This is a genomic window from Sphingomonas sp. TDK1, from assembly GCF_001650735.1.
Lineage (GTDB): Bacteria > Pseudomonadota > Alphaproteobacteria > Sphingomonadales > Sphingomonadaceae > Sphingomonas.
Genome location: NZ_LXVY01000004.1, coordinates 340,153 through 396,130, shown reverse-complemented (window position 1 = coordinate 396,130; position 55,978 = coordinate 340,153). Strand labels below are relative to the sequence as shown.

The 55,978-nt window shown below is 66.3% G+C and carries 55 protein-coding genes (2 of these 55 running past the window's edge); 38 read left to right on the top strand and 17 right to left on the bottom strand.

Annotation, left to right across the window (positions count from 1 at the left end; genetic code table 11):
* From pdxH to adh, 9 genes are all read left to right on the top strand, one after another.
* Positions 1-239, top strand: partial view of a pyridoxamine 5'-phosphate oxidase gene (gene pdxH, locus A7X12_RS05335; RefSeq protein WP_064310586.1) — the 3' end only. Its footprint begins 340 nt before the window's first position; the window shows 239 of its 579 coding nt (coding positions 341-579); the start codon falls outside the window, past its left edge; it ends in the stop codon at positions 237-239.
* Positions 236-1,168 carry a cation diffusion facilitator family transporter gene (locus A7X12_RS05330; protein ID WP_064310585.1) on the top strand — a complete coding sequence of 311 codons (933 nt, stop codon included), beginning with the start codon at positions 236-238 and terminating at the stop codon, positions 1,166-1,168. Before pdxH ends, A7X12_RS05330 begins: the two co-directional genes overlap by 4 nt.
* 55 nt (positions 1,169-1,223) lie before the next feature.
* Positions 1,224-2,393 (top strand): MFS transporter, encoded by a 1,170-nt coding sequence (locus tag A7X12_RS05325; RefSeq protein WP_064310584.1) that lies wholly within the window; start codon positions 1,224-1,226, stop codon positions 2,391-2,393.
* Between the two features lie 72 nt (positions 2,394-2,465).
* Positions 2,466-3,389: a ubiquinol oxidase subunit II gene (gene cyoA / locus A7X12_RS05320; protein WP_232318368.1), complete on the top strand. Its 924-nt coding sequence runs from the start codon at positions 2,466-2,468 to the stop codon at positions 3,387-3,389.
* 2 nt (positions 3,390-3,391) lie between these two features.
* Complete coding sequence (locus tag A7X12_RS05315; protein ID WP_064310582.1) at positions 3,392-5,401, top strand: cbb3-type cytochrome c oxidase subunit I; 2,010 nt, start codon at positions 3,392-3,394, stop codon at positions 5,399-5,401.
* Positions 5,398-6,045 carry a cytochrome o ubiquinol oxidase subunit III gene (gene cyoC / locus A7X12_RS05310; RefSeq protein ID WP_064310581.1) on the top strand — a complete coding sequence of 216 codons (648 nt, stop codon included), beginning with the start codon at positions 5,398-5,400 and terminating at the stop codon, positions 6,043-6,045. The genes A7X12_RS05315 and cyoC overlap by 4 nt, the downstream gene beginning before the upstream one ends.
* The gene (cyoD, locus tag A7X12_RS05305) at positions 6,042-6,431 is read left to right on the top strand and encodes a cytochrome o ubiquinol oxidase subunit IV (RefSeq protein ID WP_064310580.1); all 390 of its coding nucleotides are present in this window, start codon (positions 6,042-6,044) and stop codon (positions 6,429-6,431) included. The genes cyoC and cyoD overlap by 4 nt, the downstream gene beginning before the upstream one ends.
* A 63-nt stretch (positions 6,432-6,494) precedes the next feature.
* Positions 6,495-7,448: a GAF domain-containing protein gene (locus A7X12_RS05300; protein ID WP_064310579.1), complete on the top strand. Its 954-nt coding sequence runs from the start codon at positions 6,495-6,497 to the stop codon at positions 7,446-7,448.
* Between the two features lie 141 nt (positions 7,449-7,589).
* Positions 7,590-9,107: an aldehyde dehydrogenase gene (gene adh, locus A7X12_RS05295; protein WP_443029291.1), complete on the top strand. Its 1,518-nt coding sequence runs from the start codon at positions 7,590-7,592 to the stop codon at positions 9,105-9,107.
* Between the two features lie 36 nt (positions 9,108-9,143).
* On the opposite strand, the gene A7X12_RS05290 is transcribed toward adh, so the two are convergent.
* Positions 9,144-10,226, bottom strand: coding sequence for a DUF3667 domain-containing protein (locus A7X12_RS05290; protein ID WP_064310693.1), 1,083 nt, complete (start codon positions 10,224-10,226; stop codon positions 9,144-9,146).
* Between the two features lie 48 nt (positions 10,227-10,274).
* On the opposite strand from A7X12_RS05290, the gene A7X12_RS05285 reads away from it, so the two are divergent.
* Positions 10,275-11,543: a glutamate-5-semialdehyde dehydrogenase gene (locus tag A7X12_RS05285; protein ID WP_064310577.1), complete on the top strand. Its 1,269-nt coding sequence runs from the start codon at positions 10,275-10,277 to the stop codon at positions 11,541-11,543.
* Between the two features lie 24 nt (positions 11,544-11,567).
* Here the strand turns inward: A7X12_RS05285 and A7X12_RS05280 are convergent, their stop codons facing one another.
* Positions 11,568-13,586, bottom strand: a complete 2,019-nt coding sequence (locus A7X12_RS05280; RefSeq protein ID WP_064310576.1) for a M3 family metallopeptidase — start codon at positions 13,584-13,586, stop codon at positions 11,568-11,570.
* A gap of 58 nt (positions 13,587-13,644) precedes the next feature.
* On the opposite strand from A7X12_RS05280, the gene A7X12_RS05275 reads away from it, so the two are divergent.
* The 8 genes from A7X12_RS05275 to A7X12_RS05240 all read left to right on the top strand — a co-directional run bounded on the left by A7X12_RS05275 (position 13,645) and on the right by A7X12_RS05240 (position 19,206).
* On the top strand, positions 13,645-14,334 hold the full coding sequence (locus A7X12_RS05275; protein ID WP_064310575.1) for a nicotinate-nucleotide adenylyltransferase: 690 nt from the start codon (positions 13,645-13,647) through the stop codon (positions 14,332-14,334).
* Between the two features lie 26 nt (positions 14,335-14,360).
* Entirely contained in the window at positions 14,361-14,714 is a 354-nt protein-coding gene (gene rsfS, locus A7X12_RS05270; RefSeq protein ID WP_064310574.1) for a ribosome silencing factor, read from the top strand.
* Between the two features lie 24 nt (positions 14,715-14,738).
* On the top strand, positions 14,739-15,161 hold the full coding sequence (locus A7X12_RS05265) for a 23S rRNA (pseudouridine(1915)-N(3))-methyltransferase RlmH (protein ID WP_064310573.1): 423 nt from the start codon (positions 14,739-14,741) through the stop codon (positions 15,159-15,161).
* Complete coding sequence (locus tag A7X12_RS05260; RefSeq protein ID WP_064310572.1) at positions 15,161-16,321, top strand: murein hydrolase activator EnvC family protein; 1,161 nt, start codon at positions 15,161-15,163, stop codon at positions 16,319-16,321. Before A7X12_RS05265 ends, A7X12_RS05260 begins: the two co-directional genes overlap by 1 nt.
* A gap of 65 nt (positions 16,322-16,386) precedes the next feature.
* Positions 16,387-17,718 (top strand): S41 family peptidase, encoded by a 1,332-nt coding sequence (locus tag A7X12_RS05255; RefSeq protein WP_064310571.1) that lies wholly within the window; start codon positions 16,387-16,389, stop codon positions 17,716-17,718.
* A complete protein-coding gene (locus A7X12_RS05250) occupies positions 17,715-18,209 on the top strand; it encodes a disulfide bond formation protein B (protein ID WP_443029289.1) in 495 nt (164 codons plus the stop codon). Before A7X12_RS05255 ends, A7X12_RS05250 begins: the two co-directional genes overlap by 4 nt.
* Positions 18,206-18,739 carry a demethoxyubiquinone hydroxylase family protein gene (locus tag A7X12_RS05245; protein WP_064310569.1) on the top strand — a complete coding sequence of 178 codons (534 nt, stop codon included), beginning with the start codon at positions 18,206-18,208 and terminating at the stop codon, positions 18,737-18,739. The genes A7X12_RS05250 and A7X12_RS05245 overlap by 4 nt, the downstream gene beginning before the upstream one ends.
* Positions 18,703-19,206, top strand: a complete 504-nt coding sequence (locus tag A7X12_RS05240; protein WP_232318367.1) for a hypothetical protein — start codon at positions 18,703-18,705, stop codon at positions 19,204-19,206. The genes A7X12_RS05245 and A7X12_RS05240 overlap by 37 nt, the downstream gene beginning before the upstream one ends.
* A 4-nt stretch (positions 19,207-19,210) precedes the next feature.
* Here A7X12_RS05240 and A7X12_RS05235 read toward each other — a convergent pair whose 3' ends face one another.
* Positions 19,211-20,416: a glycosyltransferase 87 family protein gene (locus tag A7X12_RS05235; protein ID WP_064310567.1), complete on the bottom strand. Its 1,206-nt coding sequence runs from the start codon at positions 20,414-20,416 to the stop codon at positions 19,211-19,213.
* Between the two features lie 88 nt (positions 20,417-20,504).
* On the opposite strand from A7X12_RS05235, the gene A7X12_RS05230 reads away from it, so the two are divergent.
* The 6 genes from A7X12_RS05230 to fabI all read left to right on the top strand — a co-directional run bounded on the left by A7X12_RS05230 (position 20,505) and on the right by fabI (position 26,515).
* Positions 20,505-21,752, top strand: coding sequence for a putative DNA modification/repair radical SAM protein (locus A7X12_RS05230; protein WP_064310566.1), 1,248 nt, complete (start codon positions 20,505-20,507; stop codon positions 21,750-21,752).
* 80 nt (positions 21,753-21,832) lie between these two features.
* The gene (locus A7X12_RS05225; RefSeq protein WP_064310565.1) at positions 21,833-22,318 is read left to right on the top strand and encodes a hemerythrin domain-containing protein; all 486 of its coding nucleotides are present in this window, start codon (positions 21,833-21,835) and stop codon (positions 22,316-22,318) included.
* Between the two features lie 3 nt (positions 22,319-22,321).
* Entirely contained in the window at positions 22,322-23,701 is a 1,380-nt protein-coding gene (locus A7X12_RS05220) for a UdgX family uracil-DNA binding protein (RefSeq protein ID WP_064310564.1), read from the top strand.
* 100 nt (positions 23,702-23,801) lie between these two features.
* Positions 23,802-24,740: a DnaJ C-terminal domain-containing protein gene (locus tag A7X12_RS05215; protein ID WP_064310692.1), complete on the top strand. Its 939-nt coding sequence runs from the start codon at positions 23,802-23,804 to the stop codon at positions 24,738-24,740.
* 6 nt (positions 24,741-24,746) lie between these two features.
* The gene (locus A7X12_RS05210) at positions 24,747-25,715 is read left to right on the top strand and encodes a YihY/virulence factor BrkB family protein (protein ID WP_198161886.1); all 969 of its coding nucleotides are present in this window, start codon (positions 24,747-24,749) and stop codon (positions 25,713-25,715) included.
* On the top strand, positions 25,712-26,515 hold the full coding sequence (fabI, locus tag A7X12_RS05205; protein ID WP_064310563.1) for an enoyl-ACP reductase FabI: 804 nt from the start codon (positions 25,712-25,714) through the stop codon (positions 26,513-26,515). The genes A7X12_RS05210 and fabI overlap by 4 nt, the downstream gene beginning before the upstream one ends.
* Positions 26,516-26,561: 46 nt before the next feature.
* Here fabI and A7X12_RS05200 read toward each other — a convergent pair whose 3' ends face one another.
* The 3 genes from A7X12_RS05200 to sppA form a co-directional block, all read right to left on the bottom strand.
* On the bottom strand, positions 26,562-26,960 hold the full coding sequence (locus A7X12_RS05200; RefSeq protein ID WP_064310562.1) for a hypothetical protein: 399 nt from the start codon (positions 26,958-26,960) through the stop codon (positions 26,562-26,564).
* A 90-nt stretch (positions 26,961-27,050) separates the two neighbouring features.
* Positions 27,051-27,614 (bottom strand): GNAT family N-acetyltransferase, encoded by a 564-nt coding sequence (locus tag A7X12_RS05195; protein ID WP_064310561.1) that lies wholly within the window; start codon positions 27,612-27,614, stop codon positions 27,051-27,053.
* Positions 27,611-29,512: a signal peptide peptidase SppA gene (gene sppA, locus A7X12_RS05190; protein WP_064310560.1), complete on the bottom strand. Its 1,902-nt coding sequence runs from the start codon at positions 29,510-29,512 to the stop codon at positions 27,611-27,613. The genes A7X12_RS05195 and sppA overlap by 4 nt, the downstream gene beginning before the upstream one ends.
* Positions 29,513-29,717: 205 nt before the next feature.
* Between sppA and groES the strand changes: the two genes are divergently transcribed.
* Together groES and groL are read left to right on the top strand one after the other, a co-directional pair.
* The gene (gene groES, locus A7X12_RS05185) at positions 29,718-30,005 is read left to right on the top strand and encodes a co-chaperone GroES (protein ID WP_064310559.1); all 288 of its coding nucleotides are present in this window, start codon (positions 29,718-29,720) and stop codon (positions 30,003-30,005) included.
* A 56-nt stretch (positions 30,006-30,061) separates the two neighbouring features.
* Entirely contained in the window at positions 30,062-31,696 is a 1,635-nt protein-coding gene (gene groL / locus A7X12_RS05180; RefSeq protein ID WP_064310558.1) for a chaperonin GroEL, read from the top strand.
* Positions 31,697-31,794: 98 nt separating this feature from the next.
* Here the strand turns inward: groL and A7X12_RS05175 are convergent, their stop codons facing one another.
* Complete coding sequence (locus tag A7X12_RS05175; protein WP_064310557.1) at positions 31,795-32,334, bottom strand: hypothetical protein; 540 nt, start codon at positions 32,332-32,334, stop codon at positions 31,795-31,797.
* A gap of 166 nt (positions 32,335-32,500) precedes the next feature.
* On the opposite strand from A7X12_RS05175, the gene A7X12_RS05170 reads away from it, so the two are divergent.
* From A7X12_RS05170 to A7X12_RS05160, 3 genes are all read left to right on the top strand, one after another.
* Positions 32,501-33,658, top strand: coding sequence for a phosphoserine transaminase (locus A7X12_RS05170; RefSeq protein ID WP_064310556.1), 1,158 nt, complete (start codon positions 32,501-32,503; stop codon positions 33,656-33,658).
* 107 nt (positions 33,659-33,765) lie between these two features.
* Positions 33,766-35,343 (top strand): phosphoglycerate dehydrogenase, encoded by a 1,578-nt coding sequence (gene serA, locus A7X12_RS05165; protein ID WP_064310555.1) that lies wholly within the window; start codon positions 33,766-33,768, stop codon positions 35,341-35,343.
* Between the two features lie 20 nt (positions 35,344-35,363).
* The gene (locus tag A7X12_RS05160; RefSeq protein ID WP_064310554.1) at positions 35,364-36,461 is read left to right on the top strand and encodes an ATP phosphoribosyltransferase regulatory subunit; all 1,098 of its coding nucleotides are present in this window, start codon (positions 35,364-35,366) and stop codon (positions 36,459-36,461) included.
* Positions 36,462-36,508: 47 nt separating this feature from the next.
* Here the strand turns inward: A7X12_RS05160 and A7X12_RS05155 are convergent, their stop codons facing one another.
* The 3 genes from A7X12_RS05155 to queF all read right to left on the bottom strand — a co-directional run bounded on the left by A7X12_RS05155 (position 36,509) and on the right by queF (position 40,705).
* Positions 36,509-37,795, bottom strand: coding sequence for a glycoside hydrolase family 130 protein (locus A7X12_RS05155; protein WP_064310553.1), 1,287 nt, complete (start codon positions 37,793-37,795; stop codon positions 36,509-36,511).
* A gap of 51 nt (positions 37,796-37,846) precedes the next feature.
* Positions 37,847-40,117, bottom strand: a complete 2,271-nt coding sequence (locus tag A7X12_RS05150) for a glycosyltransferase family 4 protein (RefSeq protein WP_064310552.1) — start codon at positions 40,115-40,117, stop codon at positions 37,847-37,849.
* Between the two features lie 141 nt (positions 40,118-40,258).
* Complete coding sequence (queF, locus tag A7X12_RS05145) at positions 40,259-40,705, bottom strand: preQ(1) synthase (protein ID WP_064310690.1); 447 nt, start codon at positions 40,703-40,705, stop codon at positions 40,259-40,261.
* Between the two features lie 54 nt (positions 40,706-40,759).
* On the opposite strand from queF, the gene A7X12_RS05140 reads away from it, so the two are divergent.
* Genes A7X12_RS05140 through A7X12_RS05130 form a run of 3 tightly spaced genes read left to right on the top strand, consistent with a single transcriptional unit; the run spans position 40,760 to position 44,057 of the window.
* Positions 40,760-41,590, top strand: a complete 831-nt coding sequence (locus A7X12_RS05140; RefSeq protein WP_064310551.1) for a sulfurtransferase — start codon at positions 40,760-40,762, stop codon at positions 41,588-41,590.
* A complete protein-coding gene (gene metC, locus A7X12_RS05135; protein ID WP_064310550.1) occupies positions 41,587-42,777 on the top strand; it encodes a cystathionine beta-lyase in 1,191 nt (396 codons plus the stop codon). The genes A7X12_RS05140 and metC overlap by 4 nt, the downstream gene beginning before the upstream one ends.
* A complete protein-coding gene (locus A7X12_RS05130) occupies positions 42,774-44,057 on the top strand; it encodes a mechanosensitive ion channel family protein (RefSeq protein ID WP_064310549.1) in 1,284 nt (427 codons plus the stop codon). The genes metC and A7X12_RS05130 overlap by 4 nt, the downstream gene beginning before the upstream one ends.
* A 4-nt stretch (positions 44,058-44,061) precedes the next feature.
* On the opposite strand, the gene A7X12_RS05125 is transcribed toward A7X12_RS05130, so the two are convergent.
* Together A7X12_RS05125 and A7X12_RS05120 are read right to left on the bottom strand one after the other, a co-directional pair.
* Entirely contained in the window at positions 44,062-45,147 is a 1,086-nt protein-coding gene (locus A7X12_RS05125; RefSeq protein WP_064310548.1) for a Ca2+-dependent phosphoinositide-specific phospholipase C, read from the bottom strand.
* A 134-nt stretch (positions 45,148-45,281) separates the two neighbouring features.
* Positions 45,282-45,737 (bottom strand): DUF4168 domain-containing protein, encoded by a 456-nt coding sequence (locus tag A7X12_RS05120; RefSeq protein WP_064310689.1) that lies wholly within the window; start codon positions 45,735-45,737, stop codon positions 45,282-45,284.
* A 194-nt stretch (positions 45,738-45,931) separates the two neighbouring features.
* Between A7X12_RS05120 and rlmN the strand changes: the two genes are divergently transcribed.
* Positions 45,932-47,140 carry a 23S rRNA (adenine(2503)-C(2))-methyltransferase RlmN gene (rlmN, locus tag A7X12_RS05115; RefSeq protein WP_064310688.1) on the top strand — a complete coding sequence of 403 codons (1,209 nt, stop codon included), beginning with the start codon at positions 45,932-45,934 and terminating at the stop codon, positions 47,138-47,140.
* Between the two features lie 32 nt (positions 47,141-47,172).
* Positions 47,173-47,583 carry a lysozyme inhibitor LprI family protein gene (locus A7X12_RS05110; protein ID WP_064310547.1) on the top strand — a complete coding sequence of 137 codons (411 nt, stop codon included), beginning with the start codon at positions 47,173-47,175 and terminating at the stop codon, positions 47,581-47,583.
* Here the strand turns inward: A7X12_RS05110 and A7X12_RS05105 are convergent.
* Entirely contained in the window at positions 47,561-48,181 is a 621-nt protein-coding gene (locus A7X12_RS05105) for a flavin reductase family protein (RefSeq protein ID WP_064310546.1), read from the bottom strand. The genes A7X12_RS05110 and A7X12_RS05105 overlap by 23 nt on opposite strands.
* A gap of 91 nt (positions 48,182-48,272) precedes the next feature.
* Between A7X12_RS05105 and A7X12_RS05100 the strand changes: the two genes are divergently transcribed.
* The 4 genes from A7X12_RS05100 to A7X12_RS05085 all read left to right on the top strand — a co-directional run bounded on the left by A7X12_RS05100 (position 48,273) and on the right by A7X12_RS05085 (position 52,360).
* Positions 48,273-48,995: a cytochrome b/b6 domain-containing protein gene (locus A7X12_RS05100; protein WP_064310545.1), complete on the top strand. Its 723-nt coding sequence runs from the start codon at positions 48,273-48,275 to the stop codon at positions 48,993-48,995.
* Entirely contained in the window at positions 48,992-49,723 is a 732-nt protein-coding gene (locus A7X12_RS05095; RefSeq protein WP_064310544.1) for a molybdopterin-dependent oxidoreductase, read from the top strand. Before A7X12_RS05100 ends, A7X12_RS05095 begins: the two co-directional genes overlap by 4 nt.
* A 96-nt stretch (positions 49,724-49,819) precedes the next feature.
* Positions 49,820-51,046 (top strand): SAM-dependent methyltransferase, encoded by a 1,227-nt coding sequence (locus A7X12_RS05090; RefSeq protein ID WP_064310543.1) that lies wholly within the window; start codon positions 49,820-49,822, stop codon positions 51,044-51,046.
* A gap of 96 nt (positions 51,047-51,142) precedes the next feature.
* On the top strand, positions 51,143-52,360 hold the full coding sequence (locus A7X12_RS05085; protein WP_064310542.1) for an argininosuccinate synthase: 1,218 nt from the start codon (positions 51,143-51,145) through the stop codon (positions 52,358-52,360).
* 173 nt (positions 52,361-52,533) lie between these two features.
* Here the strand turns inward: A7X12_RS05085 and rarD are convergent, their stop codons facing one another.
* The 4 genes in view from rarD to A7X12_RS05065 are tightly spaced (at most 47 nt apart) and all read right to left on the bottom strand, a layout consistent with a single transcriptional unit that may run on beyond the window.
* On the bottom strand, positions 52,534-53,427 hold the full coding sequence (gene rarD / locus A7X12_RS05080; RefSeq protein ID WP_064310687.1) for an EamA family transporter RarD: 894 nt from the start codon (positions 53,425-53,427) through the stop codon (positions 52,534-52,536).
* A 47-nt stretch (positions 53,428-53,474) separates the two neighbouring features.
* Positions 53,475-53,774 (bottom strand): YciI-like protein, encoded by a 300-nt coding sequence (locus A7X12_RS05075; protein ID WP_064310541.1) that lies wholly within the window; start codon positions 53,772-53,774, stop codon positions 53,475-53,477.
* 2 nt (positions 53,775-53,776) lie between these two features.
* A complete protein-coding gene (locus A7X12_RS05070) occupies positions 53,777-55,093 on the bottom strand; it encodes a dihydrolipoamide acetyltransferase family protein (RefSeq protein WP_064310540.1) in 1,317 nt (438 codons plus the stop codon).
* Between the two features lie 5 nt (positions 55,094-55,098).
* Positions 55,099-55,978, bottom strand: partial view of an alpha-ketoacid dehydrogenase subunit beta gene (locus tag A7X12_RS05065; protein WP_064310539.1) — the 3' portion only. Its footprint extends 125 nt past the window's final position; only the last 880 of its 1,005 coding nucleotides appear in the window; the start codon falls outside the window, past its right edge; its stop codon occupies positions 55,099-55,101.

The window sequence follows — 55,978 nt, the reverse complement described above, 5'->3', positions numbered from 1 at the left end:
GCGCCTGGGCTTCGGACCAGTCGCGCCCGCTCGACAGCCGCGCCACGTTCGAAGCCCGCTTCGCCGAGGTGCAGGCGCGGTTCGAGGAGCAGCCGGTGCCACGCCCGCCGCACTGGGGCGGCTATCGCGTGACCCCTGAGCGGATCGAATTCTGGCTCGACCGCGAGCACCGCCTGCATGAGCGCCGTGTCTTTACCCGCATCGGCGAGGGCTGGAGTGAAGGCATGCTCTATCCATGAGTAATCTCGCCCGCCGCGCGGCGATCGCCAGCGTGTGCAGCGCGCTCTTCCTGGGCGCGCTCAAATCCTATGCGGCGGTGAAGACGGGTTCCGTCGCGGTGCTCGCCAGCCTTGCCGATTCGGGGCTCGACCTCGTCGCCTCGCTGGTGACGCTGGGCGGGGTCCACTGGGCCTCGCAGCCGGCGGACGACGAGCACCGCTTCGGCCATGGCAAGGCCGAGGCGCTGGCGGCTTTGTTCCAGGTGGTGATTATCGCCATCTCGGGCTTCGCGATCCTGCTGCGCGCGGTGCAGCGGCTGGTGCAGAGCGAGGTCAGCGCACACCCGGCTGACGGCATCGCGGTTTCGGTGGTCGCGATCCTCGTGACGCTCGCGCTCACCCGCTATCAGGCATCCGTGATCCGGCAGACTGGTTCGATCGCGATCACGACGGACAGCATCCATTACAGTTCGGACCTGTATCTTAACGCGGCGGTGATCGCGGCGTTGGTGAGCGAGAGCTATCTGGGGTTGCGCGGCGCGGATCCCGTGTTCGGCATTGCCATCGCCTTCTGGCTGCTCTGGGGCGCGTGGCGTGCCTCGGTCGCGGCGATCGACCAGCTGATGGACCGCGAATGGCCCGAGGAAAAGCGCCGCCGCTTTGTCGAGATCGCGGCCGAATATCCCGAGCTCAAAAGCCTGCATGATCTGCGCACCCGCACCAGCGGCAACCGCGATTTCGTTCAGTTCCACGTCGCAATGCGCGCCTGCATGACGATCGCCGAGGCACATGACGTGGTCGAGCGGCTGGAGGGCGCACTGAGCGAGGCGTTTCCCGACACCGAAATCCTGATTCATGTCGATCCGGACGGTCATGTCGACGAGCCCGACAACGCGATGGCCGAGACGAACCTGCTTGACGACGGCGGCCCACAAACCATCGGACAGTAACAACCATGTGATGCGTTCCCTATCTGGGCGGCCGAACGCCCGAGGAGTCGACGCTTTGCATGCATCCCAAACCACCGCGCCGCTAAGCCGAGGCCTGACCTTCGCGATGGCCGCTGCCGCCGGGCTCGCAGTCGCCAATATCTATTACAACCAGCCGCTGCTCGGCATCATCGAACGCGACCTGCCCGGCCAGCCCGCGGGGCTGGTGCCGACGGCGACCCAGCTCGGCTATGCTGCGGGCCTGTTCCTGCTCGTGCCGCTGGGCGACCTCCATGAGCGCAAGCGGCTGATCGTGCTCCAGTTCTTGGTACTGGCGGCGGCGCTGGTCGGGGCGGCGCTGGCGCCCAATGCCTGGATGCTGATCGGGGCCTCGCTGCTGGTCGGCGCGGCGGCGAGCGTCGCGCAGCAGATCGTGCCCTTCGCGGCGCACCTCGCAGATCCGGCGCGGCGCGGGCAGACGGTCGGTACGGTGATGGCGGGTCTGCTGTGCGGCATCCTGCTCAGCCGGACGTTGTCGGGTTTTGTCGGGACGCACTTCGGGTGGCGCGAGATGTTCTGGCTGGGGGTGCCGCTGGCGCTCGGTACCGCCGGCGTCATGGCGTGGCGCCTGCCGCGGAGCGAGCCCCAGGCGACGCTCGGCTATGGTGCACTGCTCGGCTCGCTCGCGCATCTCTGGCGAGAATTTCCGGCACTGCGGCTGGCGGCGATCACTCAGGCGTTGCTCTTTGCGGGGTTCACCGGCTTCTGGACGATCCTCGCGCTGTATCTGCAGACGCCGCGCTTCAACTTGGGCGCCGACGTCGCGGGGCTGTTCGGTGTGGTCGGTGCGGCGGGTATCCTCGGCGCACCGCTGGCGGGCCGGATCGCGGACAAGAGCGGGCCGCACCGGGTGGTGCTGCTTGGCGCGCTGCTCGCGGTGGCGAGCTGGCTGCTGTTCGGCCTGTGGGTGAGCATCGCCGCGCTGGTGATCGGCGTCGTCGTGCTCGATTTCGCTGTGCAGAGCGCGCTTGTCTCCAACCAGCACATCATCTTCGCGCTTCGCCCCGAGGCGCGGGCGCGGCTCAACACCGTCCTGATGGGGTCGATGTTCCTCGGTGCCTCCGCGGGCTCGGCGACTGCGACGATCGCCTGGGCAATGGGCGGATGGACCGGTGTCGCGCTGCTTGGCGGCGGGCTGTCGCTGATCGCCGCGCTGCTCCAGCTGGCGAATCGCGCGAAAGGCTGACCTCCGGCGCCGATTTCGGGAACGGGGGCGCCGCCGCGTCGTTGCCCCCCGCATCAGGAGGAGCGCCACCCCATGGATCACCCCAGACCGCGCAACGCCGCGGCAACCCGCACCGGGTGGGGTGCGTCCGCCATGCTCTTGTTCCTGCTGGGCGGCTGTAGCGGGGCGAGCATCCTGCGTTCAGGCGGGCCGATCGGCGCGAACAACCGCATCATCCTGCTCGATTCGCTGGCGATCATGTTGGCGATCATTGTCCCTACTATGATCGCCACGCTTGCCTTCGCCTGGTGGTTCCGTGCCGGCAATCGCAAGGCAAAGTACCGGCCGGCGTTCGTCTATTCGGGGCGGATCGAGCTGATCGTCTGGTCGATCCCGCTGCTGACCATCCTGTTCCTCAGCGGGCTGATCTGGATCGGTAGCCACGCGCTCGATCCCGCCAAGCCGCTCGCGGAGAAGACGCCGCCGCTCGAGGTGCAGGTGGTCTCGCTCGATTGGAAATGGCTGTTCGTCTATCCCGCGCAAGGGATCGCCACGCTCAACGGCGCGGTGGTGCCGGCGGGCGTGCCGATCCGCTTCCGCCTCACCTCGGCGAGCGTGATGAACAGCTTCTTCGTGCCGCGGCTTGGCAGCCAGATCTACACGATGAACGGCATGGCGACGACGCTGCACCTGCAGGCGGACAAGCCCGGCAGCTATTACGGCCAGAGCGCGCATTACAGCGGCGACGGCTTCTCGGACATGAACTTTCGGCTGCAGGCGGTACCCGTGGCGGAGTTCACCCGCTGGGTGGCGGCCGTGAAGGCGGCGGGTGGCCTGCTCGACGGCCGCGCCTATCGCGTACTCGCCCGCCAGAGCCAGCATGAGCCCGCCAAGCATTGGGGCGCGGTGCAGCCGGGGCTGTTCGACATGATCGTCGCGCAGCATTTGCCGCCCGCCCCCGGTCCGAACCAGGGCCGAGACGGCCAACCCCAGATTTCCCCCGGAACGGCGGAGTGACCATGCTCGGTAAGCTCACTTGGTCCGCGATTCCGTTCAGCCAGCCGATCCCGCTGATCGCGGCGGGCGGCGTCGCGCTGGCGCTGCTCGCCGTGCTAGGCTGGATCACGGTGAAGGGCCATTGGCCCTATCTGTGGAAGGAATGGATCACTTCGGTCGATCACAAGCGGATCGGGGTGATGTATGTACTGCTCGGCCTCGTTATGCTGCTGCGCGGTTTCGTCGATGCGATCATGATGCGCACCCAGCAGGCGAACGCGATCGGCCATGCCCAGGGCTATCTGCCGCCCGAGCATTACGACCAGATCTTCTCGGCGCACGGCACGATCATGATCTTCTTCGGCGCGATGCCGGTAATCATCGGGCTGATGAATTTCGTCGTGCCGCTCCAGCTCGGCGTGCGCGATGTCGCCTTCCCGACGCTCAACTCGACAAGCTTTTGGCTGACGGCTTCAGGCGCGCTGCTGGTCAACATGAGCCTGGTAATCGGCGAGTTCGCGCGCACCGGCTGGCTACCCTACGCCCCCTTGAGCGAGACGACCTACTCGCCCGGCGTCGGCGTCGATTATTATGTCTGGGCGATCCAGATCTCGGGGGTCGGCACGTTGATGTCGGGCATCAACCTGGTGACGACGATCCTCAAGCTGCGCGCGCCGGGCATGGGCTATCTCCGCATGCCAATGTTCTGCTGGACGGCGCTGGGCGCCAACATGCTGATCGTCGCGGCCTTTCCGATCCTCACCGCCACGCTCACCATGTTGGCGCTGGACCGGTATCTCGGCTTCCACTTCTTCACCAACGAAGCCGGCGGCAACATGATGATGTTCGTGAACCTCATCTGGGCCTGGGGGCACCCGGAGGTCTATATCCTCATCCTGCCGGCGTTCGGCATCTTCTCCGAGATCTTCTCCACCTTCTCGTCCAAGCCGCTGTTCGGCTACCGCTCGATGGTCGCGGCGACGCTGTTCATCGTCGTCGTGTCGTTCACGGTGTGGCTGCACCATTTCTTCACGATGGGGGCGGGGGCGGACGTCAACGCCGCCTTCGGCATCGCCACCAGCATCATCGCGGTCGGCACCGGTGTGAAGATCTACAACTGGCTGTTCACCATGTATGGCGGCCGTCTGCGCTTTCCCACGCCGATGCTCTGGTCGCTCGCCTTCATGATGACCTTCATCATCGGCGGGATGACCGGGGTGCTGCTCGCGGTGCCGCCGGCCGACTTCATGCTGCACAATTCGATGTTCCTGGTCGCGCACTTCCACAACGTCATCAACTCGGGCGTGATCTTCGGCGCGTTCGCCGGCATCACCTACTGGTTCCCCAAGGCGTTCGGCTTCCGGCTCGACGAATTCTGGGGGAAGATGGCCTTCTGGCTGACGCTCGCCGGCTTCCTGATCGTGTTCGGCGCGATGTACGTGCTGGGGCTGGAGGGGATGACCCGGCGGCTGCAGCATATCGACTTCACCGAATGGGCGCCGTGGCTCTACGTTTCGGTGGCGGGAATCGGGGTGATGATGCTGGGCGTCGCCTCGCAGATGATCCAGATCGTCGTCAGCATCCGCAACCGAGAGGCGCTGCGCGACGAGACCGGCGATCCCTGGGACGGCCGCTCGCTCGAATGGGCGACCTCGTCCCCGCCGCCAGCGTTCAACTTCGCGGTGCTGCCGCGCGTGCACGGCGAGGAGCCTTATTGGACGATCAAGCGCAAGGCGCTCGAGAGCCAGGCGCTGGGCGACGAGCCCGAATACGAGGCGATCGAGATGCCGCGCAACAGTGCGACCGGCGTCGTCACCGCCTTCTTCGCGACGCTGATCGGCTTCGCGATGATCTGGAGCATCTGGTGGCTGGCGGCGCTGGGCTTCATCGGCGCTTATGCCACTTTCGTGGTCTTCGCCTGGCGCGACGAGGAGGAGACCGCGATCCCCGCCGAAGAGGTCGCGCGGATCGACCGCGCCCGTCGCGCTTCGCGCCAGAAGTGGCTCGACGCGAACCAGGAGCATCCGGCATGACGGCACACGCACAGGATCCCTATCGCATGGGCCGCAGTGGTGCCGGGGACGACAACACCGGCCGCGGCGAGGGCGGTCCCGCCAGCAAGCGCACCACGGTGGGCTATGGCTTCTGGATCTACCTGCTGAGCGACATCATCCTCTTCTCGGGCTTCTTCGCCGCCTATGCAGTCCTCGCCAAGCAGACGGCCGGCGGGCCGTCCCCGCACGACCTGTTCGGGCAGGAGCGCGTCGCGCTGGAGACGGCGGCGCTGCTCCTCTCCAGCTTCACCTGCGGGCTTGCCGGTGTCGCGGCGGAGAAACGGAAGCTGGTGCCCGCGCAGCTCTGGCTGCTGGCGACCGGGCTGCTCGGCGCGGTGTTCCTCGCGCTGGAACTGACCGAGTTCGCCGAGATGATCGGCAATGGCGCCGGCCCGCAGCGCAGCGCCTTCCTCTCGGCCTTTTACGGGCTGGTGGGGCTGCACGGACTGCACATCGCCGTGGGGCTGCTCTGGCTCGGCACGATGATGGCGCAGCTCTGGGTGAATGGCTTCCGGCCGCAGGTGCTGCGCCGGCTGATGTGCTTCAACCTGTTCTGGCATGCCCTCGACATCGTTTGGGTCGGCATCTTCACCATGGTCTATCTGATGGGAGTGGCGCCATGAGTGAGCGCGAAACCGACAGCGGCGATACCGCCCCGGGCGACGAAGCCGCGGAGGGCGAGGAATTCGCCGGCGGCACCAGCGGCTATGTCGTGGGGCTGGGCCTGGCCGCGCTGCTGACCGCGGCGGCGTTCGCGATGGTCAACCTGCCTTTGGTCTGGCGGCCGGCGATCCCGATGGCGCTGGTGGTGCTCGCCATCGCGCAGATGGGCGTCCACCTCGTCTTCTTTTTGCATGTGACCACCGGGCCGGACAACACCAACAACGTGCTGGCGCTCGCCTTCGGCACGCTGGTCGTGCTGCTACTGATCGGTGGATCCGTGTGGATCCTCGGCCATCTCGATCACAACATGATGCCGATGGGGCGGCAAATGCACGGCTTCCCATAAGGGACTCTGCGGGTTGACGGTGGCGTGACATCGGGCGCAGCTTTACCGCACCAGGAGTCACCGATGCCCGCCCAGCCGCCGCGCCATGCCGATATCGTGCTTGATGCCGTCCGCTCGCCGAGCAGCGCGGCGGTATCGCCGCTTGCCGCCTCCTGGTGCCGGTCGGCGCTGCATCACAAGCTCGATCCAGAGGCGGGAGCCCGCGAACGCATCGGGGGCGCGGCGCTGGCTGAGCGGCGGACGTTGCACCAGCCGTTGCTGGCGGTGGCGGCGCCGGTACTCGACGAGACCTTCCGCGCCGTGGGGCGCAGCGGCTGCGGCGTGGTGTTGAGCGATGCCGAGGGGGTGATCTTGGAGACCCGGGCAGGGCCCGGCGATATCGACGCCTTCACCCGTGCCGGGCTGGTCGAGGGCGCGCGCTGGGGTGAAGCGGAGGAAGGCACCAACGGCATCGGCACCTGTCTGTTCGAGGATCAGCCGGTGATCATCCACCGGGACCAGCATTTCGCCAGCCGCAACATCGGTATCAGTTGCATGGATGCGCCGGTGCACGATCCTGCGGGTCGGCTGGTCGCCGCGCTGGACGTTTCCAGCTGCCGGGCCGATCATGGCCCGGCGATGGCGGAGCTGATCGCCTCGCTGGTACGCGATGCCGCGCGGCGAATCGAGCGCGACTATTTCTGTCGCCACTTTAGCAAGCACCGCATCCTGTTCCTCGCCGATGAGGCCGCCACGGGCACCGCATTGCTCGCTGTCGATCGCGACGATCTGGTAGTGGGCGCAAGCCGTGGTGCGCGCTTGCGGCTGGGGCTGGGCGTTCAGGCGTTGGACAAGCCACAGCCGCTCGAATCGCTGCTGGGGGAGGGGGCCGCGCCCTCTTTCGACGATGCGGACCGCGCCGTGCTGCGCCAGGCGCTGGCGCGGGCAGGTGGCAATGCCAGCGCAGCGGCGCGAATGCTCGGCATCGGCCGCGCGACCTTCTACCGGCGCCTCGGCAAGGCGGGCCTCCGCTATTGAGCGCCGCCTGTCTCGCAAGCGAGACAGGTTTGCTTATCGCCCGCCGCCTGGCTCTTCTCACGCAGGAGCGTCGCGCGCATCTTCGGTCCCGACGCCGAGAACGGCGCTGGCATCTAGGCAAGAGGATCCGGGCATATGGACATGCTGGTTGAGAATCGCGCGAGCGCGCTGCGGGCGCCGTTCGCCGCCCGCTACGACAATTTCATCGGCGGCCGCTTCGTCGCCCCCAAGGCGGGGCGTTATTTCCAGAACGTCTCGCCGGTGACCGGCCAGGCAGTGGGCGAGATCGCTCGCTCCGACGCTGCCGACATCGAACTCGCGCTCGACGCCGCCCATGCCGCCGCCGATGCCTGGGGCCGCACCCCGGTTGCCGAACGCGCGCTGATCCTCAACCGGATCGCCGACCGGATGGAGGCGAATCTGGAGACGCTCGCCACCGCCGAGACCTGGGACAATGGCAAGCCGATCCGCGAGACCATGGCCGCCGACGTGCCGCTCGCGATCGATCATTTCCGTTATTTCGCCGGCGTGGTGCGCGGCCAGGAGGGCTCGATCGGGGAGATCGACCACGACACCATCGCCTATCATTTCCATGAGCCATTGGGCGTGGTCGGCCAGATCATCCCGTGGAACTTCCCGCTGCTGATGGCGGCATGGAAACTCGCCCCCGCGCTCGCCGCTGGTAATTGCGTGGTGCTCAAGCCCGCCGAGCAGACCCCCGCTTCCATCCTGGTCTGGGCCGAACTGATCGGCGACCTGCTGCCGCCGGGCGTGCTCAACATCGTCAACGGCTATGGGCTGGAGGCCGGCAAGCCGCTCGCCTCGTCGCGCCGCATCGCAAAAATTGCCTTCACCGGCGAGACCAGCACCGGCCGGCTGATAATGCAATATGCCAGCGAGAACCTGATTCCGGTCACGCTGGAGCTGGGTGGCAAGTCGCCCAACATCTTCTTCGAGGATGTGACCCGTGAGGATGACGATTTCTTCGACAAGGCGGTTGAGGGCTTCGTAATGTTCGCGCTCAACCAGGGCGAAGTGTGCACCTGCCCCAGCCGTGCGTTGGTGCACGAGAAGATCTATGACCGCTTCATGGAGCGCGCGCTCGCCCGTGTGCAGGCGATCGTGCAGGGCAGCCCGCTCGATCCGGCGACGATGATCGGCGCGCAGGCCTCGTCCGAACAGCAGCAGAAGATTCTGTCCTATATCGACATCGGTCGGCAGGAAGGCGCTGAGCTGCTGATCGGGGGCGGCGCGGCGGATCTGGGCGGGGACCTCTCGGGCGGCTTCTACGTCCAGCCGACGGTGTTCCGCGGGCACAACAAGATGCGGATCTTCCAGGAAGAGATCTTCGGTCCGGTGCTATCGGTCACCACCTTCAAGGACGAAGCGGAAGCGCTGCACCTCGCCAACGACACGCTCTACGGTTTGGGCGCGGGCGTCTGGAGCCGGGATGCCAACACCTGCTATCGCTTCGGCCGCGCGATCAAGGCTGGCCGGGTGTGGACCAACTGCTATCACGCCTATCCGGCGCACGCGGCGTTCGGTGGCTACAAACAGTCCGGCATCGGTCGCGAGAACCACAAGATGATGCTCGATCACTACCAGCAGACCAAGAATATGCTGGTCAGCTACAGCCCGAAGAAACTGGGTTTCTTCTAAACCACCGATCCCCGCGCCGCATCCCCGGCGCGGGGATCAGCCCATGATCCCGAGCAGCGCGAGGATCAGCAGAAAGAGCGAGGCGATGATGGTGATGAACCACAGCAACACGCCGGTGCGCAGGATCGCGGACCACCAGCGCAGCTGATAAGCCTGCTTGAGTTGCCGGCACATGTGCACCGGCGGCACCACCATCGCCATCGTGCCCAGCACGTTGCCGGACACGTGCACCGCGCTTAGCAGCGTGACCACGATGAATAGCAGCGACATCGCCGCAATTGAATAGGTGACGAACACCGCGTGGTCGTACAGCTTGTACTGCCGCTTCCAGAAGAACAGCAGCCATACGAACGGCAGCGAGAGCGGGATCAAGAGCCACGAGAATTTGTAGATGCTCGATTGCAGCTTGTAGAGCATCAGCGACGGGTTGTTGCGCCATTTCTCGATGCCGTGGTCGAGCGTGTGCCAGCCGGTATGCACTTCCTTGATCTCGTCACCGTCGTCGCGCATCACCTTGGGTATCTGGGTAAGGGCGGACTTGTACCCGGCGATCTCGCGGTCGGCCTCGGCGACATCGGCCGTCAGGTCGGCGCGGTCCGGATCGCCGGCGTCCAGCTTGGCGAGCTTGGCTGCTTTCTTGGCGCGCGTGGCCTCCGCCTTGGTGATCGAATGCTGTAGCGCAGCTGTAGGCTTGATGCTGGTGCTGTCGAGATCGTTCGGAATCGAGATGCCAAGGATCTGGAAAATCGCGAACATCGTGAAGATCGAGAACAGGAACATCGCCATCGGCGAGACGAAGCGCGCGCGCTCGCCGGCGATGTAGCGGCGGGTCAGGTCACCCGGCCGCCAGGCGAGCAGCGGCAACGTCCGCCACATCTTGCCCTCAAAATGTGCGACGCCGTGCAGCAGCTCGTGCCCGATCGCGCCCAGCGAACGGTGGACGTGCCCCGATTGCCCGCATTCATGACAGTGCGGACCGATCAGCGCGGTGCCGCAGTTCAGGCAGATCGTGCCGTGGCCGTGGCCAGCGTGCCCGCGGACTTCCCCGGCATGCGGCTCCACCGCACGGCCGAGCATGCTCCCCATCACCAGTTCGCCGGCTGCGTCGAATTCCCCCATGACGCCCGAGGCTATCAGCTTCGCGCTGCCCATGCTAGCATCTGCAGCATGGCCGATATCGACACGCCCGACACCCAGTTGCTGATCGCCGACATGGGCCGCCGCGCCCGCGCCGCCGCCACGGTGCTGGCGGCGATGCCAAGTCCGGCCAAGGCCGCCGCGCTCCGCGCCGCCGCCGCCGCGATCCGCGCGGCAGAGGGCGCGATCCTTGCTGCCAATGCCGAGGATATGGCGGCGGGCAGGGCGAACGGCCTTACCGACGCGCTGCTCGATCGGCTGCTGCTCGATGCCAAGCGCATCGAAGGCATGGCCTCGGGCATTGAGGCGGTTGCGGGCCTCGAAGATCCCGTCGGCGCCGTGATCGACGAACGATCCCGTCCCAACGGCCTCGTTCTCAAGCGTGTGCGTGTGCCGATCGGCGTCATCGGTATCATCTATGAAAGCCGGCCCAACGTCACCGCCGATGCGGGCGCGCTCTGCCTGATGTCTGGCAACGCTGCGATCCTGCGCGGTGGGTCCGAGGCGATCCGCAGCAATCGCGAAATCCATGCGGCGCTAGTGCAAGGACTTGCCCAAGCAGACGTGCCCGCCGATGCAATCCAGCTGGTGCCGGTGACCGATCGTGCCGCGGTCGGTGCAATGCTCACCGCCGAGGGGCTGATCGACATGGTCGTCCCCCGCGGTGGCAAAAGCTTGGTCGCGCGGGTGCAGGCGGAGGCGCGGGTACCGGTGCTCGCGCATCTGGACGGGATCAATCACACATACATCGATCGCGCCGCCGCTCCCGCCATGGCGCTGGCGCTGGCGGTCAATGCCAAGATGCGCCGCACGGGCATCTGCGGCGCGACCGAGACGCTGCTGATCGACCGCGGCTTCGTTGACCCCAAACCGATTCTCGTCGCGCTGGCCGAAGCCGGTTGCGAACTGCGCGGCGATGCCGAGGTGCAGGCGCTCGATCCGCGCGTGCAACTGGCGAATGACGAAGACTGGGACACCGAATATCTGGAGGCGATTCTCTCGGTGAAGCTGGTCGACGGCGTGGAGGAAGCGATGGTGCACATCGCCGCGCACAGCTCGCACCACACCGATGCGATCGTCACCGAGGATGCAGAAACCGCAGTCCGTTTCCTCACCGGCGTCGACAGCGCAATCGTGATGTGGAACGCTTCCACGCAGTTCGCCGACGGCGGCGAGTTCGGGCTGGGTGCAGAGATCGGCATTTCCACCGGTCGCCTCCATGCGCGCGGCCCTGTGGCGTTGGAAGGCCTCACCACCTACAAATGGCTGGTGCTCGGCACTGGCCAGGCGCGGCCCTGACCGGCGCCGCACCGGGCTGGTCGGCTAGTTTGCGCTGATCTGCTGCTGCAGATCGTCGCGGAACGCCTTGGTGCTGGCGTCGCGGCCGAGAAAGTCCCGAATGAGCTGGGCCGCCGGCTTGGATGCGCCCGGCTCCAGTACGGCGCGGCGATAGGCCAGGGCAGTTGCCGGGTTGCGCATTCCTTCCGCCCGGAAGCGCGTGAACAGGTCCAGCGCGACGCTCTTCGACCAGAGATAGGTGTAATAGGTCGCCGAATAGCCGGTGAGGTGCCCGAAACTGGCATAAGGGTGGGTGCCCGGCGGCGCCTTGATCGAGGCATAGCGGTTATAGGCGTCGTCATAGGTCTTGGTGAGGTCTAAGCCGGCGGGCAATTGGTGGAAATAGAGCGACACGGCGGCGAAGCCCAGCTGCCGTTGCCAGGAGAGCGCATCGCCGAAGCGCCGGGCCGCGTTCATGCGGGCGACCAGCGCGGCCGGGATCGGCGCACCCTCGTCGTTGCGGGCAAAGCCTTTCAACGTGTCGTAGTTCCACGCCCATTCCTCGAGCAGCTGTGACGGCGCCTCGACGAAATCCCATTGCAGCTGGTCCATCGACTGGGTCGCGTAGCGCTGATGGCCCGAATAGAGGAAGTGCACCAAGTGCCCGAATTCGTGGAGGAAGGTGATTACGTCCCCATGTTCCATCGGCCCGGTCGCGGGGAAGTTGCAGATGAGTGCTCCCACCGGAATCCGCTTGCCAGCCACGCCGGTGCGCAGGCCGAATTGGGCGGCATGGCTGAACTTGCCGGCGCGGGGGCTGAGATCGAGATAGAAGCGGCCGACCAGCCGCTTCCCGTCGAACAGCTCCCAGGCGGTGACGCCCGGTGCCCAGCGCGGCGCACCCTGCCAAGGCCGAATGTCGCTGCCGAACAGGTCGTGAACCAGCTGGAAGATGCCGTCCCGCGTGCGGTCCAGCGTGAAATAGCGGCGGACTTCCGCCCCATCGACGTCGAACTGTTCCTTCTTCACGAGCGTGCGAAGATAGACGCTATCCCAGTCCTGCACCTCGCTGGCTTGGGGCTCGATTTGCCGATAGCGCGCGAGCAGCCGGTCGAGATCGTGCGCCGCCGCGACCTTGGCGGCGCCGTTCAGTTCGTCGAGCAGCGCCTGCACGCGCGCAGGCGAATCGACCATCTTGTCCTTGGTGACCAGCGTCGCGTAATCGGGCTCTCCCAGCGCTTGCGCGAGATCCTGTCGCTTGGCGAGCAGCCGCGACAGGACGGCATCGTTCACCGGATAGGCGCGGTTCCAGAGCGCGGCGTCGATCGTCTTGCGCGTCGTCTGGCGGCTGGCGAAGGTCAGCACGGGAAGGGCGTCGGGATAGGCGGTGGTGAGATGGATCTTGCCGTCTGCGCCGGGCTTGTGCGCGTCGAGAAAGTCCTGCGGCATGCCTTCCAGTGAGTCGGGCGGCAGCGTTACGGTGGTTTTATCCTCCGAGATGTTCCGGTCGAACGCCAGCCCCACGGCGATGATATCTTTGTTCAGCCGGGCGATTTTCGCGCGTTCGGCTGCCGGCCGGTTGACCCCGGCGAGGCGATAGGCAAGCAGCTGCCGGCCCAGCGCATAGCCGGTCGCTGGGTCGAGGCCCGTGGTCGGGATTGCCGCCAACCGGTCGTAGATCGGGCGGGAAAGATTGATGTCGGTCACGATCGCGCCGATCCGCTCCCCGCAGCTGCGCGCCGCGTCACGGACCGGCGCCATCACGGACGTTTCCCCAACGAGGTTCATCTCGTAGGAAAGGTCGTTCACCAGGTTCAGCAGGGCATCATAGCGTCGAAAGTCCTCGGCGATGCTGGCGGCACCGGTGCGAGTCGCAAGTGCCTGTAGCCGCCGCTTTGCCAGCGCGGCGCCTGTGTCGCAGCGCGCCCGGACCGCGGCCGGGTTGGGAGGGGTGAACTGCAACGCGTTGAGAAACAAATCCACCGCGTCCACCGTCGGCACCGGCGCCACGCCGGTGCAACCAAGCCACGCCAAAACCGCGATCGACAAACCCAACTTGCGCATGGTGCCCCCACCCCCGCTATATGCGCCGCGATCGTAGCAGCGCGGGAAGGGTCCAACAATCGACGCGAACAGGCCAGGGAAGCGGGGCGGGCGGCGGATCGGCCTGCTCGGCGGGTCGTTCAACCCGGCGCATCGCGGGCATCGGCGGCTGTCGCTGCACGCGCTGCGCGCGCTCGATCTCGATGAAGTATGGTGGATGGTTTCGCCCGGCAATCCGCTGAAGGACAGGGCTGGCATGGCGCCGTTCCAGGCCAGGCTCGCCTCGGCGCGGGCGATGGCGCGGCATGCGCCGATCCGCCCGACCGCGATCGAGAAGCGGATGAAGACCCGTTACACCGCCGACACGCTTACCAAGCTGCCGCGGCTCTATCCGAATCATCGCTTCATCTGGCTGATGGGTGCGGACAATCTCGCGCAGTTTCATCGCTGGGAGCGCTGGCGGCACATCGCCCGTCAGGTTCCGATTGCGGTTATCGCGCGTCCGGGTTATGATCGGGGTGCCCATGCAAGTCCTGCAATGGGTTGGCTGCGGCGCGCTGTGCGGCCCGCAGGCCAGGCGAAACATTGGACGCGATGGAGATTGCCGGCACTTGTGCTGTTGCGCTTCCGCCCCGATCCGACGTCGGCAACGCGCCTTCGGGCTGCCGATCCCGCCTGGCACCGGCGATTCCTCGGCACTTCTCCGAACATGGAAGAGGAAGGGCCGGCGCCGTCTCCACTCACATCGCACAGACAGTCGCTAGACTAGGAGCAACCTTGGCCACTTCCCCCAATATGCAGCGTTCGAACGACGCCGACAGCGTCGAAGCGCTGCATAGGCTCGTGCTCACTTCGCTGGAGGACGATCAGGCGGTGGAAACCGTCTCGATCCCGCTCGCCGGCAAGAGCAGCATTGCCGATTACATGGTGATCGCATCGGGTCGCTCGACCCGGCAGGTCGCCTCGATGGCGATGAAGCTGGCCGACAAGCTCAAGGCAGAGCAGGGCCGCACGCCCCGCGTCGAAGGCCTGCCGGCCGCCGACTGGGTACTGATCGATGCGGGCGACGTGATCGTCCACCTGTTCCGCCCGGAAGTGCGCAGCTTCTACAATCTCGAGCGGATGTGGTCGTTCGAGGGCCAGGCCTGATCTGATCCGGAAGGTCCGCGCGCCATGCTGCTGCACATCGTCGCGCGCGGCCGGATCGGGCGCAGCCCCGAGGCCGAACTGGTCGACCGCTATCTCAAGCGGGTGACCTGGGGAGCGCGCGTCACCGAACTGCCCGATACCGGCGGCAAGATGCCCGTGCTGGCCCCCGGCACGCGCGTGGTGATGCTTGACGAACTCGGCGAGAACCTGCCCTCGAAGACGCTCGCCGCCCGGCTTGGCGCATGGCGCGACGATGGCGTGCGCGAGACCCGCTTCCTGATCGGTGCCGCCGACGGCTTTGACGATACCGATCGGGCGGCGGCGGACATGCTGCTCAGCTTCGGAAAGGCGACCTGGCCGCACATGATGGCACGCGCGATGCTCGCCGAGCAGTTATGGCGCGCCGTCTCGATCCTCGCCAACCACCCCTATCACCGCGAGGGCTGATGGACGTGGCGCGCGGCCTCGGCATCGCGGCGGCGCTGGTCGCGATCGGCGTGACGGGGGTGCTCGCCCAGCCGCAGCCCGATGCGAGGCAAGTGACCGCGCAGGCCGTGACCGAAGCCTCCCAGGCGGCGAAAGCGGCCGAACAGCGGGCGGCCGAACTCGACCGCGCGGCGGCCGGCGCCCGCGACGACGAGGCGCGCGCGCGCGCGGAGCAGGCCGCGGCGGCGCAGCGCATTCAGGCGGCGGAAGCCGAGCAGGTCGCTGCCGAGGCGCGAATGGCGCTCCTCGACCGGCTGCTCTCGGCGCAGCGCGCCGCCTTTGCCGAACGCCAGCGGCCGGCACTCGAACTGGTTGCCGCCTTGCAGGCGATGGCGCGGCGGCCTGCAGTGCTGGCGCTGGCTCAGCCGGGCTCCGCACAGGATCTCGTCCATGTCCGGGCGACGCTCGCCAGTCTGCTGCCGGCGATGGAGGCTCGTAGTGCCGGGGTCCGTGCGGATCTCGAGCGCTCCCGCGCGTTGCGTGTTGCCGCCGGCCATGCGCTGGCCGGCCTCCGCGCCAACCGTGCTGCCCTCGAATCGCGGCGGCTGGCTGCGCTCCAGCTCGAATCCGAGCACCGGCTGCGCGCCATGACGCTCGGCCGCGATGCGCTAGTGGAATCGGACCGCGCGCTGGCGCTCGGCGAAAAGGCGCGCGACCTCGCTGCTGCCCAGGACCGCAGCCAGAGCGCAGCGCAGGTCCGCTCGGACCTGCTGGTCCTCAACGGCCCGCTCCCTCGGCCCGGCGCGTCGGCAGAACGCACAAATGGTCCCGCGCCCTATCGCCTGCCCGTCGCCGGCCATCTCGTCACCGGTTTCGGCGAGATCTCTTCCGCAGGCGTCCGTGCCCGCGGCCCAAGCTTCGCGGTCACGCCGGGCACCAAGGTGATCGCCCCCGCCGCCGGCACCATCGCCTATGCCGCGCCCTTCGCAGGCTATGGGCAGATCGTGGTCCTGGACCATGGCAAGGGCTGGACCACCCTAATTTCGGGGCTTTCCGCGCTTGTTGTACGTCCGGGCGCCAAGGTCGGGCAAGGCGCGACGCTGGGCGCGGCCGGGCCACGCATGACGGTTGAGCTCCGCCGGCGCGGGCAGCCGCTCGACCTGACCCAATTGCTCGACTGACACCGCGTGCAAATCCCGTTAGTCTCGCCTACATTGGCCAGATCGCCCTTCCGGAAAGTCTCTTGATGCTGCGTTCGTTTCTTCAGGTTTCCGCCGCCGTCGGCGCACTCGCGATCATTCCCATCACATCCGGCGCCATGGCGGGGGTCGATACCAGCAGCTACCGCGAGCTCGACACCTTCATGGAAGTCTACAACACCGTGAAGGCCAATTACGTCGAAAAGGTCGACGACAAGACGCTGGTGAAGGGCGCTATCGACGGCATGCTGGCCGCGCTCGATCCGCACAGCAGCTTCGCGGACGGGCTGGATTACGACAATCTCAAGATTCAGACCGAGGGCAATTATGGCGGACTCGGCTTGACCGTCACCCAGCAGGACGGTGCGGTGAAGGTGATCGCGCCGAACGACGACGGGCCTGCCGCGCGCGCTGGCATCAAGGCGGGCGACTATATCACGCATCTCGACGGCAAGTTCATCGTCGGCGGCAGCCTCGACGAGGCGATCACCCAGATGCGCGGCCAGCCCGGTACCAAGATATCGCTGACGGTGGTCCGCCCCGGCGCGGACAAGCCGCTGCAATTTACCCTGACCCGCGAGGTGATCACCCAGAAGTCGGTGAAGGCCGATGTGAAGGACGGCGTGGGCATTATCCGCATCAGCACCTTCACCGCGCACACCGGCGGCGACACCGCGCTTGCCATCCAGGAGATCGACAAGAAGCTGGGCCACAAGCCGCTCGGCTACATCATCGATCTGCGTAACAATGGCGGCGGCCTCCTCACCGAGGCGATCGGCGTGTCCGATGTGTTCCTCAACCATGGGGAGATCGTTTCCCAGCGCGGTCGCGAGAAGACCGATATCGAGCGCTATTATGCCGAGAGCGTATTTCCGGGCGACCTTGCCAAGGGCCTACCGGTGATCGTGCTCACCGATGCCGGCACCGCCTCCGCGTCGGAGATCGTCGCGGGCGCGCTGCAGGACCATCACCGCGCACTCGTGATGGGCGTGCGCAGCTTCGGCAAGGGATCGGTGCAGACGATCCTGCCGATGGGACCCCATGCCGCGCTGCGCCTCACCACGGCGCGCTACTACACCCCCTCCGGCCATTCGGTACAGGAAGGTGGCATCAAGCCCGATATCGCGGTGCCGCAGCTGAGCGATCCGGACTATAAGTCGCGCCCGGAGCTGCGCGAGGCGGATCTGCGCCGCCACCTGATCAACATGGAGAAGGTGGACGACAGCGTGCTGGAAACGGACAGCACGTCCGATCCGCGCTTCACCGCCACTGCCGACGAGCTGAAGAAGAAGGGCATCACCGACTTCCAGCTTACCTATGCGGTGCAGACGCTCGCCCGGCTGGGCAACAAGACCGCTCCGGCGAGTGCAGCGAAGTGAGCCGGATGCCGCGGAACGTGCCGGTGCTGGCGCGCTGGCTTGCCTTGCTGCTCCCGCTCGTGCTGCTGGGCGGGGCGATCGGATCGCAGTTCATCGGCGGCCTCGTACCCTGCGAGATGTGTGTGTGGCAGCGCTGGCCGCATCTGGCGGCGATCATCGTCGCGCTGCTCGCTTTCTTCGTGCGCGGGCGGCGGCAGGTGGCGGCGCTGGTCCTGCTCGCCGCGCTGCTGATCGCGGTGAGCGGGGCGATCGGCGTCTATCATGCGGGCACCGAATATCATTGGTGGCAGGGTATCACCGAATGCACCGCCGCCCCGCGGCAGGGCTCGCCCATGGAGATGCTGACCCAGGCGCTGCGCGCGCCGATCGTGCGCTGCGATGTGCCCCAATGGACGATGTTCGGCATCAGCCTGGCAGGCTATAACGCCATCTTGTCGCTGGGCGGCGCGGTGCTGATCGCGCTGCTGGCGACGCGGAGGTCGGTGCGATGAGCTGGAAACCGGGAGATCGGCGTGAAAGCCGCGAGACTATGGTCCGTGTCGACCAGGCCGGCGAATATGGCGCGACGCGTATCTATGCGGGGCAGCTCGCGGTGATGGGCGATCGCACGCCCACCGCGCGCACCATCGCCGGCATGGCCAACCAGGAAGAGCATCACCGCGCCTTTTTCGACGCGCTGATCGCAAGGCGCGGTGTTCGGCCGACGGTCCTCCAGCCCTTTTGGGACGTGGCGGGCTTCGGCCTTGGCGTGGTGACGGCGGCGATGGGGCCGCAGGCGGCAATGGCCTGCACCGCGGCCATCGAGACCGAGATCGATCTGCATTACCAGCAGCAGCTCCAGCAATTGGGCGATGAAGATCCGGAACTACGCGATGCCGTCGCGCGATTCCGCGATGAGGAGATCGAACATCGGGACACCGCGATCGCCTCGGGCGCGGAAAGCACGCCCGGCTATCCGGTGCTATCGGCACTGATCCGCGCAGGTTGCCGGTTCGCCATCGGCGTCTCGAAGCGAATCTGAAAGCGGCCATTCAGGCGCGCGCCCGCAGGGTGCGGCGCGAAGACAGGAGGAACAGGGTGCTCAAAAGGATCGCGATTATCACCGTGGCCGCAGCGGCGCCGCTGCTCGCAGCCGCGCCGGCGTACGCACAGAATGCCGTGCAGAACGGCGTGCTGATCATCTACGGCAACGACAAGTGCCCGACGAACAAGAACGGCGAGGAGATCGTCGTCTGCCAGCGTCTGGACGAAGGCGAGCGCTTCCGTATTCCGAAGAATATTCGGGACAATACGCCGACCGAGCCGCAAAAGGGCCAGTCATGGGCGGTGCGCTCGCAGGACGCGCTGACCACCGGCACGTTCGGAACCGGCAGCTGCTCGGCCGTGGGTGCTGGTGGCGGCACCGGTTGCTTCGTCAAGCAGGCGACGGCCGCACGCGCCGAGCGCCGTGCGCAGAAGAAGGCGGAAACCGACCTGCCGCTGCCCTGATGCTTCAGTCCTGCGCGCGTCCGATCCAGGCGGGCGCCGGCAGGCGCACGGCGTCGACGATCAGCCAGAGCATCGCGATGCCGCGTACGCTCGCGGCGAGCAGGATGTCATGGGTCGTGGCATAGGGCCAGGTGTTTGCCATGCCGGCAAACCACCAGAATTCCGTGAAATAGGCGGCGATATCACCAATGACGAAGAGCGCGACCGGCGTGCGGCGTGGGCTCGTCATTACCAGCAGCGGGTAGAGCCACAGGTCGAACTGGGGCGACCAGACCTTGTTGGTCAGCAGAAACCAGGCCAGGATCGGAGTGAACAGCACCCAGAGCTGTGCGCGATGCCGCCACCATCCAAAGGCGATGATTCCGGCTGCGCCGATCAGAAAGGCGAGCGAGGCATAGAGGTTGCGCTGGGGGATGCCGGTAACCCAGAATCCCTGATTGGAAAGAATCTCCCAGGTCGAGCCGGCAGTGCCGGCGCGTGCTTGCGAGAAACGGTAGAATTCGGACCAGTTCTCCGGCGCGGCGAGCGCCACCGGAAGGTTTACCGCTGCCCAGGCCGCGATTGCGACCAGCGTGCACATCCCGGCGGTACCGATCCGCGCGCGCCAGCTTCGATCCGGTGCGGCCAGCGCGGCAAGTCCGATCAGCGGCAGCAACAGCGCCGGAAATAGCTTCGCTGCCGCACCAAGCGCGGCCAGCATCGCGGCGAGCACGAGCTGCTCCCGACGTGCTGCCAGCATCGCGGCCACGCAGAAGGCCGTCGCGCCTAGGTCCCAATTATGGCCTAGATAGAGGATCAGTGGCGGCGCGCAGGCCCAAAGCCACAGCCGCGCCCGATCCATGCCCGCGCGCGCGAACATCCAGAGAATCAAGCCTGCCAGCAGGGCGTTGGCCAGCGTCACCGCGCTCAGGAAGGCGGCATCGTTCGCGGCCGAGCCGAACAGGCCGCGGACCACCGCCCCCTCTATCCAGATTTGCAGGCCGGTGAGCACCGGATATTCCATCGGTGTCTGGAAATAGGGGATCAGCCCTTGGTCGACATGGCGCTGACCCCAGAAGGGAACCGCATCGCTGTAGCAGCCGCTGGTGTATTGGATGGCGGCAACCCATCCCTCCGCCATGCAATGCGCCTTGAACGCCCAGCCGAGCAGGCAGGTGCCTGCCATACCAAGCGTCAGCGCGACCACGCGACCGTCGATCCGCCCCGTCATCCGAAAAATCCTCCGCCGGGCGCTGCTACAAGGCCGATGGCCGAGCGTCCATCTGGACAGCAGATGCTCGAGAACATAGAAAGAACGGATGGCGCAACTCGACACCCGTGCAAAGCTGGCGATCCTTGCCGATGCCGCGAAATATGATGCGTCGTGCGCCTCTTCGGGGACGACGAAGCGCACGTCGAAAGACGGCAAGGGGCTGGGCTCGACCACAGGGATGGGCATCTGCCATGCCTATGCGCCGGACGGCCGTTGCATCAGCCTGCTCAAGATTTTGCTGACCAACAGCTGTATCTTCGACTGCCATTACTGCATCAACCGCAAGAGTTCGAACGTTCGCCGGGCGCGCTTCACGCCGGCCGAAGTGGTCGAGCTCACGCTCAATTTCTACCGACGCAACTATATCGAGGGGTTGTTCCTCTCCTCGGGCATCATCCGCTCGTCCGACTATACGATGGAGCAGATGGTAGAGGTGGCGCGGAGCTTGCGCGAAGACCATCATTTCCGCGGCTATATCCACCTCAAGACAATCCCCGATGCCGATCCGGCGCTGATCCACCGGGCGGGGCTCCATGCCGATCGCCTGTCGATCAATGTCGAGCTGCCGACGGTTGCGGGGCTCAAGCGGCTCGCGCCGGAAAAGTCCGCGCCGCAGATCGAAGGCGCGATGTTGGGCATGCGCAGTGCGATCGAGGACGGGGTGGATGCGCGCAAGCGCTATCGCTCGGCGCCCAAGTTCGCGCCTGCGGGCCAGTCGACCCAGATGATCGTCGGCGCCGATGCCGCGACCGACGGCGACATCATCGACCGCGCCGCCGGGTTGTACGGTCGTTTCGGGCTGCGCCGCGTCTATTATTCGGCGTTCAGCCCGATTCCCGATGCCAGCACGGTGCTGCCGCTCCAGCGCCCGCCGCTGATGCGCGAGCACCGGCTCTATCAGTCGGACTGGCTGATGCGCTTCTACGAATATCGGCCCGACGAGGTCGCGCAGGCGGTGGACCCGGCAACGGGCATGCTGCCGCTCGACATCGATCCCAAGCTCGCCTGGGCGCTGCGCTTCCGCGACCGCTTTCCCGTCGACCTCAATCGCGCCCCGCGCGAGGCGCTGCTGCGCGTGCCGGGGCTGGGGACCAAGGCGGTCGCTTCGATCCTTGCCGCGCGCAAATGGCGGCGGCTGCGGCTGGAGGATGTCGCGCGACTTACCGTGTCGCTGGCCAAGATCCGCCCGTTCATCGTCACCGCCGACTGGCGCCCGGTGGCGCTGACCGACAAGGCCGATCTGCGCGGCTGGATCGCGCCGAAGAAGGTGCAACTGGAGCTGTTTGCCGCGTGATCTACGCTCTGCGAACGACTCGCGGGAGCAACCTAGGACAGTGCCACCGGTTGGGACTGGGAAACCAGGGAGACTCCCAAATGGCTAAGCAACCCCGCATCTTTGCCGACCTCATCGCCGATCACGACCGCCAGCGCGACCTGATCGCCAAGATTGACGTCACCTCCGGCGACAGCACCGAGCGCCGCGACCTGTTCGAGCAGCTCCGCCTCGAGCTCCAGTCGCACGCCGCGGCAGAAGAGGAATCGCTTTACGCCACGATGCTCGCCAACCCCGATCTGCGCGAGGATGCGCGGCATTCGGTATCCGAGCACAAGGAAGTCGACGACCTGCTCGGCGAGCTGATGGATATCGAGATGTCCTCCTCGGCCTGGTTGTCCAAATTTCGCGCAATGAAAGACCGCTACCTCCACCATATCGACGAGGAGGAGGAAGAGATGTTCCCGACCGCCGAAAAGGCGCTTTCGGCGGAAGAGGAAGAGCGCCTCGGCAAGATCTTCGAGAAGCGCAAGCCCAGGGAGCTGGAGCGCGCCGAAGCCCATCCGCCGGGCGACGAGCGCGAGTAAGCGTTGCGCGCCGTAACGCTTGCCGCCCAGGATGACTTTGAGGGCTGGCGCGATGCGGCACGAGCGCTGGCTCAGGCGCATGTCGCACCGTCTGAGGTGGTGTGGCGAGTAGGTGAGGGCGGCGGCGATCTGTTCGCCGCCGAGGCAGCCTCCCCGCCGCCGCACGCCAAGGGCACGCAGCTGCGCGTCCCCAAGGCATTCGTGGAGCTGGCGCAGGCCGTCATTCTTCACTCGGACCCGCAGCGCTTTTCGTTGCTCTACACCCTTCTCGCCACCGATCCGCACCGGATCGAGGACCGCGCCGATCCGCTGGTCCGCCGGATCGAGCTGATGGCCAAGGCGGTACGCCGCGACATTCACAAAATGCGCGCCTTCGTCCGCTTCCGCGAACTGGTGGACGAAGCCGGCCCGCGCTTCATCGCTTGGTTCGAGCCCGAGCACCACATCGTCCGCGCCAATGCCCGCTTCTTCGTCGAGCGATTCGCCAGCATGCGCTGGTCGATCCTCACACCGGAGGTTTCGCTGCACTGGGACGGCGGCACGCTCAGCGAAGGCCCCGCCGCCGCGCGGGGCGATGCGCCCGCCGACGATCCGGTCGAGGCGGTGTGGAAGACCTATTACACCTCCATCTTCAATCCCGCCCGCCTCAAGACCGGCGCGATGCTGAAGGAGATGCCGCGCAAATATTGGAAAAACATGCCCGAAACTGCATTGGTCAAGGAGCTCGTGGCCGGTGCCCGGGCGCGGGAGACGGCGATGGTGGAAACGGCGCGCACGTCGGTCGGGGGTAATGTCGAGGGCGCCTGGGAAGCGCTGCGCGACGAGGCGGCGGCGTGCACTCGATGCCCGCTCTACAAGCCCGCGACGCAGACCGTGTTCGGCGAAGGGCCGCTAGACGCCGACATGATGCTGGTCGGCGAGCAGCCAGGCGACCAGGAGGATCTCGCCGGCCGCGCCTTTGTCGGCCCCGCCGGGCAGATGCTTGATCGCGCGCTCGACGAGGCGGGGATCGATCGCGCGCGTGTCTACGTCACCAATGCAGTCAAGCACTTCAAGTTCGAGCCGCGCGGCAAGCGGCGCATCCACGCCAAGCCGGATGCCGGCGAGATCACCGCCTGCCGTTGGTGGTACGAGCAGGAACGTGCGCTGGTCCGTCCCAAGCTGATCGTGGCACTGGGCGCCACCGCCGCCCGACAGATCACCGGCAAGGCGGCGACCATCTCAAAGCTGCGTGGCCAGAAGCTTGCGCTGCCCGAGGGCGGCACCGGATGGGTCACCGTGCATCCAAGCTATCTGCTCCGCCTCCCCGACGCGGATGTGGCGGCGCAGGCCTATCGGGACTTCGTCGCCGATCTGCGCGGCGCCCGGGCGCTGCTCGACTGATCGCGCCCCTTGCGCGAAACGATCCGGACGCCGATGTTTGGGCTTTAACACCTGTCCTGTAAGGGGCGGGCGATTGGCATTGGACGCATTGGGGATTTTGGTGGCAGATCCATACGTAACGCTCGGGGTGGCGCGTAGCGCGAGCGAAGACGAGATCAAGAAGGCCTATCGCAAGCTCGCCAAGGAGCTGCACCCCGATCGCAACAAGGACAATCCCAAGGCTTCGGAAAAGTTCAGCCAGGTCACGCAGGCTTATGACCTGCTGACCGACAAGGACAAGCGCGCCCGCTTCGATCGGGGCGAGATCGACGGCGACGGTAACCCGATCGCGCCGTTCGGCTTCGGCGCGGGAGCCGGAGGCGGCGCCGGCGGCTTCCGCCCCGGCGGCGGCCAGTTCGATTTCGGCGGCGGCGAGGCGGATATCGGCGACATTTTCGAAGGGCTGTTCGGCGGTGGCAAACGCGGCGGGGGCGGGGGCTTCAGCGGTGGTTTCGGTGGCTTCGGAAGGCGTCCCCAGCCCAAGGGCGCCAACATCGCCTATCGGCTGGCGGTATCGTTCGAGGATGCGGCGACGCTCGCCCCGCAGCGGATCACGCTCAAGAACGGCAAGACGATCGACCTCAAGCTCCCCGCCGGCGTCGAGGAAGGCACCCAGATGCGCCTCGCCGGAAAGGGCGAGGAAGGCCCGGGCGGTGCGGGCGACGCAATCGTTACGATCGAGATCCAGCCGCACCGTTTCTATGTACGCGATGGCGATGACATCAAGCTCGACCTGCCGGTTACGCTGGCCGAGGCGGTGCTGGGCGCGCAGGTCCGTGTACCGACGCCCGACGGCCCGGTGATGCTCACCGTGCCCAAGGGTTCCAGCTCGGGCAAGGTACTGCGGCTCAAGGGCCGGGGCTTCCACAAGCGCGGCGGTGCGCGGGGCGACTTGTTTGTGACGCTGATGGTCGACCTGCCCGTCGACGATGATGCGCTCATCGAATTTGCGCAGGGATGGAAGAACAAGGGGAACCCGCGGGGACGCATGGGCGTCTGACCCCGCGTGGACGAACCGACGCGCGCCTCGATCTCGCCCCAGTCGCCCGAAGGGCGGCGGCTGGGTATTGGTGGAAAGGTGCCGCGCCGGCTGGCCGAACTCGGCGTGACCGAACGGATGTTCGAAATCACCAAGCGAGTCGCGATCGGCACGTTCAACGACGGCTTCACCTACGCGGGTAACCTCGCCTATCTGTCGCTCGTCACGCTGTTCCCTTTCTTCATCGTCGCAACGGCGCTGGCGAGCCTGGTCGGGCGCACCGGCACTGGCGTGCATGCGCTGGAGGCGTTCCTGCAGACCGTGCCGCCCGACGTCGCCAAGCTGCTGCGCGATCCGGTGATCGAGGTGCTGAACGCCCGCAGCACCGGGGGCCTTCTCTGGTTCGGCGCGCTCGTCGGGCTCTGGACCACCGCGGGCTTCATCGAGACGATCCGCGGCATCGTGCGGCAGGCGTACGGCGTCTCGTCGGACAAGCCGTTCTGGCGCTACCGGCTGGGCGCGATCGGGATGATCGTCGCCGCAGTGCTGATGGTGATGCTCGCTTTCGCTTTCCAGGTGATCCTGACCGGTATCGAGCAGTTTCTCTATCGCATCCTCCCCTGGGCGACCGAGGCGCAGCGCTTCGCCTCGGCGGGTAAGGCGGTGCCGGCCTTCGCCCTGTTCGGCGCGCTCTACGTGCTGTTCTTCGCGCTGACCCCGTCGCGCTACCGTTCGCGCGGCTGCCCCAAATGGCCGGGGGCCTTGTGCACCACCCTGTGGTGGCTCAGCGTCACCGGCGGGCTGCCTTGGGTGCTGTCGACGCTGGGCGGCTATGGTGCCACCTATGGCAGCCTGGCGGGCGTGATGGTCGCGCTGATCTTCTTTTTCCTGGTGGGACTCGGACTCGTCGTAGGGGCGGAGCTCAACGCCGCTCTGGCGGAAGTGCCCGAAGCCGGTCTAGAGGGGGAGCAAGCACAGGAGATTCAGAAGACGTGACCGGATTGATGCAAGGGAAGCGCGGGCTCATCATGGGCCTCGCCAACGACAAATCGCTGGCATGGGGTATCGCCAAGGCTCTGCATGCCCAGGGCGCGGAGCTGGCCTTTTCCTACCAGGGTGATGCGCTGCTCAAGCGGGTGAAGCCGCTGGCCGAGCAGGTCGGTTCCGATTTCCTCATCGATTGCGACGTGGCGGACATGGCCGCGCTCGACGCCACGTTCGAGACGCTCGCAGCGCGCTGGCCCACGATCGACTTCGTGGTCCACGCGATCGGTTTCTCCGACAAGAGCCAGCTGCGTGGCCATTATTACGACACCACGCTCGACAATTTCCTGATGACGATGAACATCTCGGTGTACAGCTTCACCGCAGTGGCGCAGCGCGCCCAGCGGATGATGCCGAACGGCGGCAGCCTGCTGACGCTCAGCTATTATGGCGCCGAGAAGGTGGTGCCGCACTATAACGTGATGGGTGTCGCCAAGTCGGCGTTGGAAACCTCGGTCAAGTATCTGGCGATGGACCTGGGGCCGGAAAATATCCGCGTGAATGCGATCTCGGCCGGTCCGATCCAGACGCTGGCGGCCCGCGGCATCGGCGACTTCAACTACATCCTCAAGTGGAACCAGCTGAACTCGCCGCTGCGTCGTAACGTCACGATCGAGGATGTCGGCGGCGCGGGCTTGTATCTGGTGTCGGACCTCGCCTCGGGCGTCACCGGCGAGATCCACCATGTCGATGCCGGCTACAATGTGATCGGCATGAAGGCTGAAGACGCGCCGGACATCGCGCTGGCCTGAAGCCTTTCGGGGCGGCCGCGCGCCGCCCCCGCTGACAGGGCGGCGTTCAATATTCGCTCAGCAGCCAGGCGCGGGCGGCCTCGACATCGTCGAAGAGCATCGCGCCCGGGCGCACCTCTACGATCCTGCGGATCTGCAGTCGCGTCAACATGGTGGAAGCGACGAAACCAAGGCGCCGTGCCCATTGCGTTCTCGCCGTATCCGCGAAATTCTTGAGCACGAAATCAGCCGTCGCCTGCGGCAGCACGTGCACGCCGCGGGCGTCATAGAGCGTTCGATGGCCCTCGGCATGCGGACCGAGGCTGAGGATCGCAGCGCGGACGTCTTCGGCGATCCAGCCAACGTCCTCCGGTGAAGGAACCCCGGCGAGGCGGATGGAGATCAGGCGGGATGCACGCTCGACCTCTATCTCGAAGTCTACCGCGTACGGCGATGTCGATTCCATCGCGCGAGGTCTCGAAGAATAGCCGCGCGGGGTCAACTGTCCCGCGGGGCAGGTGCCTGTTCATCCAGGGACGGGCAGGCACCTGCGACTTCAGGCTCGGACGACCCCCAGCTCGTGGAAGGGCTTGGGCTCTTCGGGTGGCCGGGTCGGCTCGTTCAGCTCGCACTGCCAGATGCCGACATCGATCCACTGGCCGTGCTTGTATCCCGCCTCGCGAAACACGCCGGTGCGGCGGAAGCCTACCGCTTCGTGCAGCGCGATCGAATTGTCGTTCGGCAGGGTGATCATGCCGAAGGCGTGGACGAAGCCCTGCGCGCGCAGCGTGTCGACGAGCGCCTCGTACAGTAGCCGACCGGCACCGCGGCGCTGCGCGGTATCGGCCATGTAGATCGAGCTTTCGACGACGTAGCGATAGGCCGGGCGATCGCGAAAGCGATTGGCGTAGGCATAGCCGATCACGCCGCCATCGACGCCGTCGCCATTGGTCGCGACGAGCCAGGGATAATAGCCTTCGCTAGCTGCCATCCGGGTCGCCATCGCGGCGGCGTCGGGCGGCTCGATCTCGAACGAGGCCGTCCCGGTAAGAACGTTCGGCGCATAGATGGCGGCGATCGCGGCTGCGTCGTCCGGCGTGGCGGCGCGAATGCCGATCATTTCATGGCTCCCATGGCAATTTGAAGAAGGGCAAGGTCGCTCGGCTGCGCGCTCGGTACGCCCAGCGCCATACATTCGAGGCAGCGCGCCTGCACCGAACCGCTGGCGTTGAGCCGCTTGGCGTCGCCCAGCGCCTGGGCGAGCAGCGCGCGGCGTTCCTCGCCGATACGGGCATAGGTGTCGGCGCCGGCGGCGGCGTCGGCCCAGTTGCCGTTGTCCTCGTCGTCATTGCTGAACGAGCCGAGCGCAGCCGCCAGCGCGGCGGCAGCGGCGCTGGGCTTCTTGGCGAGATAGACGGTCTGGACCTTGGCGGGATCGAGCCCGGCGCGCTTCGCGGCCTCGGCGACAGCATCGTTCAGTCCGCCGAAGCGATCGACCAGGCCGATCTGCCGCGCGATACCGCCGATCCACACGCGGCCCTGGCCGATCTCGTCAACCCGCTGCGGCGTCAATTTGCGCGACGCGGCGACCAGGCCGACGAAGCGGCCATAGCCGGCCTCGATCGCCGATTGCAGGATCGTGTCCACGGTGGCGTTGGTGCCACCATAGACGCTGGGCTGGCCGGTCAGCGGCGTGCTCTGCACCCCGTCGGTGGTCACGCCGATCTTGGCGAGGCTGTTTTCGAAGGTCGGGATGATCCCGAAAATGCCGATCGAGCCTGTGATCGTGTTCGGCTCGGCGAAGATCACGTCGCCGGCGGTGGATACCCAATAGCCGCCGCTCGCCGCAAGGCCGCCCATCGACACGACGATTGGCAGCTTCTGCGCCTTGGCCTGCAGGATCGCCTGCCGCATCTGCTCCGATGCCATGGCCGAGCCGCCCGGGGAATCGACCCGTACGACCAGCGCCTTGAGCTTGCCGTCCTTAAGCCCGTCGAGGACGAGCTTGCTGACGGTATCGCCGCCCGCGCTGCCCGCGCCGCCCTTGCCGTCGACGATCTCGCCAGCGATGGTGATCACGCCGATTGCATCGCCGCTCGTCGGAAGCGGATTGGCCTGCAGCCAGTCGGCGAGCTTGATTGCGTTGAAATTGCCCGCGCGTGCGCCGCTCGGTGCACCGACCAGCTGGGCGACGTGGCGACCAAAGGCGATCCGGTCGCCAAGCTGGTCGACCAGGCCATAGGCGCGGTTGGCGGCGGCGATATCGCCCTTGGCGGCGGTGATCGCAACGTCGGGCTTCATCAGGAAATCGGCAATGCGGGCCTTGGGCCGCGCCTTCTGGATGCCTTCGCGCCACTGGTCGAGCAGGCCGCCATAAAGCGCGGTGTTCGCCTCGCGCGCCTCGGGCGACATGTCCGCGCGAATATAGGGCTCCACGGCCGACTTGAACTTGCCGACCTTATATACATGGACGTTGATGCCCAGCTTCTCGGTCAGTCCCTTGTAATAAAGCTGGCGACCGCCGGGTCCCATGAACAGCGATCCGCCCATCGGATGGACCCAGATCTCGCTGGCATTGGCGGCGATCTGGTAGCTGCTGTCGGTATAGGCGGTGGCATAGGCGAGTACCGGCTTGCCTGTCGCACGGACGCGGCCGACCGCGGCAGCGACTTCGCTTACGGTAGCAGGATAGCCGCCCAGGAAGCTGTCGAGATCGAGCACGACCGCCTTTACGCGGGTGTCACCCTTGGCAGCGTCGAGCGCGCGGATCACCTCGCGCGCGCTCACCTGACGCGCCGCGCGGGTGCCGCTGACCGCGGCGAAAGGATCCGCCTCGCTTTCCTGCTCCACCAATGCGCCATTGAACGCCACCACCAATGCGCCATCGCGAATCGTTGCCGGAGTCGGCCGATGCGACAACGCCGCAAACAGCGCGGAAAAGAACAGGAGGAGCAGAACCAGGACGAGCAGGTCCTTGATTCCGACGAGTATCTTCCAGGCGGTACGGACCAGCTTCACCGGCGGCTCCTCAAAGGGTATTCAGCGATCCGTGCTACCGGATGCGCGGGAAGGAGGCAACGACCCGTCTTATCGGCCCAACACGCCGAAAAAAGTTCCGGCTGCACCCGTTGACGAAGCAAATTTCACTTCACATATCCCTGCTGTTAGCACTCCGGGGGACCGAGTGCTAAACACCGAAATCCACCTGAAAGAGGATCAGGCAATGAACTTCCGTCCGTTGCACGACCGCGTGCTCGTCCGCCGCGTCGAAGCCGAGGAAAAGACCGCCGGCGGGATCATCATCCCCGACACCGCCAAGGAAAAGCCGCAGGAAGGCGAAGTCGTCGCCGTCGGCACCGGCACCAAGGCCGAAGATGGCAAGGTGACTCCGCTCGACGTGAAGGCGGGCGACCGCATTCTGTTCGGCAAGTGGTCGGGCACCGAGGTCAAGGTCGACGGTGAAGACCTGCTGATCATGAAGGAAAGCGACATCCTCGGCATCGTCGGCTGAGCGACCTCGCGAACCTCAACTACCTGAAACTTAGCGAAATTTGAAAGGGCAGTCCCATGGCAGCCAAGGACGTAAAGTTTTCGCGCGACGCTCGTGAGCGCATCCTGCGCGGCGTCGACATTCTCGCCGACGCGGTGAAGGTCACGCTCGGGCCGAAGGGCCGCAACGTCGTGATCGAGAAGAGCTTCGGCGCGCCCCGCATCACCAAGGACGGTGTGTCGGTCGCGAAGGAAATCGAGCTCAAGGACAAGTTCGAGAACATGGGCGCGCAGATGGTGCGCGAAGTGGCCTCGAAGACCAACGACATCGCCGGCGACGGCACGACCACCGCGACCGTTCTGGCGCAGGCGATCGTCCGCGAAGGCATGAAGTCGGTTGCCGCCGGCATGAACCCGATGGACCTGAAGCGTGGTATCGACCTCGCCGTCACCAAGGTCGTCGAGGACGTCAAGGCGCGCTCGAAGCCGGTTTCGGGTTCGCAGGAAGTCGCCCAGGTCGGCATCATCTCGGCCAATGGCGACCGTGAAGTCGGCGAGAAGATCGCCGAGGCGATGGAGAAGGTCGGCAAGGAAGGCGTGATTACCGTCGAAGAGGCGAAGGGTCTCGAATTCGAGCTCGACGTCGTCGAAGGCATGCAGTTCGACCGCGGCTACCTCTCGCCCTACTTCATCACCAACCCGGAGAAGATGGCGGTCGAGCTCAGCGATCCGTACATCCTGATCCACGAGAAGAAGCTGTCGAACCTCCAGTCGATGCTGCCGATCCTCGAGGCGGTCGTGCAGTCGGGTCGTCCGCTGCTGATCATCGCCGAGGACATCGAAGGCGAAGCGCTGGCGACTCTGGTCGTCAACAAGCTGCGCGGCGGCCTGAAGGTTGCAGCGGTCAAGGCACCGGGCTTCGGCGATCGTCGCAAGGCGATGCTGGAAGACATCGCCGTCCTCACCAAGGGTGAAGTGATCAGCGAAGACCTCGGCATCAAGCTCGAGACCGTCACGCTCGGCATGCTCGGCACCGCCAAGCGCGTCACCATCGACAAGGACAACACCACCATCGTCGATGGCGCCGGTGAAGCCGAATCGATCAAGGCTCGCACCGAGCAGATCCGCCAGCAGATCGAAGTCACCACCAGCGATTACGACCGTGAGAAGCTCCAGGAGCGTCTCGCCAAGCTTGCCGGCGGCGTGGCCGTGATCAAGGTCGGCGGTGCGACCGAAGTCGAGGTGAAGGAGCGCAAGGACCGCGTCGACGACGCGCTGCACGCAACCCGCGCAGCCGTTGAAGAAGGCATCGTCCCCGGCGGCGGCACGGCCCTGCTGTACGCGACCAAGGCGCTCGAAGGCCTGGCCGGTGCCAACGAGGACCAGACGCGCGGCATCGACATCGTTCGCAAGTCGCTGACCGCGCTGGTGCGTCAGATCGCGCAGAATGCTGGCCAGGACGGCGCTGTCGTCTCGGGCAAGCTGCTCGACCAGAACGACACCTCGTTCGGCTTCAACGCCGCGACCGACACCTACGAGAACCTCGTGGCTGCCGGCGTGATCGACCCGACCAAGGTGGTGCGCACCGCACTGCAGAACGCGGCTTCGGTCGCCGGTCTGCTGATCACCACCGAAGCCACCATTGCCGAGCTGCCGGACGACAAGCCCGCAGCCCCGGCGATGCCGGGCGGCATGGGCGGCATGGACTTCTAAGTCCGCGCTCGACGCAAAAAGAGGGGCCGGCGGAGCGATCCGCCGGCCCTTTTTGCGTTTGTTGCGCCAGTTACACGAAGGGAGCTTAAAGCCCTCCGTCAATCCTTCTTCTTGTCGTCCTTGTCGTCTGCGGGCAGCGCCGGCACGGCGGCGCGGGCGGCGGCAGTCGGCGCCGCCGGCGGCTTGCAACCCTTGGAGACGCCGAGGCCCTTGAGATACGCGCGGCGGATGGTGCCGCCATAGAGCGCTGCGGTCACCCGCTTCTCCTGCTTGTCGGCGCCGGTGACCATGCGCACCAGTCCGAAGCCGGGAATCAGCGTCCCGACGATCGCGCGGCTTCCCGCCGCGGCGATCGCGCCGCCATTGCCGCCCTTGGCTTCGGGCGCGTCGGCGTCGGTGCCAAGCACGGCGTTGAGGTCGGCGATGCTTGCGCGGATCTGCGTGCAACTCTTGGTTCCCTGCGACGAATAGGGTGCGGAGGCGGCAAGCAGCAGCACGTCCGGAATCTTTTTTTCGTTGATCCGCAGGTCGCGCAGCGGCGCCTGGGCGCCGTCGCCTACGCTCTCCCTCTGCTGTTGGGCGACGGCGGGCGCCGTCAGGAGCATCGCGGCCAGCCCAGCCGCCAGTATCTTCTGCATTTCGTTTCTCCCGGATGTCCTGCAAAGCTGCGCAGCAAAGGCACCGACCGGCAACATTGTTCCATCGCAACGATGTGCTGAATTGACTTTTGTGCCGCCGCCGTTAGGGCCGTCGACGGGCCACGCGGTCCCAACGCCGCGCGTGCTCTCTGTGAGGAGAGTCTACATGACTGATTTGACTGCCGCCGACGCCACGCTTGCGCCTGCGAAGCCCGCCACCAAACCGGCGCGTCCCTATTTCTCTTCTGGTCCCTGCGCCAAGCCGCCGGGCTGGTCGCCCGAGAAGCTCGCCACCGAGTCGCTCGGCCGCTCGCACCGCTCGAAGCTGGGCAAGACCCGTCTTCAATACTCGATCGACCTGATGCGCGAGCTACTTCGGCTGCCGGACACGCATCGCATCGGCATCGTCCCCGGTTCGGATACCGGTGCGTTCGAAATGGCGATGTGGACGTTGCTGGGCGCCCGCCCGGTCACCACGCTCGCCTGGGAAAGCTTCGGTGAGGGTTGGGTCACCGATGCGGTCAAGCAGCTCAAGCTGGACCCGACTGTCCTGCGTGCCGATTATGGGCAGCTGCCCGACCTGAACGCGGTCGACTGGTCGAACGATGTGCTGTTCACCTGGAACGGCACCACGTCGGGTGTGCGCGTGCCGAATGGCGACTGGATTGCCGACGATCGCGAAGGCCTGAGCTTCGCCGACGCGACCTCGGCGGTTTATGCTTATGATTTGCCTTGGGACAAGATCGACGTCTGCACCTTCTCCTGGCAGAAGGTGCTGGGCGGCGAAGGCGCGCACGGCGTGCTGATCCTGGGTCCGCGCGCGGTCGAGCGTCTCGAAACCTATACCCCCGCCTGGCCGCTGCCCAAGGTTTTCCGCCTGGTCTCCAAGGGCAAGCTCGCCGAGGGCGTGTTCAAGGGCGAAACGATCAACACGCCGTCGATGCTGGCCGTCGAGGACGTGATCTTCGCACTTGAATGGGGCAAGGGCCTTGGTGGTGCGGATGGGCTGATCGCCCGTTCGGACGCCAATGCCGCCGCCCTCGACAAGATTGTCGCGGAGCGCGACTGGCTCGGCCACCTCGCCGAGGATTCGGCAATCCGCTCGCGCACCAGCGTGTGTCTCACCGTCGAGGGCGCCGATGCAGACTTCATCAAGAAGTTCGCCGGCCTGCTCGAAAAGGAAGGCGCGGCCTATGACGTGGCCGGGTATCGCGATGCCCCGGCGGGCCTGCGCATATGGTGCGGCGCGACCGTCGACACCGCCGATATCGAGGCGCTCGGCCCCTGGCTCGATTGGGCATACGCCACCGCCAAGGCGGGCTGATCCGGCCGTGCTCCTGCGAAAGCAGGAGCCCAGGCCCACACGCGATTTCCCAAGAAACTCTGGGCTCCTGCTTTCGCAGGAGCACCGACGTGCACAGGAGCATATTCATGCCCAAGGTACTGATTTCCGACAAGATGGACCCCAAGGCCGCGCAGATCTTCCGCGAGCGTGGCGTCGAGGTGGACGAGATCACCGGCAAGACGCCCGAAGAACTCAAGGCGATCATAGGCAACTATGACGGCCTCGCGATCCGCAGCTCGACCAAGGTCACCAAGGACATTCTCGAGCACGCGACCAATCTGAAGGTGATCGGTCGCGCCGGCATCGGCGTCGATAATGTCGATATTCCTGCCGCCTCGGCCAAGGGCGTGGTGGTGATGAACACGCCGTTCGGCAACTCGATCACGACGGCGGAGCATGCCATCGCGCTGATGTTCGCGCTCGCCCGCCAGCTGCCCGAGGCCGACGTCTCGACCCAGGCCGGCAAGTGGGAGAAGAACCGCTTCATGGGCGTCGAGCTGACCGGCAAGACGCTGGGCCTGATCGGCGCAGGCAACATCGGCTCGATCGTCGCCGACCGTGCCATTGGTCTCCGCATGCGCGTGATCGCCTATGATCCCTTCCTCACGCCCGAGCGCGCGCTGGAAATGGGCGTCGAGAAGATGACGCTCGACGACCTGCTGCTGCGGGCCGACTTCATCACGCTGCACACGCCGCTGACCGACCAGACCCGCAACATCCTGAGCCGCGAGAATCTCGCCAAGACCAAGAAGGGCGTGCGGATCATCAACTGCGCGCGCGGCGGCCTGATCGACGAGGCGGCGCTGAAGGATGGCCTCGATTCGGGTCATATCGGCGGCGCGGCGCTCGACGTGTTCGTGCAGGAGCCTGCCAAGGAACACCCGCTGTTCGGCACGCCCAACTTCGTCGCGACCCCGCACCTCGGCGCCTCGACCACCGAGGCGCAGGTCAACGTCGCGATCCAGGTCGCCGAGCAGCTCGCCGACTATCTGGTGACCGGCGGCGTCACCAACGCGCTCAACGTGCCGAGCCTCTCGGCCGAGGAAGCGCCGCGGCTCAAGCCCTATATGGCGCTGGCCGAGAAGCTGGGCGGCCTGGTCGGCCAGCTCGCGCATGGCGAGCTGACCAGCATCGCCATCGAAGTCGAGGGCGCGGCAGCCGAGCTCAACCAGAAGCCGATCACCAGCGCGGTGCTGGCGGGGCTGATGCGCGTCCATTCGGACACGGTGAACATGGTCAACGCGCCGTTCCTCGCCAAGGAGCGTGGGCTCGACGTGCGCGAAGTGCGCCATGACCGCGAGGGCGATTATCACACGCTGGTGCGCGTGACTGTCGGCACCCAGGCGGGCGATCGCTCGGTAGCCGGGACGCTGTTCGGCAACGCCGCGCCGCGGCTGGTCGAACTGTTCGGCATCAAGGTCGAGGCCGATCTCGCCGGGCACATGCTCTACATCGTCAACGAGGACGCGCCGGGCTTCATCGGCCGCCTCGGCACCACGCTGGGCGAGGCGGGCGTCAACATCGGCACCTTCCACCTCGGCCGTCGCTCGGCCGGCGGCGAGGCGATCCTGCTGCTCTCGGTCGACGAGGCGGTGGACGAGGCGCTGCTCGCCAAGGTCCGCGCGCTGCCGGGCGTGAAGACCGCCATGGCGCTCGGCTTCTGAAGCCATTAGGGGAGGCGCCCATGACTGGTCTCCTCCCCGAAGGGTTTCACGATCGATTGCCGCCTGCTGCGGATGCGGCGGCCCGCCTCGAGACGCGCGTGCTGGGGCTCGCGCGTCTGTATGGCTACGAACAGGTGGATCCCCCACTCGCCGAATTCGCTGACGAACTGGCGACGCGGCTCAAGACGGGCGCGGTGCATAACGCGGTGCGCTTCGTCGACCCGGTATCGCAGCGCAGCCTCGCCATCCGACCGGACCTGACCGCGCAGGTCGGCCGTATCGCCGCGACGCGTATGGGCCACCATCCGCGGCCTGTGCGGCTTTGCTATGCGGGACAGGTGCTCAAGCTCAAGGCACCCGCGCTCGATCCACGCCGGGCGATGCGCCAGATCGGCTGCGAGCTGATCGGGCGGGATAGCGTGGGCGCCGCGATGGAGGTCGTGCGGGTTGCCATTGAGGCCCTGCAATCGGCGGGTGTCGAGGGACTGGCGATCGACTTCACGCTGCCCGATCTGGTCGACACGCTGGCTGGCGGCACGCTGCCGCCGGAGACGCTGACCGCGCTGCGTGAGCGGCTCGATGCCAAGGACGCGGGCGGCGTGGCGGCCATCGATCCCCAGTATCTGCCGCTGATCGAGGCCGCCGGCCCGTTCGACGGCGCAATGGCCAAGCTGCGCGCGACCGATGCCGGTACCGCGCTGGCGAGCCGCATCGACGGGCTTGCGGCCATCGCTGCGAGCATCCCGGCGGGCGTTGCGCTGACGCTCGACCCCACCGAGCGCCACGGTTTCGAATACCAGACCTGGCTCGGCTTCTCGATCTTTGCGCGCGGGGTGCGCGGTGAGATCGGTCGTGGCGGCACCTATACGGTGGTGCACGACGGCGGCCGCGAGGAGCCCGCGGTCGGCTTTTCGCTCTATGCGGACCCGATCCTCGACGCAGGCATGGGCGGTGACGCGCGTCGCCGGCTGTTCCTGCCGTTCGGGACGGATTCCGCGACGGGGGCGGCCTTGCGTGCCCAGGGCTGGGTAACCGTCGCGGCGCTGGAGCCGGAAGATACGCCCCAGGCGCAGCTGTGCAGCCACGAACTCCGCGACGGTGTACCGGCCGCGCTTTGACGGCATGCGGTCGCCACGGTTTTCCCAGGCGACCGCCTCTATCCGCCTTACTCCATCTGGTCGATCAGCGCCTGGATCGGGGCGAACGCAAACGCCACTGAGCTGTCCGCGACTCCGTACGGGATGAACAGGCTGTCGCCGTGGCGGATGGCGCCGCAGGTGTAGACGACGTTGGGCACATAGCCCTCGCGGTCCTGATCGGCGGCGGCGAGGAGCGGTGCCCGCGATCGGGCCAGCACCTTCGAGGGATCGTCCTTGTCGAGCAGTGCTGCGCCGATCGAATATTTCCGCATCGCACCGACGCCGTGGGTGAGTACCAGCCAGCCCTGGTCGGTCTCGATCGGCGGGCCGCAATTGCCCATCTGCACCAGCTCCCAGGGGAATTGCGGCTTGATGATCAGGTCGCCGCCTTCCCAATGGGTGATGTCATCCGACGTGTGGAGGAAGATATTCTCGCCGTCCTGCCGGCCGAGCATCATGTATCTGCCGCCCACCTTGCGGGGGAACAGGGCCATGCCCTTGTTGCGCGCGGCACTGCCGGTCATCGGCACGAGGTCGATGCCGCGCCAGTCATGGGTGCGCATCAGCTCCGATTGAATGCCGGACCCGTTATAGGCGGTATAGGTGCCGATCCACTCGACGGTGCCGTCGTCATGGGTGAAGTGGCAGATCCGCAGATCCTCCAGCCCGTTCGACTGGGCGCGGGTGATCGGGAAGATCACCGTCCCGGATAGCGTCGAATCGCGGTGGCGGTAGATGCGGACCGGACCTTCCATCCGGCGCTCGTCGGGCTCGCGGGCGTCGGCGGCGGTGGCGAAGGGAGGCTCGGGCGCCAGCACCAGCTCGTTGCCATCGGTGATGATGCCCTCGCGAAAGGCAACCGACGAAATGTGACCTTCGCCCACCGCGCGCAGCGACATGAGAATGCGCATGCTGCCCGGGGGCATGCCGGTCTGATCGTAATGCGGCACCGCGCTGGGATTCATCAGCGCCGCGGCGGCATAGCTGTATTCGTGACAGAAATAGGCGCCGAGCAACTGGCGCTTCTCGTCGCCGATCGCCGCACCGTCCAGCCCGAGCATCGCCTCGATCTCATCATAGCGAGTCATGAACACGCGGCGGGTCTGCCAGTGTCGTGCCTCGAAATCCTTCAGGACGAGCTCAAGTTCGGCACGCGCCTGGCTGGGCGACAGTGCGAGTACCTCGCTGACGATCCGCTCGGTCCGGCTGGGCGCGCCACCATTGGTCGAGGCCCAGGCAATGTGGAAGGGTCGCACGACAACGCGCGACGGATCGGCACGAAGCCGCAAGGGATGGTGAAACAGTTCCGGCATTGGCAACCCCCGGGGAACGCGCTCGTTACGGCGCCGTCCCCCGGTATCGCTTCAGGCGACGGCGAGTTCCGGTCCTGCCACGCTTTTATTGCGCTTTGAAAGAGCCGAGATCGCGCAATTCGCCAGTTGGAGCGCGAGAATCGACTCGGCACCTTGATTGCGGTTAAGTCCGGTAGGCATCAGCCCGTCGAAGCAGCCGCCATCGGCGACGCTGGCGAGCGGCGTGTCGAGGTCGTTCGCACCGAGATACCAGCGATACGCACGCATGGCTTCGCCGGCCCAGCGCTGGTCGCCGGTAACGTCATGTGCGGCGATGCACGCATCGATCGTCGCCTGCGCTTCCAGCGGCTGCTGGTCGAACGGCAGCGGGTCCGCATAGGCGCGGCCGAAGCTTTCCGTCCCGACGGCGCGGAAACGGCCTTCCGGCGACGTCTGGCGCTCTACGATCCAGGCAAGGGTTTCCAGGCCGGTGTCGATGAAATCGCGGCGACAAAGCACCTTGCCGGCGCGGAGCAGCGCCTCGGGCAGGCGAGCATTATCATAGGCCAGCACGATTTCGAACCAGCTCCATTCGGGCCGGCGCGCGGTCTCCAGCAACGTGATCAGCTCATTGCCAAAACGGGTCAGGATCTCGCGCGATAGCGCATGGCCCGGATGCGCCTCGGTCATCGCGGCGGCGCCGAGCATCGCAAAGGCATGCGCGCGGGGGCTGCCTAGATCAAACGCGATCGACGCGGTTTCGTCGAACAGCACCGAGGCCCAGTCGCGATGCTTCTGCGCGCGCGCGTCGCGGGCGGTGACGCCCAGCGCCCAGATCGCTCGGCCGTTCGAATCTTCCGACCCTTCGTCTTCGCACCAGCTGCGGTCGAAGTTCATGAAGTTGCGGAACTTGCGCTTGTCCGCGTTCCAGGCATGCTGAACGAAGCCGCCATAGATTGCGGTCCAGCGATCGCGAACGGCCTCGTCGACATCGTCGATCTTGCTCATCAGGATCAGCGCGCGGGCGTTGTCGTCGATGCAATAGCCGTGGCGGCGATCCGGTACCGAATAGATCGAATGCTGGAGCATGCCCGTGGCGTCGCTCATCCGCTCGACGGCGGTGAGTACCGGGTTCAGCGGCGAAAGCTCGTTAGAAGGGCGGCTGAGCCGCTCCGGCTTCTCGTCCAGAATCATGTCGATCTCCCCGACTGCGCGCTCGGCCAGCCGCGCCCACAACATGGTACGACCGCGCGCATAGGCGCGATCGGCGAGCGTCTTGCGGACCCCCTTGTCGCCGAGCAGGCGATTGATCTCCCGCGCGAAGGCCGTGCTGTCACCGAAGTCGACGATAACACCGTGGTCGTCGGCCAGGATCTCGGTGGCGTGAATATAGGGCGTCGATACGACCGGCTTGCCCATGCTGACCGCGTAGGAAAGCGTGCCGGAGGTGATCTGCGCCGGATTGAGATACGGCGTCACGTAAAGGTCGGCGGCTTGTAGATAATCGAGCAGGTCGCTCTGCTCCACGAAGCGGTTCACGAACTGGACATTGCGGCCAAGTCCCGCCGCCTGCACCTGTGCCTGCAACCGCTCGCGATAAATTTCGCCTTCATGCGCCACGAGGTTGGGGTGCGTGGCACCGAGCAGCACGTAGAGCGCGTCGGGATGCTCGGCAACGACCGCGGACATTGCCTCGATCATCGTCTCGATACCCTTGTTGGGCGCGAGCAGGCCGAAGGTGAGGACGACGTCGCGGCCTTCCCAGCCGAACTTCGCCTTGAACGGCGCCGTATCGGAATAGGGCCGGTCCGGCACGCCGTGCGGAATGTTGACGATCTTGCTGTCCTCGACGCCATGGACCCGCTTCAGGATCTCACGACCCTTTTCGGCCATGACGATCAGCGTCGACGCGCGGCGGATCAACGCTTCCATCACGCGGCGTTCGTCGGCGCTCGGACGTTCCAGAACCGTGTGCAGCGTCACGATGACGGGGATCGAAATGCGATCGGTGAGCGCGAGGAGCATTTCGCCGGCGGCACCGCCGAAAATGCCATATTCGTGCTGGATCCACAGCGCTTCCGCGCCACTCGCCTCGATCTTGCGCGCCGCTTCGAGATAGGCGCCACGATCGTTTTCGGCGATCGCGGCCGTTACCTGCGGCGGATAGGCATAATGCCCGGGCAGGTCGTCCATGGCATAGACATCGACCTGAATCTCGGGATAGCGCTCCGTGAGCGCGGTGTAGGTGTCGGTAGTAAAAGTGGCGATGCCGCACTTGCGCGGCAGGAAGTTGCCGATCAGGGCAAGATGCCGGATCCTTGGACCCATAGGAGACCGTGCCATGGCGGACCTTTCGCTACTGCATGATGGACTCGGCCCAAATCTGGGCCTTATGTCCTGTTAAACTCCCGTTTTTCGAATAAGTTGCAGTTTCGCTGCAACGCACAACTCTACACCTGATGAACCGTGCTGTAAATCTGCCGTTCAGCCGCGGCCACGGTATCCGGGAACGCCCTGATCGGGGATCCAAACGTCCTCGGGCGGCTTTCCCGACTGCCAGAACACGTCGATCGGGATACCGCCACGCGGATACCAATAGCCACCGATTCGCAGCCAGAGGGGCTGCATCTCGCGGAACAGTCGCTCGCCGATGCCGACGGTGCAATCCTCATGGAAGGCGCCGTGGTTGCGGAAGCTGCCGAGAAAGAGCTTGAGGGACTTGGATTCGACGATCTTCTCACCCGGCACGTAATCGATCACGAGATGCGCGAAATCGGGCGCGCCGGTAATCGGGCAGAGCGAGGTGAATTCGGGCGCGGCGAAGCGCACCAGATAGCGCGTACCCGCACGCGGATTGGGTACATAGTCGAGTTCCGCTTCCTCCGGCGTGGCGGGCAGAGCGGATTGCTTTCCGAGATGCTTGGCGTCCATCGCCGCCATGTAGGCGTTTGCCGTGCGGTTTCCATAGGGCTAGGACCTACCCGCATGGACGGATTGATCACCACCGAAGCGCTGGCCGGCATGCTCGGCGCCCCCGACCTGCTGGTCCTCGACGCAACCTACACCTCCACCATTCCCGGCGCGGCCAAGCAGGACCCGCGCGCGGAATTCGAGGCGGGGCACATTCCGGGCGCGCGGTTGCTCGACCTCGACACCCTGGTCGATGCCGAGAACCCGCTACCTTCGATGCTGCCGAGGCGCAGCGTCTTCGAGGAACGTATGGCGCAGCTGGGGGTGATGGGAACCACCCGTATCGTCCTTTACGATAACAGTCCGCACCACACCGCGTGCCGCGCCTGGTGGGTGCTGCGGATGTTCGGCGTGCGTGCCGAGATTCTTGACGGGAACATGGGCCATTGGCGCGCCGAGGAGCGGTCGGTGCAGACGGGCGCGCACGTCGCTGCGGCAACGGTGTTCACCGCCGGGGAAGCCGCCGCAAAGGTGCGCACGCTGGATGACATGCGCACCACCACCGAACAGATCGTCGACGCACGCTCGTCGGCTCGGTTTACCGGTGAAGAGGCCGATCCGCGCCCCGAATGTGCGGCAGGGCACATGCCGGGCGCCAAGAACATTCCCTATGGCCGTTTCTTCGAAAGCGACGGGCATTGGAAGTCGCCGGAGGGCATCCAGGCGGTGTTCGATGCCGCCGGGCTCGACCTCGGCCAACCGCTGGTCGCCACCTGCGGCTCGGGCATCACCGCCTCGGTGATCGTCTTCGCCGCGCATCTGCTCGGCCAAGAGATCGCGCTGTACGACGGCAGCTGGACCGAATGGGGGGCGCAACCGGACACGGCAAAGGTAGTCGGCGCATGAGCGGGCAGGAAGACAAGGATGCGACCAAGGTCGTCCATGCCGGCCGCCGCCCCGAATGGGCGCAAGGCATCGTCAACCCGCCGGTGTGGCGCGCCTCCACGATCCTCTACGATAACATTGCTGAGATGCGCGAGCGCGGGAGCGCCGACACGCATCACAAGCTCTATTACGGCCGTCGCGGCACGCCGACCCAATGGTCGCTCGCCGATGCGCTGACCGAGCTGGAGCCGGGCGCGCAGGCAACCTTGCTCTATTCTTCGGGCGTAGCGGCGATCACCACGGTGCTGCTGGCGGTGCTGTCGCCCGGGGACGAGGTGTTGCTGCCCGACAGCAGCTACGAACCGACGCGGGCCTTCGGTAACGGCATGCTCAGGCGGCTGGGCATCACCGCGACTTATTATGATCCGCTGATCGGCGAGGGCATCGCCGGGCTGTGCACAGAGCGGACCAAGGCGATCCTGCTCGAAAGCCCCGGCAGCCTCACCTTCGAGGTGCAGGACGTGCCTGCGATCGTCGCGGTCGCCAAGGCGCGCGGGATCGTGACGCTGCTCGACAATACCTGGGCGGGGCCGCTGCTCTTCCCGGCGATGGAGAAGGGCATCGACTATACGATCCTGTCCTGCTCCAAATATGTCGTCGGCCATTCGGACGTGATGCTGGGGTCGGTCACCGCCGCACCCGGACACTATGAAGTGTTGCGGGCGACCACCTACCAGCTCGGCCTGTGCGCCAGCCCGGACGATGCCTATCTCGCCGCGCGCGGCCTGCGCACGATGGAGGTGCGGTTGCGCCAGTCGGGCATGAGTGGGCTCAAGGTCGCGCAGTGGCTGAAGACCCGGCCGGAAGTGGCGCGAGTACTGCACCCGGCGCTGCCAGACTGCCCGGGCCATGACATGTTCCAGCGCGATTTCCGCGGGTGCGCCGGGCTGTTCTCCTTCGTACTGAACGGTGGCGACGATGCCGCGCGCACCGCGCTGATCGACGGGCTTCGGCATTTCGGCATCGGCTTCAGCTGGGGCGGTTATGAAAGTCTCGCCATTCCCGCCGATCCACAGCGTATCCGCACCGCGTCGCGCTGGGAGGCCGAGGGCCCGATGATCCGGCTCTATGTCGGGCTGGAAGACACCGACGACCTGATTGCCGATCTCGACGCGGGACTCGCCCGCTTCGCCGCCGCGCGCGGATGATCCGTGAGCTGCTCGACCGCGTCGCCGGCATAGGGATGCGCATGCCCTCGCCGGCGGAGCTGGGCGAGCTGGCGGTGGCACTGGGCCTCGCCGCATTGGCAGCGGCGATCGGCGTGCTGGTCGGCCGGCGCCTCGGCGCGCAGATCGCCGGGCTATGGCACCGAATCGCCGGCGAGCATATCAACGGCATCCAGGCCCGGCTCTGCCGGATCACCCGCTATCTGACCGTCGCGCTGCTGCTCTCGCCGGTACCGGGCGGCTATGCTTGGCATCCGCCGGCGACGCTGCTGCTCGGCGTCGCACTCGGGCTGGCGATGGCGCTGGCGGTGGTGGAGGTGCTGCGCGGACTGGGCCTGCCGCGGCTCGCCACCTGGCCGATGGGCGCGATCGCATTCACCTCGCTGCTCAGCAAGACGATGGGCGGGCTCGGCGTGATCGAGGCGCTGCTGGCGCGGATCGGCTTTGACATCGGCACGCGGCGGCTGTCGCTCTTGTCGCTGCTCACCTTCCTCATCACCGTCACGATCATCTATGCGCTGGTGCGGGTGGCGAACCGGCTGCTCGCGCAGTGGATCGGGCGGGCCAAGGGGCTCGATCCCACGCAGCAGCTGCTCGGCCAGAAGCTGGCGAGCATCGCCATCGTCACGGCCGCCTTTTTCGTCGGCATCGACCTGTTGGGCATCGACCTGACGACCTTCGCGGTGTTCTCGGGCGCGTTCGGCCTGGCGATCGGCTTCGGCATGCAGAAGACGGTCGGCAATCTGATCGCCGGGATCATCCTGCTGATGGATCGCTCGATCAAGCCCGGCGACGTGATCGTGGTGGGGGACAGCTTCGGCTGGGTGAACAAGATCGGCGTGCGCGCCGTCTCGGTGATCACCCGCGACGGCAAGGAGCATTTGATTCCGAACGAGAATCTGATGACCCAGGAAGTCGAGAACTGGTCCTACACCGATCGCAACGTGCGGGTGCGGATCGCGGTCACCGTTGCCTATGGCTGCAATCTGGAGCTGGCGCAGGACCTGATGCTGCGCGCGGCGACCGAAAGCCCGCGCGTGCTCGACACGCCGCAGCCCAATGTGTGGCTCACCGCGCTGGGCGAGAACGGCGCGGCACACGAGATCCTGGTGTGGATCAGCGATCCGGAGAGCGGCGTCGGCAATGTGCGCAGCGACGTGCTCAACCGGCTGTGGAAGCTGTTCGGCGAGCACGGCATCACCGTGCCCGCTCCGCGTCGCGACGTGCGGTTCAGCGGCGGCCCGGAGGTGGGCCGCCGCTGACTCCTCAGCGCGTCGGACAGGTCGTCGTCACGCTGTTGCAGATCACCGTGCTCTTGCCGAGCGACACGGCCCAGTTCAGCCCGCGCGGATCCGGCGCGCCTTCATAAAAATCGGTGCTGATCAGCTGCGCGCCCGAGGCGATCGCGGCGTCTAGCCGACGACGGTCATGATTGCGCGCTTCCAGCGTCTCGGCATCGGCGCGGGTGCGGACCATGAAGCCGGCCTTGACCCGGCGAGTGATCGTGGCGGGGTCCGCGGTCGGGCTCTGGGTGTTGAAGAACGACGCTTCGGGCGCGTCCTCCGGATACCAGCCGAACATCATCCGGCCCTTCAGGCTTGCATGGCCGGTCCGGTACTGTTCCTCGTTGGCGTCTGAGGTATCGAGCACGAACAGGAATTTGCCGCGCGAGGCGCCGACGGTGGGCCAGCGATGCGCCGTCACCGCGTCACGCAACGTGGGGAGGGAGCCGCGGACATCGTCGGGTGCGATCACCCGCTCGCGGCCGATCGTCGCGGCGATGTCCGCGTCGAGCGCGTCGAGCGTGGCGGCATCAAAACCAATATCGGTCGTGCGCACGCCGGGGATCGGGCGTACGTCGCTGGCATTGACTAGGATCATCACCGGCAAATGGCCCGGATGCGCATCCGACCAGCGACGGAACAGCGCCATGCAGCCGCGGAAGGTGCGGCAATGCGTCTGCCAGTCGATGCCGGGAATGTGGATGGTCTTGGCGCCGGGGGCGGCCATCTCCGCCCTGATCTCCTCGGGGCCATCGGCATAGGGGGCGGCATAGGCGCCGCCCTGGGGATCGGGCGCGACATCGATTTCGAGCTGGCGCAGCCCGAGCGCAAGCTGGCTCTCCAGCGGCGGGTGGCCATAGGCAAGCCCCTCCCAGTTGCTCGGGAGCAGCTTGCGGATGCGCGCTTCCACCTCGGGCAGCGGATAGGGGCGGTAGCTGTTGTGCGAGCCGAGCACCCGCACCTGGTCGAGGCGCAGTGTGTCGAGGCTCTTGTCGGCGTCCGGCGTCGTCCCGCCCGGTGCCATTGCCATCAGCAGCGCCGCCGCGGCGACCATCATCCCTTTGCGCATTCCCGTCCTGTCCCTTTGCGAAGCGAACCCAAGCGGGTGCCTTTGGCGGGCTTTCGTTCCGGAACCATGACAGTCGCGCACACAAAAACGGCGGCGGTCCGGGTGGGACCGCCGCCGCTGAGGGAGCTATCTGTTCAGTTGCCGCCGGTCGGGGTGGCCGGGGTGCTCGCCTGGGCCGACTGGCCGCTGGTCTGCGCCTGGGCCGCTGCCGCCTGGATGCGCTGGTTGAGCGCGGTATCCGACGCCATCGCCTGGCTGATCTCGTTGAAGCGCTGCGGCTGGAGACCCGACGCCGTGATCGCCGCGACGAACTTGGTGTTCTTCTCCGCCGTCGGGATCGTGGTGTCGGCATTGATCTTGTTCACTGCCAGTGCCGCCATGGCATATTGCTTCACTTCGGTATCGGTGAAGCTCGACGCAGAGGTCGTTGCCGCCGCGGTGCCTGCGCCCGTGGTGCCCTGATCCGGCGTCGCCGGGGTCGTCTGGGCCGGAGCAGCGTCGGCCGGGGTGGTCTGGGCCGGGGTCGTGGTCTGGGCGAAGGCGGTCGACGCCATCAGCGTGCCGGCAATCGCCAGGCTCGAAAACATCATTTTCATCATCAACTCCTCGCAACAATGAAACTCTTTTGCACCCCTGTAACGTAACAGTGGGGTTTGGGTTTTCCGCTGCACACCCGATTCACGATAGGTTGTGGCCATGGCGGGACGGCATGACCCCCGCGGACCCGGTTGCCAGTGGAATCACACCGCTGGAAACGCCGGGCATTTTCGCCTATATGCGGTGGATGCAGACAGTGTCGGCCGCCCCCATGCCCATCCCCGGGCACATCGATCCCGTGCCCGTGCCGCGTGCGCTCGCCGCGCGCGAAGACGGTCGTACCGACCTGATCGGTCTCTCCCGCGACGGCATCCGCGAGGCGCTGGCGGCTGCCGGGCTCGAGCCCAAGCAGGCCAAGCTGCGGGCCAAGCAGCTCTGGCACTGGATCTATAATCGCGGCGCCACCGACTTCTCGGCGATGACCGACATCGCCAAGGCGCAGCACCCGTGGCTGGCCGAGCGCTTCGTGATCGGCCGCCCGGACGTGGTCGAGGCGCAGGTCTCGAACGACGGCACCCGCAAGTGGCTGCTCCGCTCGCCCGACGGGCAGGATTACGAGATGGTGTTCATCCCCGACGCTGATCGGGGCACACTCTGCGTTTCCAGCCAGGTGGGCTGCACGCTCAACTGCCGCTTCTGCCACACCGGCACGATGCGGCTGGTGCGCAACCTTACCGCCGGCGAGATCGTCGGCCAGGTGATGCTCGCGCGCGATTCGCTCGGCGAATGGCCGAGCCAGCCCGAAGGGCGCCTGCTCACCAACATCGTGATGATGGGCATGGGCGAGCCCCTCTATAACTTCGACGAGGTGAAGGCCGGCCTGCAGATCGTGATGGACGGCGACGGCCTCGCGCTCTCCAAGCGCCGCATCACGCTCTCCACTTCGGGCGTGGTGCCGATCATGGCGCGCGCCGGCGAGGAGATCGGCGTGAACCTGGCGGTGTCGCTCCACGCCGTCACCAAGGACGTGCGCGACGAGATCGTGCCGCTCAACAAGAAGTACGGGATCGAGGAGCTGCTCCAGGCCTGTGCCGACTATCCGGGCGCCAACAACGCGCGCCGCATCACGTTCGAATATGTGATGCTCAAGGACAAGAACGACAGCGATGCGGATGCGCACGAGCTCGTCCGCCTGCTGCGCAAGTACAAGCTGCCCGCCAAGGTGAACCTGATCCCGTTCAACCCCTGGCCGGGCGCGCCGTATGAATGCTCGACGCCGGAGCGGATCCGCTCCTTCTCGAACATCGTGTTCGAGGGCGGCATCTCGGCGCCGGTGCGCACGCCGCGCGGGCGCGACATCGATGCGGCGTGCGGCCAGCTCAAGACCGCGTCGGAGAAGAAGAGCCGGGCGCAGCTCGACCGCGAGGCCGAAGAGAAGTTCGCCGCGCTCGGTTGAGCGCGGGCCCCGTTCGCAGATAGGATGCAGCCATGACGCTGCTCCTGTTCGCCCTCGCGCTTGCCGCCCCCACCCCCCGCTGTGTCGAGATGAAGACCACGGTGGAGATGGAAACGTGCCTTGCGCGCGCCAGCAATGCCGCCGAGCTGGAGATGAACCGCTATCTCGTTGCCGCTCGCAAACGGGCGCTGGGCGACGGCGTCACGGTCGGCAAGGCGTTCGACGAGGCGCAGGGACGGTGGCTCGCCTGGCGCAAGGGCGAATGCGACGCGGTGTACGTGCATTGGCAGGGCGGCACGATCCGGGGAGCGATGGCGCTCAACTGCCGTATCGATCTTACCCAGGCCCGCACGCAGTGGCTGTGGAAGACGTGGCTCACCTATCCGGATTCCACCCCGCCGATACTGCCCGAGCCGGGCGTCAGCGCGGACGGAACATCCTGAACAGCGACTCCTCGCCGATCTCGAAATAATCGGCCGGGCCGCCGCCACGCAGGATCGGGCGGGCGCGGGCGGTCTGATAGACGCCGTCCTCCAGCATCGCGCGATCGATGTGGATGCCGGTGGCTTCCCCGAGCACCAGCCAGGTGTCGACCTGTCCGCCGTCCTTGTTTTCCAGCCGGATCAGCTGGGTCAGCCGGCATTCGAACTGGGCGGGGCTGGCGGCGACGCGATCGGGGCGGACGGTGCGCGAGGGGAGGGTATCGATGCCGGCATGGGTGAATTCGTCCACCTCCGCGTCGACCGGCGCCGACGTCGCGTTCATGATCTCCGCTAGCGGACGCGTCGCGAGGTTCCAGACGAACTCCCTGGTCTCGGCGATGTTGGCCACGCTGTCCTTCCACGCGGTGGAGGCGAAGCCGAGGATCGGCGGCCGGTAGTTGAACAGGTTGAAAAAGCTGTACGGTGCGAGGTTGCGTACGCCGCTAGCGGAAACCGTGCTGACCCACCCGATCGGACGCGGACCGACAATGGCATTCAGCGGGTCATGCGCCAAGCCATGCCCGGCCGCGGGCTCGTAGAAGTGGAAGTCGGGGGACATGGGGACTCCGGAATTTCGTGGCGGGCGTGAAACCGATTCCGCCTTTCATCCGAATCTCCTACACTCGGCCCGTACAGCGAAGGAAGCGCAGATGCCCGAAGGTCCACCGGACAGGCCCCGCCTGATCTACCGCCATCGGCTAATTACCCGGCTATGGCACTGGATCAACGCGATCGCGCTGCTGATCATGGTCGGCAGCGGGTTGATGATCTTCAACGCCCATCCCCGGCTCTATTGGGGGCAATATGGCGCGAATTTCGACCATGCCTGGCTGGAGCTGCCGCGCTTCCCCGGCTGGGTGACGATCCCGTCCTATTACAGCCTGGCGGGCGCGCGACACTGGCACTTCTTCTTCGCGCTGGTGCTGGCGTTCGGGCTGCTGGTCTACCTGCTGTGGAGCCTGGCGAACGGCCATATCCTGCGGGACCTGCGCATCCGCGCGCGCGAACTAGGGCCGGGGCATCTTTGGAAGGATTTTCGCGATCACCTCGCGCTGCGCTTCCATGATCCCAAGGATCCCCGCGCGTACAACATCTTCCAGAAGCTCGCCTATGTCGGTACGCTGTTCGTGCTGCTGCCGGCGGTGATCCTGTCCGGGCTCGCCTTGTCGCCGGGGATGGACGCGGCATGGCCATGGCTTACCGCGCTGTTCGGCGGGCGGCAGTCGGCACGTTCGGTCCATTTCATCGCCATGGGCGCGCTTCTTCTCTTCCTCCTGGTGCACCTGACGCTGGTGCTGCTGGCGGGCCCGATCAACGAACTGCGGTCGATGATCACGGGCTGGTGGCGCGTCCCCGCGGAGAAACAGCCATGATCCTCACGCGCCGCAATCTGCTGATCGGAGGGGCTGCCGGCCTGCTGACCGGCTGCGACCAGTTTACCGACAGCCCGGTGCTTGCCAGCGCGGAGGACGCGCATCGTTTCCTGCAGCGCTCGATCGGTCGCGGTTCGCTCGCCACCGAATTCCGGCCCGAGCAGCGCAGCCCGATCTTCCGGGTGAACGGCACGCATAACCCGAACACGCCGGAATATAACATCTGGGCCGGGACCCGCTTTGTCGACTGGCGGCTGAAGGTGGGCGGCATGGTCGCGCGACCGATGCAGCTTACGCTGGACCAGCTCCAGCACATGCCCCAGCGCGCGCAGATCACCCGGCATGATTGCGTCGAAGGCTGGAGCGCGATCGGCAAATGGCAGGGACCGCAGCTTTCCACGATCCTCAACGCGGCCGGGATCAGTTCGCGGGCGCGCTATATCGTCTTCCACTGCGCAGACCGCTATGGCGATGGCGGCTATTATGAATCGATCGACCTGATCGACGCCTTCCACCCCCAGACCATCCTCGCCTGGGCGCTCAACGACCATCTGCTCGATGTCGGCCACGGGGCGCCGCTGCGGCTGCGGGTGGAGCGGCAGCTCGGCTACAAGCAGGCCAAATATCTAGTCGGGATCGAGGCGGTCGCCTCACTGACCGGGATCGGCAAGGGGAAGGGCGGGACCTGGGAGGATATGAGCGGGTACCAATGGTATGCGGGGATCTGAGCCGATCCCGCAAACCTACGCCGAGATAGGTTGTTTTGCGGCCCGCTGAAACGCAGTACGGGTTTCCCCGAAACAATCGTCGCATACTGGATCGCCATGGCTCTTATTGATCGCTTCCTCGACCGCGCCGTCAAGCGCGGCGAGCTCACCCTGATCCGACCCGATGGCAGTTCCCGCAGCTTCGGCAGCCCCGATCCCACGCTCAAGCCGGTAACGATGCGGCTGGCGAAGGGGGCCGAGGGCCGCATCGTCCGCGACCCCGCGCTCGGCGCCGCCGAGACCTATATGGACGGCAGCCTGAACCTTGAGCATGGCGACATTCTCGACCTGCTCAACCTCGTCACCGCCAACAATGCCTGGGAAAAGGGCGACGCGGTGCTCAACCCCTCGGCGCTGAGCCTGGCGACCGGCAAGGTGGCGCACTGGCTCGGTCGTCGCAACATGGCGCGCAAGTCGAAGCAGAACGTCGCGCACCATTACGATCTTTCCGCGCGGCTCTACGATCTCTTCCTCGATGCCGATCGCCAGTATAGCTGCGCCTATTACACCGATCCCGCCAACAGCCTGGAACAGGCCCAGGCCGACAAGAAGGCGCATATCGTCGCCAAGCTGGCGATCCGGCCCGGCATGCGCGTGCTGGACATCGGCTGTGGCTGGGGCGGCATGGCGCTCTACATCCACGCCAAGACCGGCGCCGAGGTGCTGGGCATCACGCTTTCCGAAGAGCAGCTGAAGATCGCCCGCGAGCGCGCCGAGGCCGCGGGCGTGGCGGACAAGGTGAAGTTCGAGCTGATCGACTATCGTGCGCTTACCGGCCAGTTCGATCGCATCGTCTCGGTCGGCATGTTCGAGCATGTCGGCACGCCGCAATACCGCACCTTCTTCGCCAAGTGCCGCGAGCTGATGACGCCCGAAGGCGTGATGCTGCTCCACACGATCGGCCGCGCCGGCGGTCCAGGCTATACCGACGCCTTCACGCTCAAGTACATCTTCCCCGGCGGCTATATCCCGGCGCTGTCCGAGATCTGCGAGGGATTCGAGGGGCTGCGCTACTTCCTCACCGACGTGGAGGTGCTGCGCATGCATTACGGCCACACGCTGAAGGCCTGGTACGACCGCACCGTCGCCGCGCACGATGCGATCGTGGCGCTGTACGACGAGCGCTTCTACCGCATGTGGACTTATTATCTGGCGGGATCCTATGTGAGCTTCATGAATGGCGGCCTGGTCAATTATCAGCTGCAATTCTCGCGCTCGCGGACCGCGCTGCCGCTGACTCGCGATTATATGGCCGAGGCCGAGGCGACGCTGCGCCAGGACTGATCGGGGGCGTGCGACAAGGCGGATATTGCGTGGAGGGCGCGGGAACCCTAGAGGCCCCGCGTTTCCCTTTCCCTTTTTCCCCGGAGTCGCTGCCCCATGTCGGATAAGATCAATCGCGTCGTCCTCGCCTATTCGGGCGGCCTGGACACGAGCGTGATCCTGAAATGGCTGCAGCAGACCTATCACTGCGAGGTCGTGACCTTCACCGCCGATCTCGGCCAGGGCGAGGAGCTGGAGCCCGCGCGCAAGAAGGCCGAGATGGCCGGCGTGAAGCCCGAGCACATCTTCATCGAGGACGTGCGCGAGGAGTTCGTGAAGGACTATGTGTTTCCGATGATGCGCGCCAACGCGCTCTACGAGGGGCTGTACCTGCTCGGCACCTCGATCGCGCGGCCGCTGATCGCCAAGCGCCAGATCGAGATCGCCAAGCTGGTCGGCGCCGATGCGGTGAGCCACGGCGCCACCGGCAAGGGCAACGACCAGGTCCGCTTTGAGCTCGGCTATTATGCGCTGAACCCGGACATCAAGGTGATCGCGCCGTGGCGCGAATGGGACCTGACCAGCCGCACCAAGCTGATCGAGTTCGCCGAATCGCACCAGATCCCGGTGACCAAGGACAAGCGCGGCGAGTCGCCCTTCTCGACCGACGCGAACCTTCTCCACACCTCGTCCGAGGGCAAGGTGCTCGAGGATCCGTGGGAGGAAGTGCCCGACTATGTCTATTCGCGCACGGTGAACCCCGAGGACGCGCCCGACACGCCCGAGACGATCACGATCGACTTCGAGCGCGGCGACGGCGTGGCGCTCAACGGCCAGGCGATGTCGCCCGCCACCCTGCTGACCGCGCTCAACGAGCTCGGCCGCAAGCACGGCATCGGCCGGCTCGATCTGGTCGAGAACCGCTTCGTGGGCATGAAGTCGCGCGGCATGTACGAGACGCCGGGCGGCACCATCTATCACCTCGCCCATCGCGGCATCGAGCAGATCACGCTCGATCGCGGTGCCGCGCACCTCAAGGACGAACTGGCCCCGCGCTATGCCGAGCTGATCTACAACGGCTTCTGGTTCTCGCCCGAGCGCGAGATGCTGCAGGCCGCGGTCGATTACAGCCAGGAGAAGGTCACCGGCACCGTGCGGCTGAAGCTGTACAAGGGCAGCGTGATCGTCACCGGCCGCAAGTCGCCCTACACGCTCTACAGCGAGAAGGTGGTGACGTTCGAGGACGACCAGGGCGCGTACGACCAGCGCGACGCGGCGGGCTTCATCAAGCTCAACGCGCTGCGCCTGCGTCTGCTCGGCCGCCGCGAGGCTTGATACCAGCGTCTTCTCCCTCGGCGCAGCCGGGGGCGGGGGACCGCGCCACGCCAGCGGCGTGGTGGAGGGGGCGCCGCAAACTGCGGCGTCCTTTTTGTATGCGAGGGGTGTCCGCTCCACCCCCGCCTGCGGCGGCGGCTACCCCCCCCCGGCTGCGCCCGAGGGAGGATACGCTATGTGCGGGTTGTGGACCGGTATGCCCGCAGGCTGTCCCAGGCGTAGAGCGCGCAGCCCGACCAGATCAGCGCGAATGTCGCAAGGTGCACCGGCAGCACCGGCTCGCCGAAGATCAGCACAGCCTCCAGGAACTGCAGCGTCGGCGCTATATATTGGAGCAGCCCCATCGTCGCGTAGGGCAGCCTTTTGGCGGCGGCGGCAAACAGCAGCAGCGGCGTGGCCGTGACGACGCCCGCCGCGATCAGCAGCAGGTCGATCCGCGTCGAGGCACCGAACGCCGCAGTCCCGCTATGCTGCGCCCAAAGCAGCACCGCCAAGGCAGGTGGACCCAGCAGCAATGTCTCCACCGTCAGCCCGCCCAGCGCGTCGATCGCAGCTACCTTGCGGAGCAGGCCATAGCCGCCGAAGCTGAGCGCCAGCGCGAGCGGGATCCACAAGGCACCGCCACCGTGGAGCGTCAGCAACAGTACGCCGAGCGCCGCCAGCCCGATCGCGATGCCCTGCCAGCGCCGCAGCCGCTCGCCGAGCACCAGCATGCCCAGCGCGACATTGACCAGCGGGTTGATGAAATAGCCGAGGCTCGCGTCGAGGACATGGTTGTTCTGAACCGACCAGATATAGACCAGCCAGTTGATCGCGATCAGCGCCGCGCTGCCGACGAGGAAGAGCAAGGTCCGTCCCCGGGCTGCGGCGGCGATGCTCCGCACGCGGCGCAGCACCACGACGATCACGGCGAGCAGCAGCAGCGACCATAGCACGCGATGCGACAGCACCTGGAGTGCGGGCACCGCCTGTAGCAGGTGCAGATAGAGCGGCAGCACGCCCCACAGGCTGTAGGCGGCAATGCCGAGGGAAAGACCGGCGCGATCGGCGCCCTGAACGTTGGACATGTCGCCCTGTTGCGCCGTGTTGCGGTGCAACGCAACAAGCGGAGCAGTCAGGCAGGGCGGATCGGTATCGCCGCGTCCGCCCCCACCACGGTGGTCCAGGGCACCACCTCCCAGTGCGTGACGACGCCCTCCGTCACATAAGGATCCTGTTCTGCGAAGGCGCGCGCAGCCTCGGCATCGCCGAACAGCAGCAGCGCGCTTTCCGGAGGATCACCCACCGCGCCACCCAGCAGCAGCGTGCCCGCATCCGCTGCGGCCCAGGCGAACGCGAGATGCGCTTCCCGAAGCGTTCCCCGGCGCGCGAGATAGTCGGGCGCCAGGGTGTAGCGGAGCAGGACATGCGCCATGCTCAGTCGGCGAACAGCAGGACCGGCGTCTCCAGCAGCTTCTTCACCGCCTGGACGAAGCTCGCCGCATCCCAGCCGTCGACGACGCGGTGGTCGCAGCTGATCGAGAGGTTCATCAGCTTGGCGCGGACGATGTCGTCGCCCCCCATTCCATTCGACTTGAACACCGGGCGCTCGACGATCTTGTTCGGGCCGATGATCGCCACTTCCGGCCGGTTGATCACCGGCGTCGTCGCGATGCCGCCAAGGGGCCCAAGCGAAGTGACGGTGAGGGTGGAGCCGCTCAGCTCCTGCGACGTCGCCTTGCCGGTGCGCGCAGCCTCGGCGAGGCGGGTGATCTCGCTCGCCAGCTGCCAGACATTGCTGTCCTGCGCATCGCGGATCACCGGCACCATCAGGCCGGCATCGGTCTGCGTCGCCATGCCGAGATGGACGCGGCCATGGCGGGTAACCACGCCGGCCTCGTCGTCATAGCGGGCGTTGAGCATCGGGAAGTCGGGCAGCGTGCGGCACAAGGCGACGATCAGCAACGGCAGCAGGGTCAGTTTGGGGCGCTGGCCGCGATTGTCGTTGAGGTCGGCGCGCATCGCTTCCAGCGCTGTGACGTCGATCTCGTCGACATAGGTGAAGTGGGGGATGGCGCGCTTCGACGCGGCCATGTTCTCGGCGATGCGGCGGCGCATGCCGATCACCTTCACCGGCTGGTCCTCGCGGGCGCGGCTGGCGTGCGGCGCGTGATAGCCCTGCGCGCTGCCATAGCGGAGGAAGGCGTCGAGATCGGCGTGGCGGACGCGGTCGCTCTCGGCGGGCTTCACCTGCGCGAGGTCGATGCCGAGGTCGGCGGCGCGGGCGCGGACGGCGGGGGAGGCGAGGATCTGTACCTTCTCCCTCTCCCCTTCAGGGGAGAGGGGCGGGGTGTGGGGCATGGCTTCCACGGGCGACGGTGCTGGTGGAGAGTCCCCCACCCCAACCCCTCCCCTGAAGGGGAGGGGCTTTTCTTCCGTCACTTCCTCAACACCCGGAGTCTCAGCCTCGAGCTGCTCCTCGACCGGCGTCTCCGCCTCGGCCGCAGCCTCACCCTCGACCTCGATCACCATCAGCGCCGAACCGATCGGCACCTGATCGCCCACTTCGCCGGCGAGCTCGACCACCACGCCGGAGACGGGCGATTCCATCTCCACCGTGGCCTTGTCGGTCATCATGTCGGCGACCTGCTGGTCCTCCTCGACGCGGTCGCCGATCTTCACGTGCCAGGCGACGATCTCGGCCTCGGCAATGCCTTCGCCGATGTCCGGCAGACGAAAGGTAAAACGAGCCATGGGCGTCAGTCCTTGAGGAGGTTGTTGAGCGCCTCGCGGATCCGCACGGGACCCGGGAAATAGGCCCATTCGAGGCTGTGGGGGTAAGGTGTGTCGAAGCCGGTGACGCGAGCGATCGGCGCTTCGAGATGGTAGAAGCAGCGTTCCTGCACCAGCGCCGAAAGCTCGGCGCCGAAGCCGGAAGTGCGCGTCGCCTCGTGGACGATCATGCAGCGGCCGGTCTTCTTGACCGAGGCTTCGATCGCGTCGATGTCGAGCGGCACCAACGTCCGCAGGTCGAGGATCTCGGCGTCGACGCCCAGCTCCTCGATCGTCGCGGCGACCACGTGCACCATCGTGCCGTAACAGAGGATCGTCACCGCCTCGCCGGCGCGGACGGTCGCTGCCTTGCCGAGTTCGACGCGGTAATGCCCCTCGGGCACTTCGCTCGCCGGATGCGCGGTCCAGTTCTTGGCCGGGCGATCGTAGTGGCCGTCGAACGGGCCGTTATAGATGCGCTTGGGCTCGAGGAAGAGGACGGGATCGTTGTCCTCGATCGCGGCGATCAGCAGGCCCTTGGCGTCATAGGGCGTCGACGGGATCACCGTCTTGATGCCGGACACGTGGGTGAAGATGCCTTCGGGCGACTGGCTGTGCGTCTGCCCGCCGAAGATGCCGCCGCCATAGGGCGAGCGTACCGTGATCGGCGCGGTGAAATCGCCGTTCGAGCGATAGCGTAGCCGCGCTGCTTCGGACACGAGCTGGTCGAGCGCCGGGTAGATATAATCGGCGAACTGGATCTCGGGCACGGGGCGCAGGCCATAGGCGCCCATGCCGATCGCCACGCCGATGATGCCGATCTCGGTGATCGGCGTGTCGAAGGCGCGGGTCTTGCCATATTTGGCC

Coding starts and splice junctions, on each gene's coding strand:
- A7X12_RS05155 (WP_064310553.1), bottom strand. CDS start 37,795: ATGCCGGAACTGTTTCACCATCCCTTGCGGCTTCGTGCCGATCCGTCG.
- A7X12_RS05150 (WP_064310552.1), bottom strand. CDS start 40,117: ATGGCACGGTCTCCTATGGGTCCAAGGATCCGGCATCTTGCCCTGATC.
- A7X12_RS05140 (WP_064310551.1), top strand. CDS start 40,760: ATGGACGGATTGATCACCACCGAAGCGCTGGCCGGCATGCTCGGCGCC.
- A7X12_RS05085 (WP_064310542.1), top strand. CDS start 51,143: ATGTCGGATAAGATCAATCGCGTCGTCCTCGCCTATTCGGGCGGCCTG.
- A7X12_RS05170 (WP_064310556.1), top strand. CDS start 32,501: ATGACTGATTTGACTGCCGCCGACGCCACGCTTGCGCCTGCGAAGCCC.
- serA (WP_064310555.1), top strand. CDS start 33,766: ATGCCCAAGGTACTGATTTCCGACAAGATGGACCCCAAGGCCGCGCAG.
- adh (WP_443029291.1), top strand. CDS start 7,590: ATGCTGGTTGAGAATCGCGCGAGCGCGCTGCGGGCGCCGTTCGCCGCC.
- rsfS (WP_064310574.1), top strand. CDS start 14,361: ATGCAGCGTTCGAACGACGCCGACAGCGTCGAAGCGCTGCATAGGCTC.
- A7X12_RS05200 (WP_064310562.1), bottom strand. CDS start 26,960: ATGGAATCGACATCGCCGTACGCGGTAGACTTCGAGATAGAGGTCGAG.
- groL (WP_064310558.1), top strand. CDS start 30,062: ATGGCAGCCAAGGACGTAAAGTTTTCGCGCGACGCTCGTGAGCGCATC.
- A7X12_RS05230 (WP_064310566.1), top strand. CDS start 20,505: ATGGCGCAACTCGACACCCGTGCAAAGCTGGCGATCCTTGCCGATGCC.
- A7X12_RS05285 (WP_064310577.1), top strand. CDS start 10,275: ATGGCCGATATCGACACGCCCGACACCCAGTTGCTGATCGCCGACATG.
- A7X12_RS05330 (WP_064310585.1), top strand. CDS start 236: ATGAGTAATCTCGCCCGCCGCGCGGCGATCGCCAGCGTGTGCAGCGCG.
- A7X12_RS05110 (WP_064310547.1), top strand. CDS start 47,173: ATGACGCTGCTCCTGTTCGCCCTCGCGCTTGCCGCCCCCACCCCCCGC.
- A7X12_RS05175 (WP_064310557.1), bottom strand. CDS start 32,334: ATGCAGAAGATACTGGCGGCTGGGCTGGCCGCGATGCTCCTGACGGCG.
- A7X12_RS05095 (WP_064310544.1), top strand. CDS start 48,992: ATGATCCTCACGCGCCGCAATCTGCTGATCGGAGGGGCTGCCGGCCTG.
- A7X12_RS05235 (WP_064310567.1), bottom strand. CDS start 20,416: ATGACGGGGCGGATCGACGGTCGCGTGGTCGCGCTGACGCTTGGTATG.
- cyoD (WP_064310580.1), top strand. CDS start 6,042: ATGAGTGAGCGCGAAACCGACAGCGGCGATACCGCCCCGGGCGACGAA.
- A7X12_RS05160 (WP_064310554.1), top strand. CDS start 35,364: ATGACTGGTCTCCTCCCCGAAGGGTTTCACGATCGATTGCCGCCTGCT.
- A7X12_RS05245 (WP_064310569.1), top strand. CDS start 18,206: ATGAGCTGGAAACCGGGAGATCGGCGTGAAAGCCGCGAGACTATGGTC.
- metC (WP_064310550.1), top strand. CDS start 41,587: ATGAGCGGGCAGGAAGACAAGGATGCGACCAAGGTCGTCCATGCCGGC.
- A7X12_RS05120 (WP_064310689.1), bottom strand. CDS start 45,737: ATGATGTTTTCGAGCCTGGCGATTGCCGGCACGCTGATGGCGTCGACC.
- rlmN (WP_064310688.1), top strand. CDS start 45,932: ATGCAGACAGTGTCGGCCGCCCCCATGCCCATCCCCGGGCACATCGAT.
- A7X12_RS05255 (WP_064310571.1), top strand. CDS start 16,387: ATGCTGCGTTCGTTTCTTCAGGTTTCCGCCGCCGTCGGCGCACTCGCG.
- A7X12_RS05300 (WP_064310579.1), top strand. CDS start 6,495: ATGCCCGCCCAGCCGCCGCGCCATGCCGATATCGTGCTTGATGCCGTC.
- A7X12_RS05090 (WP_064310543.1), top strand. CDS start 49,820: ATGGCTCTTATTGATCGCTTCCTCGACCGCGCCGTCAAGCGCGGCGAG.
- A7X12_RS05105 (WP_064310546.1), bottom strand. CDS start 48,181: ATGTCCCCCGACTTCCACTTCTACGAGCCCGCGGCCGGGCATGGCTTG.
- A7X12_RS05100 (WP_064310545.1), top strand. CDS start 48,273: ATGCCCGAAGGTCCACCGGACAGGCCCCGCCTGATCTACCGCCATCGG.
- A7X12_RS05070 (WP_064310540.1), bottom strand. CDS start 55,093: ATGGCTCGTTTTACCTTTCGTCTGCCGGACATCGGCGAAGGCATTGCC.
- queF (WP_064310690.1), bottom strand. CDS start 40,705: ATGGACGCCAAGCATCTCGGAAAGCAATCCGCTCTGCCCGCCACGCCG.
- A7X12_RS05225 (WP_064310565.1), top strand. CDS start 21,833: ATGGCTAAGCAACCCCGCATCTTTGCCGACCTCATCGCCGATCACGAC.
- A7X12_RS05315 (WP_064310582.1), top strand. CDS start 3,392: ATGCTCGGTAAGCTCACTTGGTCCGCGATTCCGTTCAGCCAGCCGATC.
- cyoC (WP_064310581.1), top strand. CDS start 5,398: ATGACGGCACACGCACAGGATCCCTATCGCATGGGCCGCAGTGGTGCC.
- rarD (WP_064310687.1), bottom strand. CDS start 53,427: ATGTCCAACGTTCAGGGCGCCGATCGCGCCGGTCTTTCCCTCGGCATT.
- groES (WP_064310559.1), top strand. CDS start 29,718: ATGAACTTCCGTCCGTTGCACGACCGCGTGCTCGTCCGCCGCGTCGAA.
- A7X12_RS05265 (WP_064310573.1), top strand. CDS start 14,739: ATGCTGCTGCACATCGTCGCGCGCGGCCGGATCGGGCGCAGCCCCGAG.
- A7X12_RS05075 (WP_064310541.1), bottom strand. CDS start 53,774: ATGGCGCATGTCCTGCTCCGCTACACCCTGGCGCCCGACTATCTCGCG.
- A7X12_RS05130 (WP_064310549.1), top strand. CDS start 42,774: ATGATCCGTGAGCTGCTCGACCGCGTCGCCGGCATAGGGATGCGCATG.
- A7X12_RS05260 (WP_064310572.1), top strand. CDS start 15,161: ATGGACGTGGCGCGCGGCCTCGGCATCGCGGCGGCGCTGGTCGCGATC.
- A7X12_RS05280 (WP_064310576.1), bottom strand. CDS start 13,586: ATGCGCAAGTTGGGTTTGTCGATCGCGGTTTTGGCGTGGCTTGGTTGC.
- A7X12_RS05290 (WP_064310693.1), bottom strand. CDS start 10,226: ATGGGGGAATTCGACGCAGCCGGCGAACTGGTGATGGGGAGCATGCTC.
- cyoA (WP_232318368.1), top strand. CDS start 2,466: ATGGATCACCCCAGACCGCGCAACGCCGCGGCAACCCGCACCGGGTGG.
- A7X12_RS05195 (WP_064310561.1), bottom strand. CDS start 27,614: ATGATCGGCATTCGCGCCGCCACGCCGGACGACGCAGCCGCGATCGCC.
- A7X12_RS05125 (WP_064310548.1), bottom strand. CDS start 45,147: ATGCGCAAAGGGATGATGGTCGCCGCGGCGGCGCTGCTGATGGCAATG.